This is a genomic window from Tenacibaculum crassostreae (assembly GCF_964512405.1).
Lineage (GTDB): Bacteria > Bacteroidota > Bacteroidia > Flavobacteriales > Flavobacteriaceae > Polaribacter > Polaribacter crassostreae.
The window spans coordinates 172,465-230,135 of record NZ_CAZELE010000002.1 but is presented as its reverse complement, the minus strand read 5'-3'; the positions used below and the strand labels follow the sequence as shown (position 1 = coordinate 230,135).

Annotated in this window: 55 protein-coding genes, 2 tRNA genes and 1 pseudogene (2 of these 58 only partly in view); 36 read left to right on the top strand and 22 right to left on the bottom strand. The window is 31.4% G+C overall.

Going from position 1 to position 57,671, the window contains the following annotated elements; all coding sequences use genetic code 11:
* The 5 genes from ACKTST_RS02105 to ACKTST_RS02085 all read right to left on the bottom strand — a co-directional run.
* Positions 1 to 134: the beginning of a sigma-70 family RNA polymerase sigma factor gene (locus tag ACKTST_RS02105; RefSeq protein WP_408046141.1), read on the bottom strand. 730 nt of this gene lie to the left of the window's left edge; the window shows 134 of its 864 coding nt (coding positions 1–134); its start codon is at positions 132 to 134; its stop codon lies beyond the left edge, outside the window.
* 1 nt (position 135) lies between these two features.
* On the bottom strand, positions 136 to 573 hold the full coding sequence (locus ACKTST_RS02100) for a GNAT family N-acetyltransferase (protein WP_408046140.1): 438 nt from the start codon (positions 571 to 573) through the stop codon (positions 136 to 138).
* Between the two features lie 486 nt (positions 574 to 1,059).
* Positions 1,060 to 3,039, bottom strand: a complete 1,980-nt coding sequence (locus ACKTST_RS02095) for a protein-disulfide reductase DsbD family protein (RefSeq protein WP_408046139.1) — start codon at positions 3,037 to 3,039, stop codon at positions 1,060 to 1,062.
* A 17-nt stretch (positions 3,040 to 3,056) separates the two neighbouring features.
* On the bottom strand, positions 3,057 to 3,503 hold the full coding sequence (locus ACKTST_RS02090; RefSeq protein WP_408046138.1) for a protein-disulfide reductase DsbD domain-containing protein: 447 nt from the start codon (positions 3,501 to 3,503) through the stop codon (positions 3,057 to 3,059).
* A 139-nt stretch (positions 3,504 to 3,642) separates the two neighbouring features.
* Positions 3,643 to 3,710, bottom strand: a tRNA-Met gene (locus ACKTST_RS02085).
* A 64-nt stretch (positions 3,711 to 3,774) separates the two neighbouring features.
* On the opposite strand from ACKTST_RS02085, the gene ACKTST_RS02080 reads away from it, so the two are divergent.
* The 25 genes from ACKTST_RS02080 to ACKTST_RS01960 all read left to right on the top strand — a co-directional run bounded on the left by ACKTST_RS02080 (position 3,775) and on the right by ACKTST_RS01960 (position 26,994).
* Positions 3,775 to 4,968 (top strand): tyrosine-type recombinase/integrase, encoded by a 1,194-nt coding sequence (locus tag ACKTST_RS02080; protein WP_408046137.1) that lies wholly within the window; start codon positions 3,775 to 3,777, stop codon positions 4,966 to 4,968.
* A 129-nt stretch (positions 4,969 to 5,097) separates the two neighbouring features.
* The gene (locus ACKTST_RS02075) at positions 5,098 to 6,513 is read left to right on the top strand and encodes a hypothetical protein (RefSeq protein ID WP_408046136.1); all 1,416 of its coding nucleotides are present in this window, start codon (positions 5,098 to 5,100) and stop codon (positions 6,511 to 6,513) included.
* A 191-nt stretch (positions 6,514 to 6,704) separates the two neighbouring features.
* A complete protein-coding gene (locus ACKTST_RS02070; protein ID WP_408046135.1) occupies positions 6,705 to 7,535 on the top strand; it encodes a hypothetical protein in 831 nt (276 codons plus the stop codon).
* Positions 7,536 to 7,670: 135 nt separating this feature from the next.
* Complete coding sequence (locus ACKTST_RS02065) at positions 7,671 to 8,228, top strand: hypothetical protein (protein WP_408046134.1); 558 nt, start codon at positions 7,671 to 7,673, stop codon at positions 8,226 to 8,228.
* Positions 8,229 to 8,374: 146 nt separating this feature from the next.
* Positions 8,375 to 9,037, top strand: a complete 663-nt coding sequence (locus ACKTST_RS02060; protein WP_408046133.1) for a hypothetical protein — start codon at positions 8,375 to 8,377, stop codon at positions 9,035 to 9,037.
* A gap of 213 nt (positions 9,038 to 9,250) precedes the next feature.
* Positions 9,251 to 10,105 carry a phosphoribosyltransferase gene (locus ACKTST_RS02055; RefSeq protein WP_408046132.1) on the top strand — a complete coding sequence of 285 codons (855 nt, stop codon included), beginning with the start codon at positions 9,251 to 9,253 and terminating at the stop codon, positions 10,103 to 10,105.
* Positions 10,102 to 10,416, top strand: coding sequence for a hypothetical protein (locus tag ACKTST_RS02050; protein WP_408046131.1), 315 nt, complete (start codon positions 10,102 to 10,104; stop codon positions 10,414 to 10,416). The genes ACKTST_RS02055 and ACKTST_RS02050 overlap by 4 nt, the downstream gene beginning before the upstream one ends.
* Before the next feature lie 164 nt (positions 10,417 to 10,580).
* Positions 10,581 to 11,600 carry a reverse transcriptase domain-containing protein gene (locus ACKTST_RS02045; protein ID WP_408046130.1) on the top strand — a complete coding sequence of 340 codons (1,020 nt, stop codon included), beginning with the start codon at positions 10,581 to 10,583 and terminating at the stop codon, positions 11,598 to 11,600.
* Positions 11,601 to 11,816: 216 nt separating this feature from the next.
* Positions 11,817 to 12,485, top strand: coding sequence for a hypothetical protein (locus ACKTST_RS02040; protein WP_408046129.1), 669 nt, complete (start codon positions 11,817 to 11,819; stop codon positions 12,483 to 12,485).
* A gap of 152 nt (positions 12,486 to 12,637) precedes the next feature.
* Positions 12,638 to 13,123, top strand: a complete 486-nt coding sequence (locus ACKTST_RS02035; protein ID WP_386104232.1) for a hypothetical protein — start codon at positions 12,638 to 12,640, stop codon at positions 13,121 to 13,123.
* A gap of 217 nt (positions 13,124 to 13,340) precedes the next feature.
* Positions 13,341 to 14,195 (top strand): AraC family transcriptional regulator, encoded by an 855-nt coding sequence (locus tag ACKTST_RS02030; protein ID WP_408046128.1) that lies wholly within the window; start codon positions 13,341 to 13,343, stop codon positions 14,193 to 14,195.
* Between the two features lie 82 nt (positions 14,196 to 14,277).
* Positions 14,278 to 15,033, top strand: a complete 756-nt coding sequence (locus ACKTST_RS02025) for an SDR family NAD(P)-dependent oxidoreductase (protein WP_408046127.1) — start codon at positions 14,278 to 14,280, stop codon at positions 15,031 to 15,033.
* 41 nt (positions 15,034 to 15,074) lie between these two features.
* Positions 15,075 to 15,854 (top strand): type 1 glutamine amidotransferase domain-containing protein, encoded by a 780-nt coding sequence (locus ACKTST_RS02020; protein WP_408046126.1) that lies wholly within the window; start codon positions 15,075 to 15,077, stop codon positions 15,852 to 15,854.
* Positions 15,855 to 15,991: 137 nt separating this feature from the next.
* On the top strand, positions 15,992 to 16,522 hold the full coding sequence (locus ACKTST_RS02015) for an OsmC family protein (protein WP_408046125.1): 531 nt from the start codon (positions 15,992 to 15,994) through the stop codon (positions 16,520 to 16,522).
* 66 nt (positions 16,523 to 16,588) lie between these two features.
* Entirely contained in the window at positions 16,589 to 16,987 is a 399-nt protein-coding gene (locus ACKTST_RS02010) for an OsmC family protein (RefSeq protein WP_408046124.1), read from the top strand.
* Between the two features lie 13 nt (positions 16,988 to 17,000).
* Entirely contained in the window at positions 17,001 to 18,080 is a 1,080-nt protein-coding gene (locus ACKTST_RS02005; protein ID WP_408046123.1) for a flavin monoamine oxidase family protein, read from the top strand.
* Between the two features lie 499 nt (positions 18,081 to 18,579).
* Positions 18,580 to 20,208 (top strand): AAA family ATPase, encoded by a 1,629-nt coding sequence (locus ACKTST_RS02000; RefSeq protein WP_408046122.1) that lies wholly within the window; start codon positions 18,580 to 18,582, stop codon positions 20,206 to 20,208.
* The gene (locus tag ACKTST_RS01995; RefSeq protein ID WP_408046121.1) at positions 20,205 to 20,810 is read left to right on the top strand and encodes an HNH endonuclease family protein; all 606 of its coding nucleotides are present in this window, start codon (positions 20,205 to 20,207) and stop codon (positions 20,808 to 20,810) included. Before ACKTST_RS02000 ends, ACKTST_RS01995 begins: the two co-directional genes overlap by 4 nt.
* 109 nt (positions 20,811 to 20,919) lie before the next feature.
* Positions 20,920 to 21,363 carry a hypothetical protein gene (locus ACKTST_RS01990; RefSeq protein ID WP_408046120.1) on the top strand — a complete coding sequence of 148 codons (444 nt, stop codon included), beginning with the start codon at positions 20,920 to 20,922 and terminating at the stop codon, positions 21,361 to 21,363.
* Positions 21,360 to 21,836, top strand: coding sequence for a DUF3592 domain-containing protein (locus ACKTST_RS01985; protein WP_408046119.1), 477 nt, complete (start codon positions 21,360 to 21,362; stop codon positions 21,834 to 21,836). The genes ACKTST_RS01990 and ACKTST_RS01985 overlap by 4 nt, the downstream gene beginning before the upstream one ends.
* Positions 21,837 to 22,000: 164 nt before the next feature.
* Positions 22,001 to 22,795 carry a cation transporter gene (locus tag ACKTST_RS01980; protein ID WP_408046118.1) on the top strand — a complete coding sequence of 265 codons (795 nt, stop codon included), beginning with the start codon at positions 22,001 to 22,003 and terminating at the stop codon, positions 22,793 to 22,795.
* A gap of 154 nt (positions 22,796 to 22,949) precedes the next feature.
* The gene (locus tag ACKTST_RS01975; RefSeq protein WP_408046117.1) at positions 22,950 to 23,795 is read left to right on the top strand and encodes an AraC family transcriptional regulator; all 846 of its coding nucleotides are present in this window, start codon (positions 22,950 to 22,952) and stop codon (positions 23,793 to 23,795) included.
* A 70-nt stretch (positions 23,796 to 23,865) separates the two neighbouring features.
* Positions 23,866 to 25,242, top strand: coding sequence for a pyridoxal phosphate-dependent decarboxylase family protein (locus tag ACKTST_RS01970; protein ID WP_408046116.1), 1,377 nt, complete (start codon positions 23,866 to 23,868; stop codon positions 25,240 to 25,242).
* Positions 25,243 to 25,256: 14 nt separating this feature from the next.
* Entirely contained in the window at positions 25,257 to 25,526 is a 270-nt protein-coding gene (locus tag ACKTST_RS01965) for a hypothetical protein (RefSeq protein WP_408046115.1), read from the top strand.
* 631 nt (positions 25,527 to 26,157) lie between these two features.
* Positions 26,158 to 26,994 (top strand): hypothetical protein, encoded by an 837-nt coding sequence (locus ACKTST_RS01960; protein ID WP_408046114.1) that lies wholly within the window; start codon positions 26,158 to 26,160, stop codon positions 26,992 to 26,994.
* A gap of 484 nt (positions 26,995 to 27,478) precedes the next feature.
* Here the strand turns inward: ACKTST_RS01960 and ACKTST_RS01955 are convergent, their stop codons facing one another.
* From ACKTST_RS01955 to ACKTST_RS01945, 3 genes are all read right to left on the bottom strand, one after another.
* Complete coding sequence (locus tag ACKTST_RS01955; RefSeq protein ID WP_408046113.1) at positions 27,479 to 27,682, bottom strand: hypothetical protein; 204 nt, start codon at positions 27,680 to 27,682, stop codon at positions 27,479 to 27,481.
* A gap of 621 nt (positions 27,683 to 28,303) precedes the next feature.
* Positions 28,304 to 29,617 (bottom strand): tyrosine-type recombinase/integrase, encoded by a 1,314-nt coding sequence (locus ACKTST_RS01950; RefSeq protein WP_408046112.1) that lies wholly within the window; start codon positions 29,615 to 29,617, stop codon positions 28,304 to 28,306.
* A 111-nt stretch (positions 29,618 to 29,728) separates the two neighbouring features.
* Positions 29,729 to 29,801, bottom strand: a tRNA-Met gene (locus tag ACKTST_RS01945).
* Positions 29,802 to 29,932: 131 nt separating this feature from the next.
* On the opposite strand from ACKTST_RS01945, the pseudogene era reads away from it, so the two are divergent.
* Positions 29,933 to 30,823 (top strand): annotated as a pseudogene (era, locus tag ACKTST_RS01940) (GTPase Era); the annotation flags it as partial.
* Here the strand turns inward: era and ACKTST_RS01935 are convergent.
* Together ACKTST_RS01935 and ACKTST_RS01930 are read right to left on the bottom strand one after the other, a co-directional pair.
* Positions 30,820 to 31,332 (bottom strand): GTP-binding protein, encoded by a 513-nt coding sequence (locus ACKTST_RS01935; RefSeq protein ID WP_408046111.1) that lies wholly within the window; start codon positions 31,330 to 31,332, stop codon positions 30,820 to 30,822. The pseudogene era and the gene ACKTST_RS01935 overlap by 4 nt on opposite strands.
* Positions 31,333 to 31,334: 2 nt before the next feature.
* The gene (locus ACKTST_RS01930) at positions 31,335 to 32,066 is read right to left on the bottom strand and encodes an SIMPL domain-containing protein (RefSeq protein ID WP_408046110.1); all 732 of its coding nucleotides are present in this window, start codon (positions 32,064 to 32,066) and stop codon (positions 31,335 to 31,337) included.
* Between the two features lie 77 nt (positions 32,067 to 32,143).
* Between ACKTST_RS01930 and der the strand changes: the two genes are divergently transcribed.
* The 4 genes from der (at position 32,144) to ACKTST_RS01910 (ending at position 39,127) form a co-directional block, all read left to right on the top strand.
* Positions 32,144 to 33,451: a ribosome biogenesis GTPase Der gene (der, locus tag ACKTST_RS01925; RefSeq protein ID WP_408046109.1), complete on the top strand. Its 1,308-nt coding sequence runs from the start codon at positions 32,144 to 32,146 to the stop codon at positions 33,449 to 33,451.
* Between the two features lie 80 nt (positions 33,452 to 33,531).
* A complete protein-coding gene (locus ACKTST_RS01920; RefSeq protein WP_408046108.1) occupies positions 33,532 to 36,306 on the top strand; it encodes an outer membrane beta-barrel protein in 2,775 nt (924 codons plus the stop codon).
* Positions 36,307 to 36,425: 119 nt separating this feature from the next.
* Complete coding sequence (locus ACKTST_RS01915; RefSeq protein WP_408046107.1) at positions 36,426 to 38,810, top strand: GAF domain-containing protein; 2,385 nt, start codon at positions 36,426 to 36,428, stop codon at positions 38,808 to 38,810.
* Complete coding sequence (locus ACKTST_RS01910) at positions 38,810 to 39,127, top strand: hypothetical protein (protein ID WP_408046106.1); 318 nt, start codon at positions 38,810 to 38,812, stop codon at positions 39,125 to 39,127. The genes ACKTST_RS01915 and ACKTST_RS01910 overlap by 1 nt, the downstream gene beginning before the upstream one ends.
* Here ACKTST_RS01910 and ACKTST_RS01905 read toward each other — a convergent pair whose 3' ends face one another.
* Positions 39,128 to 40,321, bottom strand: a complete 1,194-nt coding sequence (locus ACKTST_RS01905; protein ID WP_408046105.1) for a Pycsar system effector family protein — start codon at positions 40,319 to 40,321, stop codon at positions 39,128 to 39,130.
* Positions 40,322 to 40,418: 97 nt separating this feature from the next.
* Between ACKTST_RS01905 and ACKTST_RS01900 the strand changes: the two genes are divergently transcribed.
* From ACKTST_RS01900 to ACKTST_RS01885, 4 genes are read left to right on the top strand one after another with little or no spacing between them, the layout of a single operon-like run.
* The gene (locus ACKTST_RS01900) at positions 40,419 to 41,438 is read left to right on the top strand and encodes an XdhC family protein (RefSeq protein ID WP_408046104.1); all 1,020 of its coding nucleotides are present in this window, start codon (positions 40,419 to 40,421) and stop codon (positions 41,436 to 41,438) included.
* Positions 41,438 to 42,016, top strand: coding sequence for a nucleotidyltransferase family protein (locus tag ACKTST_RS01895; RefSeq protein ID WP_408046103.1), 579 nt, complete (start codon positions 41,438 to 41,440; stop codon positions 42,014 to 42,016). Before ACKTST_RS01900 ends, ACKTST_RS01895 begins: the two co-directional genes overlap by 1 nt.
* A 40-nt stretch (positions 42,017 to 42,056) precedes the next feature.
* The gene (locus ACKTST_RS01890; RefSeq protein WP_408046102.1) at positions 42,057 to 45,710 is read left to right on the top strand and encodes a ShlB/FhaC/HecB family hemolysin secretion/activation protein; all 3,654 of its coding nucleotides are present in this window, start codon (positions 42,057 to 42,059) and stop codon (positions 45,708 to 45,710) included.
* A 9-nt stretch (positions 45,711 to 45,719) separates the two neighbouring features.
* Positions 45,720 to 46,091, top strand: a complete 372-nt coding sequence (locus tag ACKTST_RS01885) for a DUF423 domain-containing protein (protein ID WP_408046101.1) — start codon at positions 45,720 to 45,722, stop codon at positions 46,089 to 46,091.
* Positions 46,092 to 46,095: 4 nt separating this feature from the next.
* Here ACKTST_RS01885 and ACKTST_RS01880 read toward each other — a convergent pair whose 3' ends face one another.
* From ACKTST_RS01880 to ACKTST_RS01860, 5 genes are read right to left on the bottom strand one after another with little or no spacing between them, the layout of a single operon-like run.
* Positions 46,096 to 46,923: a TPM domain-containing protein gene (locus tag ACKTST_RS01880; RefSeq protein ID WP_408046100.1), complete on the bottom strand. Its 828-nt coding sequence runs from the start codon at positions 46,921 to 46,923 to the stop codon at positions 46,096 to 46,098.
* 4 nt (positions 46,924 to 46,927) lie between these two features.
* Positions 46,928 to 47,365 carry a TPM domain-containing protein gene (locus ACKTST_RS01875; RefSeq protein ID WP_408046099.1) on the bottom strand — a complete coding sequence of 146 codons (438 nt, stop codon included), beginning with the start codon at positions 47,363 to 47,365 and terminating at the stop codon, positions 46,928 to 46,930.
* Positions 47,365 to 47,964 (bottom strand): LemA family protein, encoded by a 600-nt coding sequence (locus ACKTST_RS01870; protein WP_408046098.1) that lies wholly within the window; start codon positions 47,962 to 47,964, stop codon positions 47,365 to 47,367. Before ACKTST_RS01870 ends, ACKTST_RS01875 begins: the two co-directional genes overlap by 1 nt.
* A 19-nt stretch (positions 47,965 to 47,983) precedes the next feature.
* Positions 47,984 to 48,313 carry a MerR family transcriptional regulator gene (locus ACKTST_RS01865; RefSeq protein ID WP_408046097.1) on the bottom strand — a complete coding sequence of 110 codons (330 nt, stop codon included), beginning with the start codon at positions 48,311 to 48,313 and terminating at the stop codon, positions 47,984 to 47,986.
* A gap of 20 nt (positions 48,314 to 48,333) precedes the next feature.
* Entirely contained in the window at positions 48,334 to 49,302 is a 969-nt protein-coding gene (locus ACKTST_RS01860; protein ID WP_408046096.1) for a M23 family metallopeptidase, read from the bottom strand.
* A 152-nt stretch (positions 49,303 to 49,454) separates the two neighbouring features.
* Here ACKTST_RS01860 and alaS point away from each other — a divergent pair, with 152 nt between their 5' ends.
* Complete coding sequence (gene alaS, locus ACKTST_RS01855) at positions 49,455 to 52,070, top strand: alanine--tRNA ligase (protein WP_408046095.1); 2,616 nt, start codon at positions 49,455 to 49,457, stop codon at positions 52,068 to 52,070.
* Between the two features lie 222 nt (positions 52,071 to 52,292).
* The gene (locus tag ACKTST_RS01850) at positions 52,293 to 53,273 is read left to right on the top strand and encodes a hypothetical protein (RefSeq protein WP_408046094.1); all 981 of its coding nucleotides are present in this window, start codon (positions 52,293 to 52,295) and stop codon (positions 53,271 to 53,273) included.
* Between the two features lie 162 nt (positions 53,274 to 53,435).
* Here the strand turns inward: ACKTST_RS01850 and ACKTST_RS01845 are convergent, their stop codons facing one another.
* The 6 genes in view from ACKTST_RS01845 to ACKTST_RS01820 are tightly spaced (at most 11 nt apart) and all read right to left on the bottom strand, a layout consistent with a single transcriptional unit that may run on beyond the window.
* A complete protein-coding gene (locus tag ACKTST_RS01845; protein ID WP_408046093.1) occupies positions 53,436 to 54,722 on the bottom strand; it encodes a cryptochrome/photolyase family protein in 1,287 nt (428 codons plus the stop codon).
* Positions 54,715 to 55,197 (bottom strand): SRPBCC family protein, encoded by a 483-nt coding sequence (locus tag ACKTST_RS01840; protein WP_408046092.1) that lies wholly within the window; start codon positions 55,195 to 55,197, stop codon positions 54,715 to 54,717. Before ACKTST_RS01840 ends, ACKTST_RS01845 begins: the two co-directional genes overlap by 8 nt.
* Positions 55,198 to 55,204: 7 nt before the next feature.
* A complete protein-coding gene (locus tag ACKTST_RS01835) occupies positions 55,205 to 55,747 on the bottom strand; it encodes a glutathione peroxidase (RefSeq protein ID WP_408046091.1) in 543 nt (180 codons plus the stop codon).
* 2 nt (positions 55,748 to 55,749) lie between these two features.
* Complete coding sequence (locus ACKTST_RS01830; protein WP_408046090.1) at positions 55,750 to 56,271, bottom strand: CIA30 family protein; 522 nt, start codon at positions 56,269 to 56,271, stop codon at positions 55,750 to 55,752.
* 11 nt (positions 56,272 to 56,282) lie between these two features.
* Complete coding sequence (locus ACKTST_RS01825) at positions 56,283 to 56,960, bottom strand: SDR family NAD(P)-dependent oxidoreductase (RefSeq protein WP_408046089.1); 678 nt, start codon at positions 56,958 to 56,960, stop codon at positions 56,283 to 56,285.
* A gap of 2 nt (positions 56,961 to 56,962) precedes the next feature.
* Positions 56,963 to 57,671, bottom strand: partial view of an SDR family oxidoreductase gene (locus tag ACKTST_RS01820; protein ID WP_408046088.1) — the final stretch only. The gene runs 710 nt beyond the window's last position; the window shows 709 of its 1,419 coding nt (coding positions 711–1,419); its start codon lies beyond the right edge, outside the window — the gene reads right to left on this strand; its stop codon occupies positions 56,963 to 56,965.

Below are 57,671 nucleotides of genomic sequence, written 5' to 3'. Positions count from 1 at the left end.
GTTTTAATTCTTTGAGCTAATTCAACTTCTTCATCAGCAGTAATCAAATCTATTCTTGCAATTTCTTGCAAATATTTCTCAATAGATTTTGATTCTCTATTAGTAACTTGTTTTGTAATTTTTAACTGTCTCATATTATCGTTTTAGTCTCATTTCTAAATATGGTGTAGTAAATCCTAATTTTTCATATAAAAACTTTGCCGGATTATCTTTTTCAACATGTAAAGCAATATCTCCTTTACAATTATCAATAGCATGTTTCATTATTCTCTTACCAACTCCTTTTCCTCGATATTCTTTATGAGTAGCTATGTATACTAATATATTTTCAGGAATATACTCATCCATCCCTGTTTTGTTTATCACCACAGCTCCTACAATTTCATTGTTGTCTTCTATTGTAAACACATACCCTCCTAACCCTGTTCTTTCTTTAGCAGCGTAATCAATTGCTTTGCGGATAGCCGTTTTTTCGTCTCCGTAGTTTTCAAGATGTGTATATAAAAAATTGGTTACTTTTTCTATTTCAAGAGGTGTAATACGATTAAAAGCATCGTAAGTGTGTACTGTCATAATTTGATTTTTGCAAATAGATTTTACCAAACACTAAGCACTTCAATTTAAATTTGAAGTAGTTAAATATATTGGCAACCTATTTGGGGTTTTTATTTTATTAGCGCAGATGTACTTTTGCGAAAAGTGTATGAATAGGAAAATAACTATTCATAAGAACCGAAACACCTAATGAATTTACACGACAAACCGTATAAACCATTAAATCATATAGAATTAAATCTTTTCTTTTAAAAAAAGCAATAAATTAGAATCCTGGAGGAATAAACTTGTCCGATTGATTGCGGAACACAAGGAAGTTGAATGTGAAAACTCGTTGATTTTTTTTCTCGTGTGTAGTATATACCATAGCCTACAAAAGTACGAAATTTTAAGCTAACATCAAAATAGACTTAGAAAACAGTGGATTTACTTACTGGTTTTTCTATAGAATAAGAAAGGCAGCTAAATTTAGCCGCCTTATATTTTTATCTATTTTTTATTGATTTACTTTTTAAACTTACTAATTCCTTCTTCTAACCAATTAAAATATTCATCAACATTTGGAGTATAAGCAACTGGATCAATTAAATTCGTTTCATCATGATTCATTAACACATAAAACGGTTGTGAATTAGCTTTGTACTTTATGGTTTGTAATTCGCTCCATTTTTGACCGATATACTTTAATTTCTTACCAGGGTTTAACTTCGATTCTACTACCTCATCATCTTTTAAAGGTCGTTTATCATCCACATACAAAGAAATTAACACCACTTTATTTTTTAATATGTCTAATACTTTTGGCTTTACCCACACGTTTTGTTCCATCTTTCTACAATTAACACAAGCGTGTCCTGTAAAATCTATCATTATAGGTTTACCAACCTTTTTCGCATACGCCAATCCCTTATCATAATCGTGAAAAGCCATAATATCGTGTGGCGGCATTAAGTGTGCGCCTTCTGGTAATCCTCCGTGATCATTTTGCTGAACACTTGCCGTTCCTGCTTTTGTAAATCCAACCCCATAAGGAGATTCGCTATAATGTTGTGGTGGTGGAAAAGCACTTATCAGGTTTAACGGCGCTCCCCATAAACCTGGAATCATATAAATTGTAAATGACAACACTATAAGTCCTAAACTTAATCTTCCTACTGATATATGACTGATTGGGCTATCGTGTGGTAATTGTATTTTTCCGAAGAGATAAAACGCTAAGGCTCCGAAAATAGCAATCCAAATTGCGATAAACACTTCTCTTTCTAACAAATGTAGTTGTAAAACTAAATCGGCATTCGATAAGAATTTAAATGCTAATGCTAATTCTAAAAACCCTAAAACTACTTTTACGGTGTTTAGCCATCCTCCTGATTTTGGCAATGAATTTAACCAACCTGGGAAAGCTGCAAACAAAGCAAATGGTAAGGCTATTGCTGATGAAAACCCCAACATTCCTACTATCGGAGCTATTCCTCCTTTAGAAGCTGCTTCTACTAATAACGTACCAACAATTGGTCCTGTACATGAAAAAGACACAATAGCTAATGCTAATGCCATAAAGAAAATTCCTATTAACCCTCCTCTATCAGCTTGCGAATCTACTTTCGTTGCCCAAGAACTTGGTAAGGTAATTTCAAAAGCACCTAAAAACGATACTGCAAAAATTACCAAGATTAGGAAAAATGCTAGATTGAACCATACATTGGTTGATAGTGCATTTAAAGCATCTGCACCAAACACCGCTGTTACAACCGACCCTAACAATACATAAATCCCAATAATTGATAATCCGTAGATAATTGCATTACGAATTCCTGCTGATTTACTTTTACTTTGTTTCGTAAAGAAACTTACCGTCATAGGAATCATTGGGAATACACATGGAGTTAATAGCGCTGCAAATCCTGATAAAAAAGCAATAAAGAAGATTCCTAACAACCCTCTTTTTTCTTCTTTTTTACTATCCTTAGAAGCTACCTTCTCTGATGTCTTAACTTCTTTTGAACTTAGAGCTGTCGCTTTACTTAACTCAAAAGTTAAATCGATTTCTTTAGGCGGTAAACACTGCTCGTCTGTACAAGCTATAAACTCTACAAAAGCGTTTACCTCGGTAGTTGATGTGTCAACCAATTCTATTTCTTGTTCAAAAATAGCTTTGTTATCAAACGATTTTATATTCATTCCTTCTTCACCAAAAAGTGTGGTAAACTTTATTTTTCCTTCTGGTTCAGATGTATTTCCTATAATTTTTATTTTACCCCCATTATCATCATAAGTAAAAGTAGTTGGTATTGGACCTCCACTAGGAACTTCTTGTGAATATAAATGCCATCCGTTTTGAATGGTTGCAGTGCTAATTAATTTATATTTAGTTTCTGACAGCTTTTCAACTTTCGAACTCCATTTAATCGGATTGTATATTTGACTTATCGCTGTAAAGCTAAATGCAAAGCATATCAGTAAAAATGAGATGTTTTTTTTCATTTTCTTTAAAAAAGAGATTAATTTATATCGAAGGTTAATTCAACTTCTTTAGGAGGCAAACAATTTTCTCCTGTACAAACCATAAACTCAACCATTCCTTTTACTTTGAATTTTTCAGTAGTTTTTAAACGTATTTTTTGTTTAAACACTGCTTTGGTGTCAAAATACTTAATTTTCATTTCAAAAATAGGATCGTCAATTTCATGTCCGTTAGGTTCTGATGTGTTTCCTTTTTTTAAGTAACGAGAATCACCATTAAACGTAAATAATGTTGGAATTGGACCTCCTTGAGGAATATTTTGTGAGTACAAATGCCAATCATGTTCAATGAGAGCAGTAATTACTAACTCAGCTTCATTATCTGAAATTTTATTTACTGAAGTTGACCATTTTATCGGATCATGTACTTGCGCATACGAAACACTACCAATAGCAAGCAATAGGATGAAAAATACTTTTTTCATTTTTTATCAATTAGTTAAATTGTAGTTAAATGCGTAAAAATAGCATGTTTCTTATTTAAATCAAGAATGATTTTAAAAAGTTTAACATTAAAATGTATAAATAAAAAAAGAGCAACCATTTCTGATTACTCTTATCTAGTAGCGGGAACAGGACTCGAACCTGTGACCTTCGGGTTATGAGTTCGAAAAATCACCTTTTTTAACGCTATTTAATACCCAAAACTAAACAAATCGTTTACGATACTGTTTACGGTAGTTAAACTTTAATTTGTTGTTAAATATAGTAAAATTTAATCTTATAAATATTTCTATATTTTTAATTAACTTTAAACAGAACTATCTTACTGCAATTCTGTTTGTTATGAAAAAAATTATCTTATCCAAACTTTACCATAAAGACAAAAATCAAATCAGAATTAATTTTGAATATAATTATGAAATAAAGGAGTATGTAAAAAAACACCCCTTGGTTAAATGGAGTAATACTTATAAAACATTTTACCTTCCATTTTCCAAAGAAAATGCAAATAATTTTTGCGTTTATTTACGCAAGAAAAACTACCTCGTAGACTTCAAAAAATTACAGAACAATAAGATTAATACCCTACCAAAAAAACTAAGCCCTGAAATAACCTCATCAATTGACTTATTTAAAAAATGGCTAGTTCAAATGAGATATAGTAACAATACAATTAAAACTTATATTTCAATGATTGAATTGTTCTTTAAATTTCATTCTGAAAAAAATATCCAACAAATTACTAAAAGAGATATTGAATTTTTTAATGATGAATACATTATTAAAAACAATTATTCTTCTACATTTCAAAACCAATTAATCAACGCAATTAAACTTTTTTATACTTATAACACTAATCAATATTTAGATTTACAAAATTTAAACCGCCCAAAGAAAAGCAAGAAACTTCCAGAAGTTTTAAGTCTAGATGAAATTAAACAAATACTTACCTCTATTAAAAACCTTAAACACAAAACTCTATTAAGCTTAATATATTCTTGCGGTCTAAGAATTGGAGAAGCTTTAAACTTGAAAACAAATTCTATTGATTTAAATAGACAATTATTACACATAAAATCTGCCAAAGGAAGGAAAGACAGATTTATACCTATTTCACCCACAATGATTTTACTTTTAAACAGATATTTATCTCTTTACTTTCCTAAAGTATATTTATTTGAAGGACAAGCTAACGCAAAATATAGCACAACAAGCGCAAGACAAGTTTTAAAACGAGGACTTAGCAAAACAAATATTACAAAAAGAGTTACATTACACACACTACGCCATAGTTATGCTACACATCTACTTGAAAATGGTACAGATATCCGTTTTATACAAGAATTACTTGGTCATAATAGCCCAAAAACAACCATGATTTATACACATGTCAGCACTACAAGCCTTCAAAAAATTAAAAATCCTTTCGACGATTTTAATATTTAACTTTTATATTTGTTATATAACAACATGTAAATATGTCATTTTAATACCTTATAGGGAGGTATAACGACGTATTTTACGCTCATATAAACAAGTTACCTGCAAGCTGAAAATCGAGATTAATCAAAACCTATGATAAAAGTTTATTTTGACTGGAATGTTTTATCCCAAATGAAAAATGGAAAACACGTTGAGTTGAAAGAACTAATATTAAACAATGAAAATTTATTAATACCCTTTTCAACTTCACACATAAACGATATATCTTCTAGCTTTAAAGGCACACAGAAACAGCAAGAATATATTAACTCTGATTTAGAATTTATTTCTGATATAACAAATGAATATTGCCTTTTTAATAATGGAAAAGGAATCGTATTAGACCATTATCCTCCAAAAGAATTATTTGAACAAAATATCTCTGACAAGAACACATTCAAGGATATAAGTATTAATGGATTATTAGAAAACTTTGAAGATGATGAATTAACCAAAAGTCTTGTAAAATCAATATTTGATTTACTCAAGTCTATTCCAATTGAAGAATCTTTTAAACAAGCTTTTGAAACACCTGAAAGTTCTGAGGCTATGGAAAAAATGTTCCCTGGTTTAAAAGAAAACCCAACAATGGAAGGTTTTTTTGAGAGTTTTAGTAAAATGAACTTCAATCTTAACGAATTGGAAGGTTATAAAGATTTAAGAAAAACAGTTCAAAGCGGAACAGGAATTAATAGAGATAAAATATTCGATACACAAAACCCATTTGAATTTATTCAAAAAACTTATGATAAATTAGGCTTTAATCCTGAACAGTTTTATCCTGAATATCAAAATGCTCCAAAATGGTTTGATGATATAACAAATACATATATAAAACTTGATATGCACGGTTACCAAGAAGATACTGTGAATATCAAAAAAGGTAGAAAAGAAACATTTAAAAATACAACTGATGATGCTTTTCACGCAGCTTTTGCTTCAACTTGTAACATTTATGTAATTAACGATAACAGGTCTTACAAAAAAACTAAAAAAGTATTTGAGAAATTAAAAATAAATACAAGAGTTTTTAAGCCCAATGAGTTCTTAGAATTCTACAAAAAATTCCTACATAATGAAAACCCAAGTCTTGATTTAAAGATTATTCAAGATTTATTAAGGTCAAATAGTTTTTATGACTCAAAATCTGAAGATGGTATTTTTAGAACATTTTATTTTCCTTATTTTCTATTTGGTTTTTTTAATAAAATTGGAGTTTTTTATCCTACTAATTCAGAAGAAACAAGTACTTTTTTAAGTCAAGACAAACCTACAAATTGGTTTATAATTGATGAAGAGGTGAAAAGATTAGTCAAAAGAATGTTAACTTATTTTGGAAATGATATAGATAATGAAGGAGAACTGAGAATGAATGAGTTTAATAAAGATAAATGGAATGGTCGGAAATGGAAATTTGAAAACCTAACTCTAAGACTTCAATCAATAAATGGTTATGTCCAGTTATATTTTGATTTTGAAAATGAAAAGCCAGCAGGTAACAAAGTATAAAAATAATAAGGGTTAAGTGCCTAACCGAAAGTTGGTACATATTTACAAAGTCCGCCAAATTTTAAATTTGACGGTTAAAAGAAAATAACGGTAAAATTATTAAATTTGGCTAAGTGTTAAAACCGAAATTAAATGCGTTTTAACCCCTTACTATTCTTATACGAGACCGTTGTGCAACATAACCAAACTGAATGGGAATACAAGCAGACAATCCGAATCTAATTAAATTACTTCTTGAACAAAGTAAAAAACTTCAAGAAGATAGAAAGGTTGTGCTTTCAAAAATAAATCCTTGGTTAGACATTTTAGAAAAGAGTTCTTATTCAAAAATTGAAAAGAAACAGAAGCGTAAAGAAATTATTGACATTGGGAATTTTATACATTATTTTGATTCAAGTTTAGTAATCGAAGATGCATTAAGTGAAAGTCCTGATTTCATCGTAAAACAAAATGAATTAAAAATTGGTATCGAATTAAAGGATTTAATAATTCGTCAAAATGAAAAAGAAAAAGAAGGAATTTTAAAATCACTTTTTGAGCAAATTAAATCAGAATTAAAAAGTGAGGAAAAATCTCTTTGTGGACTCTATCGCATAGAATTAATCGATGAAAATTTATCCTTAAAAAAGAAACATAAAGAAGCTCTCAAAAAAGAAATAATTGCTCTGATTAAAGGTCAGCAAATAGAACAGAAATATGTAAAAGCTATTAAAAAAAAGCCAATGTCTGAAATTAGCATTTACAAAGGAGAAACTACAATTGTTGGAAACTTAAAACGAAAAGTTGTTGAAGAAAAAATTAAAACAAAAGAAGAAAAATTAAAAAGTTACTCAAGTGAAAAACTTGATGAAATTTGGTTGCTATTAGTCATTGGAGGAGTTGAAAAATCATCTGATTACTCATTTTTTGATTCTGATATTACAGAAAAACCTTTTGAATCAAATTTTGATAAGATATTTATTTATGACTTTTTTCATAGAGAAATAACCGAATTAAAAATTACGTTGCACAACAATGTATAACCGCAATTACGGCGGATTCGACTACGTCCGAATCCACTCGGAATTGCTAACGTCTGTGCTTAACCGAAAAATTTGCGTACTTTAACCCGTAACTGACGGTTATACGAGACCGTTACCACACATTCGAGACGAACTATGCTGAAAAAAGTAATTCTTGCTGACAAAAAATATTCTGGTAAATTCCATATTACTCTATATAAAGATAAACTGATTAATTATTACGGAATTTCCAATAGTCGATTTTTTAAAGAATCTAATACTGAGCCTAAAGAATTTAGTATTAACACAACCTTTGAAGTTTATAAACTTGATAAGTTCGACCAAAAGGAACATAAAGTAAAGGCTTCTCATATTTTACGTAATGAACAATTAGAATTTATTTTAGGCGACCGAATAAGAGTGTATGTAAACTTAAACATTTTTGAGGTAATTAGAATTAAGTGGATTAAAAAGCAATATTTAATACAAACAAAAGAAATTAAAACTGATATTCTCAAATATATAATTGGAGGTGTTTTAGGTTTTATTGGAGCTATGGCTATTCAGAAAATAAACCAATATAATGCTGAACCTGAAAATCCACCAATACAAGAAATAAAAAAATCTCTCGAACAAATAAATGACCAAACAACTGAAATAAAATTAGAAACTGATTCCATAAAAACTGATTTAAAAATTAATAATCCGAAATAAAAACTTGTGCTAACAAAGTATATAATTTATTGCTAGTTCTAGCCTACTTACGAAAATCCTCGCGGATTTTCTATTTGGTTTTTATTTGCTAAATTACATGTTAAACCACGCAACAAACTATATACAAAACCGTTACCAATAATTAAATGCATTATCCTGAAAAATATATAGTTGACTTGAATGAAAAGGAAATCATAGGTTTACATCTTGATTCATCATATAGCATTAATGAATTAAAAGACTCCTATGTTAGGTGCACTCTTTCCTTCTTGCTTGAAGCAATTCAACATTGCCGACATAATAATCATACCAAGAATTTAGTACCAATTATGTCTAGCTTGTCTATGTTAGAGCAAATCGGAATTTGTTATGAAAGAACTGACTTAAATACAAATTTTACAAATGGAATTAAGAGAGCTTTGATTTTATTTGGAGAATATGAATCTGATGATGATTTATTGGATATTTTACCTGCTCTAAGAAACGGACTTTTGCATAACGTGAGTCTAGTATCTAAAGCGAAATATCCTAACCAATCGAACTACATATTTAGATATAGTAATGAGAACGATAATTTAAGTGGTGTTTACCAAAACTCTCCAAGAATATGGGATGGTAACTTTGGAACACTAAGTGCAAAAGGAAGAGAACATTATACAACTCTCATTAACACTGATGAACTAAATGATTTACTTTACAAGTGTTTGAATAACGCAGAGGAACTTAATAATAAAGGACTACTCAAAATAAAGTTAGATGGCGGAAAAGAAGAGTTGTTTTACAATTATTTAAGGTCAAAACCGAAATAAACTATTGGTAACAATATATAAAAAACATAGGGCGATTTTGGCTTACCGAAAGGTCTTTGTTTATTTATAAAGTCACCAAATATAAAATTTGGCATTTTCAACAAAAAAAGATAAAAGCAAAATACTATATTTGGCTTAGTACCAAACCGAAACGTATCGCTTATCACCTGCCCTACGTTTCTTATACCAACCGTTGGCAACAAGCTGTACAAAATGACGACATTAGAATCAATATCAAAATTGAATAAAATATTCAAAAGCAAAAAATGGACTGAAATAGACATTGATGAATATGTATTTGATAATTTCTGTAAGCTGTTAGATAATGTAAAGGAAAGCGAGAGAAAATTAATAATTGAATTAGTAGAAAGGTATCAATGGATTTCTTTTTCAGAATATCAAGAAAAAATTCTTTCAACATTAGAAAGTGTAGAAGATGAGAAAATAGAAAAACTTAAAACAATATATTTCTTCCCAGTAATTAAACCAGAGGACGAAGGTGGTTTTAAAAGTGGGCAATTTCTAATTTACCAAATAAAGGCTTTTAAAAAGTATTTAAAAAAATATACAGATATCAAGTTTAAATATGTTTCAAAATTTGAGCATTTAACTGATTCGACATTTGAACTTAAAGAAAATGAAACTGTTTTCTTAATTGATGATTATATAGGTTCTGGAGAAACTTTAAATGCCTGTTTAGAAGTAGTCAGAAGCAATAAAAATATTACAAACGATAAACTAAACATAATAACTATTGCAATTCAAAAAGATACTTCAGAAGTGATTAAAAAAGAAGGTATCTCTATTTATTCAGATTATTTTTCACCTAGAGGATTAAGTGATTTTAATGACTCACCTATACTCGAAGAGAAAATTAAGGTAATGCTTGAAATCGAAAAGTTAATACCTGGTGGTAATCATTTTAGTTTAGGCTATAATAATTGTGAAGCCTTAATAACTCTTGCAAGAACGCCAGATAATACTTTTCCTGTTTTTTGGATGAAACATAGAATTGGAAAAAAATACTTTGATGCACCTTTTTCGAGAGAAGAAACATTTGAAATATGACTAAAAGAAAAGAGACATTATTACTCAATATAATTGAGAATTCAGGAAATATTAAAAAATTATTGAGAGAGAACTTATCTTACAAGGATATTTCAGAACTCGTAAATAAACTAGTGCAAGATGAGCTATTAACTTATGTTGATGAAAAAATAGTTTTAACTGAAAAAGGCAAAATACATTTAACAGACAACAAACATCTATTAAAAGAAACTAATAAAGAAAATTGGATACAACCAGAAAATAAAAGTAGAATAAAAAAACACGAACGAAATTTTATATATTTACCGAATCAAACAGAGCTTGATTTTTAAAAGAAATGGTTGGTGATGTCACCTTTCCAAATAGTGAACATTCTTTCAAGCTAGCGAATTTTGAAAAGGCAAAATCGGAGATATTTCCCTTTCCAAAATTCTTATTCCGAACGGGGGCTTTGAATAGTCCCCTGTTCATAAGGATAAAATTTCCACTATGAAATATGAACGACCAACAATTATATGTAAAAAAGTTTAGCGAAAAAGCAATTGAAAACGGTTTTTCAACTGACTACATAGAAAAGTGCTTATCATACGCAAACCCTTTATTAAAAAATAATCTTCCCGTAATATATAATATTCATCATTTTAGTGGTTTAGTTGGATATAATGTTTCTTATTTAAAACGTGCAGTAAAATTTCAAAAGTATTTTTATCGCAAATTTGAAATTGAGAAACGTAATGGAAAAAAAAGGACTCTTTTTGAGCCTCTTCCTAGTCTCAAAGAAATTCAATTATGGATTTTAGATGAGATTCTTTATAAATGCAAAGTTAGTAGATATGCAAAGGCTTATGTACCTAAACGGAGTATTAAAGAACATACAATTTATCATACTGACGAACCATTCGTACTTACTTTGGACATCAAAGAATTCTTTAAGAGTATAAGATTTGAATTAGTTGAAAGTCTTTTTTGTAATATGGGATATTCAGTAAAATTGTCAAATTTAATTACTAAACTTTGCTTTTTAGATTCTGAATTACCTCAAGGAGCACCGACTAGTCCATATATATCAAATCTAGTTATGAATGATTTTGACAATGAGGTTTCAAAGTATTGTATGTCCAACAAAATTAAATATACAAGATACGCTGATGATTTGGCTTTTTCTGGAAACTTAAATGTCGAGGAAATTGAAGCATTAGTTAAGAATGAGTTATCTAAAATTGGGCTTGAACTAAATGATACAAAAAGAAAATTAATGACGCCAAATCAACCACAATTGGTTTCTGGTATTATTGTTAACAAAAAAGCACAATTACCAAAAAAGGTTCGTAATTCGTTAAGGAATGAAATGTATTACATCAAAAAATTTGGATTAGAAAATCATATAGAGCGCACCAATCAAAAGAAACCAAATTACCTTAAACATTTGTTGGGAAAAATTAATTATGTATTACAGATTAACCCAAGAGATAAAGAGTTTATTGAATACAAAAAGCATTTACACGAATTAAAATAAAGCCAGTTGCCAACAACGTATATAGCTCATAGCTGGTCAGTTTCTTAGTCGAAGTTAAGGCATATTTGGAAAGTCGCCAAATTTTTAAATTTGACGACTTTCAAGAAAAAGATAAATAGTAAAATTAAAAATCTGGCTTGTGCTCAAACCGAAAATTAATCTTTAATTTACACGCTACGAGCCATATACAAGACCGTTGGCTACAATTTGATAAAAATGAAATTCAAATTATTACTTACGATATTATTAATATCATCAATTACTGACGCTCAGCAAGAAACCCTTGTCAAACCACTTGGAATTGGTAAAGTTAAATTACAAATTGAAGATATTATTTACAGTAAAACGATAAAACAATACGAACTAGAATTCTTTGAAAAAGAAGATTGTTTAAATTCTTCAAATAAGGTTGAGTTTAAATGGAATAAAAACGGCTTGGGATATATGGAAGTTCTAAACTCTGACTTTATAAAAATTAAGGACTGGCATGTTGAAGAACCTTATTTTATTGTGAATTTTATTTGTTTAGAAAAAAATTCAAAAGGCTACAAAATTATAGTTAATGAGGAGACTAATGAAAGTCGTTGGATTAAGAAAAGTCCCAAAATGGAATTTCAACCTTGGAGCGATTTTTTAAGGAATCTTTATTGTGTCGAGCAAATAGATATTAACTCAAACCCTCTTTTAAATAAAGTAAATGGAAAACCTATAAATAAAGAAAAACAGTGTTGGAAAGTTCTCAAAATTAGTGAAGAATGGATATTAGTAAATAATCAAACTGATGAACCTTTACCTAATAATGAAAAACCTTTAAAAGAAATAAAAGGCTGGATTAAATGGAGAAACAAAAATGGTTTACTAATTGATTATTATCTTGTATATTAAAAACAGTAGCCAACAAAGTGTATAATTAATTGCGGCTGAATTTCCTCATCGGAAATTCAATCTTATTAGTTATCTTTCCGCTACAGCTGAAAATGACTCGCGTCCTTTCCCGCAAAAAATCATACACAAATACGTTACCTACAATTAAAAAAATGACGAAGAATTTACCATACTGGCTTTGTAATAAGGGAACAACTTGTGACAGTGATGATTTTGAAGATGGAGAATCTTTTGAATTCATTAAAGAAGTGAGTTTGATAAAATTAAAAGATGAAAGATATCAGGTTTCTGAAATAGGAGCTTTTAGAAATATATTGGATGGATATGGATACGCACTAATTGACAATAAAATTGCTGATATTTTAAAAAAATATGTTTCTGACCAAATAGACTTAAAACAAACGATTATTTTCAGAAGGGCAACTAACGAAGAGTGGACAAACTATTCGGAGTTAATAATGAAAAACAAAATTGAGTTTAATGAATATTATCAGACAGAATCAGTTGGACTCAATATCTACGGAATATTAAACGGACTAATTTATGTATCAGCTGATTTAAAAGATTTAATCGAAAAAGAATTAACTGACCTAACTGATATTGAATTTAAAAGAGGATTACCACTTATGGCTGGATAAAACTGTAGGTAACACGGTGTATAAAACATAGCTAATAAGTGCTTAATCCAAAGGTTTGTTTATATTTAGAAAGTCCGCCAAATTTTTAATTTGGCTTTTAAAAAAGAGAAAATTAAAAACAAAATATAAAAATTCGGCTCTGTGTTAATCCGAAAAGTTAGTGTCTTTTTGTACGCTACGTTTCATACACAAGTCCGTTGGGCACAATTAAACAATAATGGAAAGATATGACCTACATAAAGATGATTTCACAAAACTCCATTTTGAGTTAAAAGTACTGGCACCCTATTTTCAACGTAACAAAGAGAAAGCTTCAAAACCACATAGACACAGTTTTCTTCAGATATTATGGTTTAAAAACAGTGGTAATCATTATATCGATTATGAAGTGGTAAAACATCCTGCAAACACATTGTTTTTGATCAATCGAAATCAGGTACACTATTTCTGTCCCGATTCTAACAATGAAGGTTATCTCTTCCACTTTAACGATTCGTTTATATCTAATCATAGCTTAGAATTACTTTCACGATTTACAATTTCAATTTTTAACGAAATAGAAGATCCCCACATTTTTTTAGAAGAAACGGACGCAAAGATTATTGAAAGTACGTCTTGCGATTTGCTTCAAGAACTTGAAGAAGAAAAAGTAAACTACCAACAAATAGTTATTCATCAATTCATAAGCCTTCTCTACCATATTGAGCGCATCAAAAAGAACACTGTTTCGTTTAGTGTAGATGCTAACTCTGACTTTTCTAAGGTTGTTAAATTTAAACAACTTATAATTGAAAACGTAGACCAAAACTTGGGGATTCAAGATTACTCAGATCGTTTAGGTATATCTTCAAAGAATTTAACCAAACTAACAAAACAACATACCTCATTAACTCCTGCAAACCTTATTAAGGAACTAAAAATATTGGAAGCAAAACGAATGCTATCCAGTCAAAACATCTCTATAAAAGAGGTTGCCTATAGTTTAGGATTCGACCAACCTACTTATTTTACCAAATTCTTCAAAAAAGAAGTGAACATCACGCCAAAGCAGTTCCAAGAGCAGCTGCTCTAAATTACCATTCTTAGGCTCTAAATTGCCATTTGAAGCCAGATAACGCACGTAATTTTGTTTCATAATTTAAAACTTAAAGATTATGAAAGCACAAGCAATTATAGTAGGTGGTACTACCGGAATGGGAAAAGCTACCGCTGAATTATTATTAAAAGACGGTATTGAAGTTACCATTATTGGTAGATCGGACAAAAATTTAAAGACTACCGAAGAAGAGTTATCAAAAATAGGTGATGTAAAAACTGTAGGCTTAGACCTCTTTGATTCTACACAATTACAAATTTTCATTAATAACCTTAACAGCACTACTCCTAACTTAAAGTATTTAGTAAATGCGGCAGGGTATTTTAGTCCAAAATTATTCGTTGAGCACACCACTGACGACTATGACCTTTATCACAATTTTAACAAAGCATTCTTCTTTATTACTCAAGAGGTAGCAAAAATCATGAAAGAAAATGGTGGTGGATCAATTGTAAACATTGGTTCTATGTGGGCAAAACAAGCTGTTAAGGCAACTCCTTCATCGGCATATTCTATGGCAAAAGCTGGATTGCATAGTTTAACACAACACTTAGCCATGGAATTAGCAGAGCACAAAATCAGAGTAAATGCGGTATCTCCTGCCGTAGTAGTAACGCCAATATATGGTGCTTTTATAGAGGAAGACAAAATAGAAGAAACATTACAAGGCTTTAATGATTTTCACCCAATTGGCAGAGTGGGAAGACCTGAAGATATCGCCAAAACAATTCACTTTTTACTTACCGACCAAAGCTCATGGGTAACGGGTGCTATCTGGGACATAGATGGTGGCGTTATGGCAGGAAGAAATTAAAAGACAAATGATTAAAACATTAACAATTAAAATTTAGTAAAATGAAAAATTTAGTAAAAACAACAGTCTTATTAACATTCCTATTTTTTGTAGGAATAGTAGCTAATGCTCAAAACACCTCTTACAAAATCAATAAACAAAAAAGAGTGCTATTAATCATGTCATCTTATGATGATATGGGGATTAGCGGAAAACAAACAGGAACTTGGTTTCAGGAGTTAGCTGCACCCTACTACATTCTAACAAAAGCAGGATATGAAGTCGTATTTGCATCACCAGATGGAGGTGAAGCTCCAATTGACTTACTAAGTATGAAAGTGCCGTTTACCACAGACTACACCGGTAATTTTTTAAATGATCCAGTAGCGATGTATGCTGTTAAGAGAACAAGAAAACTTAGAGATATAGACTACAATACCTTTGATGCGATTTTTGTTCCTGGAGGGTATGGATTGATTTGGGACTTGGCTTCTGACCAATACATGATTAAACTAGTTCGTGACTTCTACGAATCTGGCCGCCCAGTTGCAATGGTTTGTCATGCCCAAGCTATCCTTAGAGATGTAAAATTAACGAACGGTAAGTACTTAGTAGAAGGTGTTAATCTTACAGGTTTTAAAGATTCTGAGGATGCTGAAATAGAATTGGACAAACACCTATTATTTTCTTTAGAGCAAGAATTGAAGAGAAGAGGAGCCAAGTATCATAGTGTGGAAAACTGGAAGCCTAATGTAATCGTTGACGGTCCGTTAATGACAGGTCAGAGTCCTGCTTCGGCAGTACCTCTTGCAGAAGCTTTAAGAGATAAATTGAAAAAATAATTTATTATTAAATAAAGGTGAAGGTAAAACTTCACCTTTCCATCTAATTTAAGTTGTAAGCAGCACAAATTTCTTTGATTAAAACGATCATTGGAAGTTTAGAGAAGTGCTAAATCAAACTTTAAAAATTTTAAACAATGTTAAACGGTATAAATTTGAAAGGTCTTCAAGAATATACAGACCTTATAGAAAAAGAAGAAAAAGAAGCATATTCTAGCTATGGTATTACCGCACTATGGCAAGGAGGTGTGAACACAAAAATTACTACTCACAATCAAAAAGTGGGAAGCAATGAAGTACAAAAGGATTTTAGTTTTGAGATTGGTGAACCCAATGAACTTTTGGGCGATAACTCAAGACCAACACCACAAGACTATTTATTAGGAGGATTAGCAGGTTGCATGATGGTTGGTTTTGTAGCTGGTGCTTCAAGCAAAGGAATTAAACTTAATGAGGTTAAACTTCATATTACAGGAACTTTAGACTTAAGAGGTTTTTTAAATGTAAACCCTAAAAGTCCTATTGGCTTTGACACCATTGAGTTTTCCTTTGATGTTGATGGTGATGGAACTCAAGAACAGTACAATGAAATCATTAACAATGTACGTCAGTTTTCACCTAATTATAGAACCATTTCTGACAAGGTCAATATGAAACTCAAAAGCTGAATAAAACATAAAGGAACTAAGTGGTTAAAGCTTAGTTCTCTTTTTCACTATTAAAACTCGTAAAAGATGAAACAACATGTTAGCCTTGTAAGATCTAAAATTCAAAACAAATACTATACAGAATCGAAAGTATCAGGTTTTTTTGTAGAATCAGACGAACCAATAGCTTTGGGAGGAACAAATAAAGCCCCAAGCCCGATTGACCTTATGAACAGTGCATTGGCAAGCTGCACGGCTATGTATTTACTAAACAAAGCAGAGGAAGAAAATATTACTGTTGGGGAAATAAAAATCAAAATTATAGTAAGTAGAAATGAAGATCAGTCATTTAGATTTGAGCGAACACTTAGATTCGAACACAAAGTACCAGAAAATGAGCTTCAAAAATTACTTCTGTTTGCAAAAAAGACACCAGTTACAAAGGCCTTAACAAAAGGCAATCAAGTTATTACAACAGTCAAATAAATACACTTTCAGCATGCATTCGAATGTACTTATCATTGGGGCAGGATTATCCGGCTTACTTCTTGGTTATCGATTAAAGTTGGCAGGCATTCCATTTAAAATTATTGAATCTCGAAACAGAATTGGAGGTCGCATTCATACACTTATGAGTGCTAATGGTACTCCCGTAGAAATGGGGGCTACTTGGTTTGGAGATCAACACATTCACATAAAACAGTTGTTGCATGAACTCAGTATTCCCTATTTCGAGCAATATATGGAGGGTACTTCATTCTTTCAACCGTTCTCTACTTCTCCTGCGAGTGCCATACCTATTCCCAGCCAACCTCCAAGCTATAGAATAGCAGGAGGAACATCTTCTTTGGTACATTCTTTAGCATCAGTAATTGGGAATGATGCTATTGCATTAAATGAACATGTCAAACGCATTGATTTTTCAGAAAAAAACGTGACTGTTTACACCAATGATAAATCATTTGAAGGTTCTAAAATAATCCTAGCAATCCCCCCCAAATTGTGGAGTAATATCATTGACTTTTCGCCATCATTACCTAATGAACTTAAAGATATAGCGACCGCAACGCACACATGGATGGAAGACAGCATAAAGGTTGCTATTACCTTCAATCAACCATTTTGGAGACAGTCGGGGCAATCAGGAACTTTATTTAGCAACACAGGACCAATAACGGAACTGTACGATCATTGTAACTATGAGGAAAACAAATACGCCTTATGTGGCTTTGTAAACCCTAGTTTTAAAAGGTTAACACTTGAGGAACGTAAAAAAAATATTTTAAAACAATTAAATAGTGTTTTTGGAAATAGTATTAATAGTTACACAGATTATAATGAACAGATATGGAGTTTAGAAGATAATACATTTTTTGAAAATCAGACCCCTTTGTTTCCCCATCAGAATAATGGTAACCCAATATTTCAAACAAGCTATTTCAATGGTAAATTATTCATCTCTTCAGCAGAGGTCGCTCCTATTTATCCTGGTTATATGGAAGGTGCTGTTGTATCTTCAATGCTGTTAACTGAAAGAATAATTAATAAAACTGTGCCCAACAATGTGTATAAACAATAGCGGTTTAGGTGCAAACTTGCACCACTTTTTGCATTTAATTAAGTATCTTGCTGATCGACAGATAAGCGTTTTAAATCCGCTACTGCCCATACACTGAGCCGTTGTGTACAATGTGCCAGCCGCAAAAGCCCAACACAAAACGCACTCGAATTTTTATGAAAAATCTGATTGATAAGCAGTACGGTACAAAAGTACATCTGACTGACAAGCAGTACGCAATCTGACCGCTAATTGAACGTCCCCCGGAACGCAAAAAAATAACTGATTGACAAGCATTCTGGAAGTTGTCTGGAAGTAAACTGACTGGCAAACATTACGGACAAAAAACAAAAAAAACACTGTACACAACAAAGTATAAAAATAATTGCTACATTAGTCCTTAACCAAGAGGCGTTGCAATTTTGCTACATCTGATTTTCCTGCGGAAAATCCTCGCACGCAAAACCGCAACTATTCTTATACCGACCGTTATAGCCAATACTAAATGAGCACCTAATAAATGAATTCAATTAGTGAAATACACAAATACAATGGCTTTAAACTTATATCACTTGATTTAAGAGAAAATTCTCTAACTGGGAAAAGCAAACTTCATTATAATTTTATTGATAATGATGATAGCCAAGATATAATTTATACTACTGTTATAATTGGTCCAAACGGAACAGGAAAAAGTAATTTATTTCGAATTATAATAGAGCTTCTGAAAGAATTAAATGATTTGAGCAGAGGTAAAAATCGCACATATAATGTTGATGGTCTTTTTAATTTAAAATTCTCAGTTAATGGAGATATTTTTGAATATGCTAATTTTCATAATGACAAGGATTACTTTAAAGACTTACCAAATCCTGAAAAAGGAATTAAGCCCTTCTTGTTACGAAATGGTGATAACATAGATTTAAAAGAGGCACAACTTCCCTTATCTATTGTTGCTAACTCTATAATGCTTACCGATAAATTTCCCTTTTATAGAAAAGAAAAAAATGAGCAGGGCGAAAAAGTTGAGGCATTTCCAAGGTACAAGTATTTAGGAGTAAGAAATATACCTCAGAGTGCTAGTACACGAGCTTATGTCAGACGAACAGTAGAATTTATTGTAGAACAGTTCGAAAAGAAAGGAAGTAATAAAAACGGGTTTCTAGATGCATTAAAAAGAGCAACTGATTTTCTAGAATTAGAAAATTCAATCGATATTTTTTATTACACATCAAATAATGCTAAATTTTTCAGAGGTAATTTAACTCCAAAGGGTTTAAATGATTATTTCGAAGCTATTCATAAGAATTATCCAACACCTGAAAGTAACCCTCCTTTTAAATTGAATCAGTACTTAAAAATTAAGAATGATGTGACACTTTTGGAATCTATTTGCGATTTCTGCAATCTACTTGTTAATGAAGAAAAGTTGGAAAAACTTCCTTACAAATACAGTTCTATCCGAAAAATCACTTACAATCTAATTGAACCTAAATTGTTCGAACAGCTAAACGAAGATTACACTATGCTGGAACATTTAAGGCAACTTGGTATGATTTCTTCTCCAGAGATTCAATTAAAACGTACTGATGGTTATTCATTACAGGAAAGTAGCTCAGGGGAATATCATTTCTTTTCTTCTATTGTTGGCTTAATGGCTACTGTTAAACCAACTAATAGCTTGGTATTAATTGATGAACCGGAAATTAGCTTACATCCGAATTGGCAAATGAAATATTTATCCTTTTTGAGGGAATTATTTAGCCATCCAGAATATGCAACTTGTCATATACTTGTTGCTACACATTCTCATTTTCTTATTTCTGACTTAAAAGGTGGTAGCTCAAAAATCATTGGATTAAAAAGAAATGATGGTAAAATAGAGATAGTGGATTTGCCAAAAAACATCAACACTTTTGGTTGGTCGGCTGAGGATGTGTTGTACAATATTTTTAATGTGCGTTCCTCTTTAAACTATTACCTTGAAGCTGATTTAACAGAATTATTGGGAATGATAGCAAACAATATTAAAGACAAAAATAAAATAACCCAAATTCTGGAAAAGCTTAATATGTTACCAAAAAGAGCAAACGACCCGTTGCAAGAAATTATAGCTGAGGCAACAGAATATTTAAACTCTATGGAATGATTCGTCAATTAACAACACCATATAATTACACTCAACAAGAAAAAACTTGTATAAATACTGCTGGAAACAATTGGGGAAGTAAATCAAATTGCATAAAAGCCTTAAAAACTAGTTTAAATGCTCATTTTGATACAGAACAAAATGAGAAATGCTGCTATTGTGGCTTACTATATGACAGAACTGGTAGAGGTGAAATTGAACATATAGCTCCAAAAGGAGCCGGCTTATATCCTCAATTTTCATACACTCCTAATAATTTAGCAAAAGTTTGTCAGTTGTGTAATTCATCATCAATGAAACACGATTATGACTCGGTAAGAACGATAAATCAAAATTATGATCAAATAGACTTTAAAATAGTTCATCCATATTTAGATAATCATAACTACCATTATCGTTTTCGTTACGGGCTTCTCAATGTAACCATATCTGTTAACAATGATTCAGATAAAGCAAGGGAGTCAATTAGATTATTTGAACTTGCATCAGAAAAAAGAACAAGAGCTAGAGCAGTACAGCGTAATCAAGAAAGACTTGAAAATTTATACAATATACCAACAGCTATAAAAGAAAGAATTAAATCAGTGATTTCTAGAAATTGAAGGTATGAGAAATGAAAAGAATAAAAGGCTATAACACTATATATGAAATCATAGCACCCTTCGGGATGCTACGCTTCATATACTAATCGTTGGCAACAATTTCAACAAAATGAGAATATTTAAAATTTATATATTAATTCCCTTTATATCTGTATTCATTTTGTTTTCCTTATTAGTTATTTACCATTCTTTAAATGAAATAATTGATAAAAACAACGAATTGTACTGGGTGAAAAAAGAAGCTTATTTCAAAAGTGAATATATTGAATTTAATAAATATAAAATCACATATAGTTATAACATAAAAAATAAAACTTATACTAAAATTGACTCATTAGATTATGGTAGTGAAATTGAAAATTATAAAAAACTATTTATTTGGGTAAATCCTAATAATGTCAATGAATCAAAAATAATACTAAAAAAAGGTGCTTATGAGAATCTAGTTTTTGGTTTAGGTTTTGCTATTTTACCACTAGCCTTTATTGTTGGAATAATAATAAGCTTAAAAAAAGAAAACGAGATTATTAATGGTATAAAAATAATTGAATGATTGGAGCAGTTATATTCTTAGTAATTGGGATTATAGTTTTAGGGTATGGTTTTCATTTAAAATCAAAAACCAAAAAAACTAAAAATTGGGTAACAACTAATGGAAAAATATTAGACATCAAACTTACTCGAGTACTTTTAGACGAAAGTCAGGATTTTAATTGTGAAATAAAATATTCTTTTTTTGCTAAAAACAATAAAATCGAAGGTAATAGAATTTTACCTTTTATAGGTATAAGCAGTAATGAAGAAAATATTAAAATATATGAAAAACTAAAAAATGCAGAAAATGTAGAAGTTCATTATAATCCCAAAAACCTTAAGGAATCATGCTTAGTTAAAGAGAGTAATTACCTAAATACTGGAATTATAATCTTAGGACTGACAGCTTTATTATTTGGTAGTTTAATGTTTACTTTAAGTGTTTTTGACCAACAAGAAAAGAACAGAAATGATATTGAATTCATAGAATAAACTATTGCCAACAATGTATAAAAATAATTGCTACATTAGTGCTTAACCAAAGGTAGTTGCAATTTTGTTACGTCTGATTTTCCTTCGGAAATTCCTCGCACACAAAACCGCAACTAATCTTATACAAACACGTTGTGGTTAATGTCTAAAAACCGTAAAACTGGATGAATAAAACAATATTTGAAATTACTAAAATGGATTGTCCTTCAGAGGAAAATCTAATCCGAATGAAATTGGACGGAATTTCAAATATTGCAAATTTAGACTTCGACATACCTAACCGAAAACTGACCGTTTTTCACAGCGGAGCAATAGATCAAATCGAAAATTCAGTTATCGAACTGAATTTAGGTGGAAAGAAAATCTCGACAGAACAAACCGACCAAACAGAATTTATTGAAAACCTAAATCAGAAAAAACTTCTCTGGTCTGTCCTTGTAATAAATTTAGCATTTTTCCTAATCGAAATGACAACTGGAATAATCTCAAAATCAATGGGATTGGTTGCAGATAGTTTGGATATGCTTGCCGACAGTTTCGTTTACGGAATTAGCCTCTTTGCAGTTGGAGGAGCTTTAACGAGAAAAAAGCAGATTGCTAAACTTGCTGGATATTTTCAAATAACACTTGCCTTTATTGGATTTGTAGAAGTTTTAAGAAGATTTTTCGGAGACGAGAAACTACCCAACTTTTCGACAATGATTATCGTTTCGATTTTCGCACTTATTGCAAACGGAATTTGTCTTTACATTTTACAAAAGTCAAAAAGTAAGGAAGAGGCTCATATGAAAGCAAGTATGATTTTCACTTCAAATGATGTGATTATCAATTTAGGAGTTATTACAGCTGGACTTTTAGTAAATTGGTTAAATTCAAGCAAACCTGATTTGATTATCGGAATAATAGTTTTTGTTTTGGTAGTTCAAGGTGCTTTTAGAATTTTAAAATTGAGTAAATAAATGAAAAACACTAACCACAACAAGGTGTATAATTAATTGCGGCTGAATTTCCTCATCGGAAATTCAATCTTATTAATTATCTTTCCACATCAACGGAAAAGAACTCGCGTCCTTTTCCCGCAAAAAATCATACACAAATACGTTGTAGTTAATTATGAAAGAAGCAAAAAACATAGAAAGCAACATCTTGAAATTTCATGTTAATCATGATATTTCTGGAGTTGAGTTAATGAACGCTAATTTCAAATCTAACAGAGCTTCTTTGCACTATCACCTGGAGTTTATTATTGGTGTAATGGAAAGTGGTGTGCAATCGTATTGTCCAAAGTCACCTAAAGAAAAAATAATTTCTAAGGGGCATATTTCAATGATAAATCCTGAGAGAATCCATAGCAACAAAAACATTGATGACAAAGGCTACAAGTATAGAACTTTTAATGTACAGCCAGAAGTTTTTCAACAGATTGCAAATGATATAGCACAGGATGAAGTTTCACTTCCAAATTTTGATAAGGTTACTGTAAAAGATAAACATCTTGAAACACAATTATTACACCTTCATAATAGTCTTTTCTTAAATCAATTTGATACTATTCAAAATCAAAGTTGCTTTTATGAAACCTTTGCTTATCTTATAAAAACCTACAGTTCAAATAAGTTAAAAACTGGAAAAATAAACGCAAATTCTATTATTGCTAATCGTATAAAAGATTATTTGCATACCTATTTTGATTCCAAAATAACATTAGAAGAGTTATCAGAGGTTTCAGGACTAAGTACTTATTATTTAAATAGAGTATTTTCAAAATCAATTGGTATTCCTCCGCATAAGTATTTAATGAATTTAAGACTTAATAAAGCTCAGGAATTATTAAAACTTAAGAACTCTGTTACAGAAGTAGGCTACATGGTTGGGTTCTTTGACCAAAGTCACTTCACCAGAAATTTTAAATTGTTTTTAGGCATTACACCCAAACAATATCAGTCTTCCATTTCCTAATCGCAAGATTATACAATTTTTTAAAATCGTCTAGCTTTAATTTTGTCTCTCAATTAAAAAGAGAAATAAAATGGATGTAGATAAAATACTCTCAGAAAGAGATGAAACTTTGAATTATGCTGCGCAAAAAGCAATAACGTTTTTGCAAGAAGCGCAAACAAGAGCTATTGAACCAACTGAAGAAGCACTTAAAAACCTTTCTTTATTAGACGGCCCTTTTCCTGAAACTCCAATGCCATCAAAAGAGGTTATTGAAGAACTAGAAGATGTTGGTAGTAAGGGGGCAATGGTAACCATTAGTCCTCGTTTTTTTGGATTCGTAACTGGCGCAAATCTACCAGTTACTGTTGCAGCTCAATGGCTAGCCGCTGCATGGGATCAACTACCAAATATGGCTGTATTATCTCCATTAGCGTGCAAACTAGAGCAAGTGGCCGAAAAATGGTTAGTAGATGTTTTACACTTACCTAAACAAACACGTTGTTCGTTTGTAACTGGTACTACAACCGCTGATATGGTTTGTTTACTTGGCGCAAGAAATCATGTTTTAGAACAATATGGATGGGACATTCAAACTAACGGTTTATTTGGAGCTCCTAAAATTAGAGTTCTTGTTGGAGAAGAAGTTCATACCACCATGCTTAGGGCTCTAAGGGCGGTAGGTATTGGAAATGCTCAAATAGAAAAAATTCCAGTGGATGATAATGGTGCAATTGATGCTAGCAAACTTCCAGAGTTTAGAGATGAACCAACCATTATTTGTTTACAGGCAGGAAATGTAGATTCAGGAGCTTTTGACCCTTTTGATGTCATTATTGAAAAAGCCAAAAAATATAATGCTTGGGTACATATCGATGGTGCCTTTGGTTTATGGGCAGCTTCAAACCCAAAGCTAAAGTATTTAATGAAAGGCTTTGAAAAAGCGGATTCTTGGGCTACGGATGCTCATAAATGGCTAAATGTACCTTATGATTCTGGTATGGCATTTTACAAAGACGAGATGGTTATTAAAAAAGCACTTACGTTAAAAGGTAATTACCTAGTTCAAGGTAATGATGACCCTATGAACAGAACTTTAGAAACTTCAAGAAGAGCAAGAGGAACAGAAGTTTGGGCAGCCTTAAAAAGTTTAGGACGACAAGGTGTCTCAAATATGATAGGTAAATCTTGCGATTTAGCTAAGTATTTTGAGCAAAGATTAAGAGAAGAAGGCTTTGAAATTTTAAATAAAGTAGAGCTTAATCAGGTAATGGTTTCATTTGGCTCTGATGAAAAAACAAAAGTAGTAATAAAAGCCATTCAAAAAGAAGGAACTGCTTGGTTTGGTGGTACCAATTGGCATGGTAAAGAAGCTATGCGAATTAGTACAGTGGGGTGGTCAACCACTAAAGAAGATATTGATATGAGTATGGAAGCATTGCTTAAGGTTGTAAATCAGTTTAATTAAATAAAATTCATACTATGTTAGAAAGTGAAAAAATACTCAGATTTGAAATCATAACTGAAATCAGAAAAAAAGTACCTAATTGTTTTACCTCTAATGGTCAATTTATTGGTTCTTCTGTTACAAAAAACAATGCAAATGAATTGAAAGTGGTAATTACTAAAAACAATATAGATAAAGTTATTATTGAAGATATTACCTTGGGTTATTTATTTAGAAGTAATTTATTAACTCAAAATTTCAAAGACCAAGTTAACTTGGTCTTTGATTTCTTTTTTACAGACTAAAGTAAAATGACAAAATATAAAGAACATAATGATAATGTGCTACTTAAAAAACTTAAAGTAGAGAACCTTGATGATTATAAATATTGGAAGCATCCTAAGCAGGAGAATAACTAACTACAACAACGTATATAAAAAATAGCTGTTTAAGTGCTTAAACAAAAATGAATTTTATAAATTTAAGGTCAGTGCTAAACTGAAAAGTTAGTGAGTAGAAATCCGCTACTTTTCATATACCAAACGTTGTGTACAATGTGCCAGCCGCAAAAGCCCAACACAAAACGCACTCGAATTTTTATGAAAAATCTGATTGATAAGCAGTACGGTACAAAAGTACATCTGACTGACAAGCAGTACGCAATCTGACCGCTAATTGAACGTCCCCCGGAACGCAAAAAAATAACTGATTGACAAGCATTCTGGAAGTTGTCTGGAAGTAAACTGACTGGCAAACATTACGGACAAAAAACAAAAAAAACACTGTACACAACAAAGTATAAAAATAATTGCTACATTAGTCCTTAACCAAGAGGCGTTGCAATTTTGCTACATCTGATTTTCCTGCGGAAAATCCTCGCACGCAAAACCGCAACTATTCTTATACCGACCGTTATGTGCAATTAAAAAGAAACGTTTGAAATATTCATTTAAAATAATCGATTATACTATCACTAAAGATTTTTGGGAAAACAAAAAAGCCGAAATACTCTTTGAAAAATGGGAAATATTAAAAAAAATTGATGATAAACGTTTCATAGTATTTAAGGACAAAACAATAAATTTTGTTGATTTAAAAGGTAATGGAATCTGGAAAGATTCAATTAAATGTAACGGAACACCTAATTGTGCTAAAATCTCAAAGGACAGATTAATTCTCACAACAAATTCTGAAGACTATCATTCTTGGGGGCATTTAGGACCAGTTATACTAATTGATTTGAAAAGCGGAACAATTATTAAAGAACTAAAAGGAAGAAAAGCGGAATCTCTTAATAATGGAAATTTTCTACTTGGACTTGAAGGCTATGATGTTTTTAATACTTGGCTCTATGATAAAAATGGATTACTCTTAGATGAATGGAGAAGTTATGGTAATTATTTAATAATCGATGAAGATGTATTTGTTATTGAAGATGATAGAAACAGTCCTACTTCAGCTTATGTAACAAAATTATGCCCTAATGGAAAAATTGAAAACGGAAGAAAATTAAAAACTTCATCTTCTTCGAACCCTTTACTTTTAAGTGATGGAAATTTTATATTTGAAAACTCTGGAGAATTAAACATAATCAGTCCTAATTTAAAGGAAATTGAAAACTTTAAATTATTGAATTATAATGAAAGAGAATCTTGGCGTTTTTTTTCTAAAATATCAAGAGAAGAAAATATTTTAAACGTTAGTATTCTTGAACGTTCTAAAGAACCACCAATTGATTATAAAACACATAGATGGAAAATTGCGATTGAATAAATAACGGCACATAACACCATATATAATTTATTGCTAGTTCTAGCCTACTTACGAAAATTCTCTCGGATTTTCTATTCGGTTTTTATTTGCTAAATTACGTGCTTAACCACGCAACAAACCATATACAAACACGTTGATGAGTAATTGCCTACGGCACATAGAAACCGTGTTTTTCAAACACTCCCTTTTCTATTTATTACTCATCAACGTCAACTGTAAATCGAGCCTTATTTTATAGATATTGTGTATCTTTAGATTTCGATGTGAACTCCACACGAAACTAATCATAACAGCGTGTATAACTAATAAGGTGCAATTTATGGCTCTCCGTGAGACGCGCCTCACTACGCCATACACAAACACGTTGTATTGAATTCAACTAAAGCTTACTTATATTGCTCCTTTGTAGGCTGCGCTTCAACTCTCAACCAACAAAGACCTGATAAACCTTGCTCATCCTTGCGTTTTTATCCTAAAACGCAATTCATTGCTCTTTTACAAGTGTTTTTTTATTAAAAACATTCTTAAGTAAATATTGAACAGCATCTTCTTTGGTTAAAACAACTTTTCTTGTCTTTTTAATTTGAAGGGTGTTGATGCTAAATTCTTTTTGTAGTAATTCAAATAACAGCCTTTGCTCTTCTTTAGGAAGAGCTTTAGCTACTTGATATACTACCTCTGCATTCAATATTACTTTTGTTTCTTTAACTGAATAAAGTACAATAGTAATCAGTTTTAAAATTTAGATTTAAAGTTATGCTCAGTTACGTAAAGTTATGTAATCTTACGTAAAGATAAATTGCATCTAACCGCACTTTACTAGAAAATCGTTAAGGCCTTTTGCGTAAAATTGCGTTTTCTATCTTTAACTCACTTAAGAAAATCAAAAAATCATAAAATATTAAAAATCAACAACTTTAAACAGGGATAAACTATACAAAAAGCTTTTGCGCTTTTTTTGCGTTTAATAAAAACGCAATTTATTTTTATACTATGTTAAACTATTTTTTTTGCTAAACACGTTTTATAATAAGTATTGAATAGCTTCCTTTTTTATTAAGACTTCCTTCTTTTCTTTATTTAGAGAATTTGATTTATTGTAAAGTTTCTTTTGTAACATATCAAACAACAATCTTTGCTCTTCTATTGGAAGAGCTTCTGCTACTTGATATATCACACTTGCGTTCAATTGCGTTTTAATTCTGCATTAAAACACAATAGTAACACTTTGCAAATTATCGCTTTAGCGATAACTTAAGCTAACAAAGGATAACAGACAATAACCTACGATAAAGTACAATAAAGTAACTTACTTAAATAAAAACGAATAATCCTCTGGCAATTCTGCGTCAATATCTCGCAAATATTTTTCAAGAGCTGTAATAGTAGTATGCCCAGTAATTAATATTAATTTACTTTTAGTTTCAAATGGTGAGTTACTTTTACGCAATTCCCTATACAACTTTGTAATAAATGTATGTCTAAAACTATACAAACCATATTCATTACCTAACTTAAAATAGTCTTTAACCTTTTTAAACCTCTTAGTAAAATGATCTCTTTTATTTTCTTCTGCTATACTCCACTCTCCTCCTATTGCGTTTTGCGTAAATAAAAAAGACTTAGGGTCTTTATCAGATAAATCAGGTAATTGCTCAAGTAGTATCTCTGGAATGATTTTAATCTTTACTGGACTATTCTTTGCTTTTACATATAATTTTTTGTCCTTTATATCTATATCTTCCACTCTCAATCGACAAACCTCTATTGGACGCAAAAAATTATACGATATAAACTGAATAAACAATAAAAGTATTTTATCATTCGTCTCAATATACTCATATAAATCTTTTTGTAATTTAGGTGTATATGTCTTATTGCGTTTAGGAACTGATTTTAAAACGTTAATTTTTTTAATATAATTTTCTTGAATTATTTCATTATCCTCTAAAATCTGAAACAGAGAACTTATATCGGTTCTTGTATTGTTCCTATTTCTTGCGCTTGAATTTTGCAAAACTTCATTAAGGTATTCAATAACCAGCTTTTTATCTATAGCATTTATTGAACCTTTTCCATACCCCTTTGCATTTAACCATTTATCAAATCGTCTAATTCTACTTTTATACTTAGTAAACGAGCTTTGATTCATTAGTTTTTCCTTTAAACGCAATCCTAGTTCGAATGCCTTTACAAGCGATATTTCCTCAGTTTTATCAGTATTTTCTGAAATATTTTGCGCTTTTTGCGTTTTTTCTTGCGCTTTCTCAGAAACCGCAATTGTTCTTTTTATTTTAGTATTTGATTCCTCTTTACTAAACAATTGTGCTTCTAACTCTGAATTATCTTCATACGGACTAAAACCTGCTTGTAATAATTCCAGTAAAGCATTTTGCATAGTACGCAAAAACGCAATGCGTTCTCTTTTAGTTTTAAACTTATTAACGCCTGCTTTTATATACGGTTGTCTTTTTAATTTTTGTGTTCTCGGATCTCTGAAAGAATAATAAACAAACCAATCTTTATTTAAAGCTTCTTCTTTTTGCAATTTTGTTAGCTTAGACCACTCAGAAATTAACACTCCTCCTGTGTAAATTTTAGGGGTTGAAAAATTCAATTTCATATCAAAAACGTTTACGGTAGCGTTTACGGTTTGTAAAAGTAACGAAGTTATAGGCATAAAAAAACGGATTGTTCGTAAACAATCCGTTGATTTTAGTAGCTTTGAGCTTAGTAGCGGGAACAGGACTCGAACCTGTGACCTTCGGGTTATGAGCCCGACGAGCTGCCTACTGCTCTATCCCGCGATTTGCGGTTGCAAATATACATACTTTTCTTTGTTTTATCCAAATAAAACAGCATTTATTTTAAAAATATTTTTTAACCAACTCAATAACAAGCGTATAAAAAACAATGTTTCTTACTCAAAACAACCTATCTTTGCCACATGACACATAAAGCAGGATTTGTAAATATTATCGGGAACCCGAATGTGGGAAAATCAACCTTAATGAATGCATTGGTTGGTGAAAAATTATCTATCATTACCTCTAAAGCGCAAACTACAAGACATCGTATTTTAGGTATTGTAAATGGTGAGGATTATCAAATTGTGTTTTCAGACACTCCTGGAATTATAAAACCCGCCTATGAGTTACAAGAATCTATGATGGATTTTGTAAAATCTGCTTTTGAAGATGCCGACGTACTTATTTACATGGTAGAAGTAGGTGAAACTGAATTAAAAAATGAAGCTTTTTTCAACAAAATCATCAACAGCAAGATTCCTGTGATATTATTATTAAACAAAGTTGATAAATCTACTCAAGAAGAGGTTGAAGCAAAAATAGATTATTGGAAAAAGAAAGTTCCAAATTCATTTGTCTATGTAATTTCTGCTCTTGAAAAATTTAACGTTGATACTGTTTTTTATAAAATTATTGAACTTTTGCCTGAGTCACCTGCTTTTTACCCAAAAGATCAATTAACTGATAAACCTGAGCGCTTTTTTGTGAATGAGAAAATTCGTGAAAAAATTCTTCAACACTATAAAAAAGAAATTCCGTACTCGGTAGAAGTAGAAACTGAAAGCTTTGTTGAAGAAGATAATATTATCAAAATTCGTTCTGTTATTATGGTAGAACGCGAAACGCAAAAAGGAATTATCATCGGACACAAAGGAAGCGCAATTAAACGTGTTGGAACTGAAGCCCGAAAAGATCTTCAACAATTTTTTGATAAAAAGGTGTTCTTAGATTTACATGTAAAAATCAATAAAAACTGGCGTTCTAACGAACGTCAATTAAAAAGATTCGGATACAAAGATTAGCTTTCTTTAATAGTTTTTAGTAGCTTTTTAGTGTATTCTTTTAGTTCGTTCATTTGTTCTTTTCCGGTAGATTTACCTAAACTTCCAATTAAATAAAGGGTAATCCATACAATTGGTAACACCACTAACATTACTATTGGAAAGATACTTGTTTGTTTTAACGACCAGTTGCTGTATGCTACGATTCCAAAAATAACAAACGCTGTTCCTACCAAAAAGTGTAAAAACATAAAGAAAGTCCAAACCTGAGGTTTAGGTCCAAATAATCCCTTAATATGAGAGGTTGTTTCTGAAATTTTCTCAATTTCTAAATGCAGTTGAGGTGACCATATATGTGATTCTTTTTCAGGAACATCAACAACTACATGATTGTCTACAACTTTCATTTTATATTTTGAAACATCATTTAGATGCTTCTTTATTTCTTCAAGCAACGCCTCAGAATTCATCTGATAATCTAGCCGAAATCGAGGTTTTAAAAATATTTGATTATAGATTTTATCATCCATAATTAGTCAACTTCGTAGTTCAATTTCATTGTAATTGATGCTGTTTTTTCTTTTGATGAAGTGTTATAAGTTCCACCCCAAGAAAAATTTTCATTCGAATTTTGTCCTGTAATTTGAAAGATCCCCATTTTTGCTGAAATTAATCTCCCTAAATCCCCTCCAGAATTATCTGCTATTTTTTCAGCTCTAATTCGAGCGTCTTCTGTAGCTTTACTAATCATTTCAACTTTTAGATCTGCAAGCTTTGTGTAGTAATAACGTGGAGGTTGTGAATAAAACTGAATTCCTTTATTTAACAATTCGGTTATTTCTCTCGATATTTTCTCTACCTTTTCTACTTCTTTAGATTCTATTGTTAATGACTGCGTTAGGCGATACCCTAAAAATTCTTCACCTGTATATTTTCCATCCACATACTTAGCTCTGGTCTTATTGTGGCTAGTTACGGCATCAAACACCAACTCTTTTTCATTAATTCCTTTGGAAAATAAGTACTCTTTTATTTCCTTTTTATCTTTCTCTAACCCAATATAAGCTTCTTGTAAATTTGAATTTTCTTTTGAAAAAGAGCCTTCCCAAACAATTAAATCAGAAGTGAAATTTTCTTTACCCAAACCCGTTACCGAAATATTTCCTTGAGGTTTATTTCGGTTAATAATCGAATTCCCTAATAAATAAGCTGCTAAAACAATAGCAATACCAAAAATTATCGCTGATAAAGTGCTGTTTTTCATAATCAAAGTTTATTTTCGTTTAAAACTACAACAAAAATTGTAACCTTTAATTGTATCTTTGCACAAATTTTTTTTAAATGAGTATTATTGCGATTGTTGGGAGACCAAATGTAGGAAAGTCCACTTTATTTAACCGACTGGTAAAACGTCGTGAAGCGATTGTTGATTCTGTTAGTGGTGTAACTAGAGACAGACACTATGGAAAGTCTGAGTGGAACGGAAAAGAATTTTCTGTAATTGACACTGGTGGATATGTAATTGGTTCTGATGATATTTTTGAAGGAGAAATCCGCAAACAAGTTCAATTAGCTATTGATGAAGCAGATATTATTGTTTTTGTCGTTGATGTTGAACAAGGAATTACTCCTATGGATGCTGAAGTTGCAAAAATTTTACGTCAAGTAGAAAAGCCATTATTTATGGCAGTAAATAAGGTTGACAACGCAATGCGCGATGCTGATGCTGTTGAGTTTTACAATCTTGGTTTAGGAGAATACTATACCATTTCATCAATCAACGGGAGTGGAACTGGAGAATTATTAGATGCTATAGCAGAAGAAATCCCTGAACCATTAGAAGATGAATTAAAAGAAGACGAATTACCTCGTTTTGCAGTAGTTGGTCGACCAAATGCAGGAAAATCTTCATTCATTAACGCTTTAATTGGAGAAGACAGAAATATTGTAACCAATATTGCAGGAACTACTCGAGATTCTATTGACACAAAATACAATCGTTTTGGATTTGAATTTAATTTGGTAGATACCGCTGGAATCAGAAAAAAATCGAAAGTAAAAGAAGATTTAGAATTCTATTCGGTAATGCGTGCTGTTCGTGCAGTAGAACACTGTGATGTAGCTGTATTGGTTATTGATGCTACTCGCGGATTTGAAGGTCAGGATGAAAAAATATTTTGGTTAGCAGAAAAAAACCGAAAAGGAATTGTAATTTTAGTTAACAAGTGGGATTTAGTTGAAAAAGAAACAAACACAATGCGTGATTTTGAAGCTAAAATCCGACAAACAGTTGCTCCTTTTACCGATGTGCCAATTATTTTTATATCAGCATTAACAAAGCAGCGTATTTTTAAAGCTATTGAAACAGCTGTTGAAGTTTTTGAAAATAGAAAACGTCGTATTCAAACTAGTAAATTAAACGAAACGATGTTAGAAATTATGGAGCACAATCCGCCACCAGCAACTAAAGGTAAATTTATTAAAATTAAATACTGTATGCAGTTACCAACGCATACACCACAGTTTGCTTTTTTCGCAAACCTTCCACAGTATATTAGAGACCCATATAAACGTTATGTAGAAAACCAATTACGTGAACATTATAACTTTAATGGGGTTCCTATTAGCATCTATTTTAGGCAGAAATAAGTTTAACAATAATTAACAATACACAAAGTAGTTTTTTCATTTTATTTGTAGCTTTTTAAAATCAATTTGCTAGAAAAACAATGAAAAAACTACTTTTTATTTTTACTATCTTATTTACCAGTTCTATTTTTTCTCAATCATATCAATTTAAGATTACTGGTAAAATTCTATCTGAAAAAGAAAAAACAGCTATTGAAGCTGCCACTGTTCATATTGAAAGAGTAAAAGACAGCTCTATAGTTACTTACACAATAACAAACAGCAAGGGGAATTTTTCTTTAGAAGGAAAATCATTTGATAAGAATGTAAAACTGTTTGTTTCGTATGTAGGAACTGACAGCTATTCAAAATTAATTCAGTTAGATAAAACTCCAGTCCTTAATTTAGGAGATATTTTCCTTAAAGAAGAAAGTAATATTTTAAGCGAAGTAGTTGTACAATCTAGAGCTCCTATTACTATAAAAAAAGACACTTTAGAATTTAATGTAAAATCTTTTAAAACAAAAAAAGATGCAAATGTTGAAGATTTATTAAAAAAACTTCCAGGTGTAGAAGTAGATGAAGACGGTAAAATTACCGTAAACGGAAAAGAAGTTAACAAAATATTAGTTAACGGAAAACCTTTCTTTGGTAATGACCCTAGCATTACCACAAAAAACCTAACAAAAGATATTATTGAAAAAGTTCAAATTACTGACACCAAATCAAAATCAGAAGCTTTTACAGGTGAAAAAGGTGATGCAAACAACAAAACCATTAATTTAACTATTAAAAAAGAAAACAATAAAGGATGGTTTGGTAGAGTATCTGGTGGCGTGGGTACCGACAAGCGTTTTGAAGGAGCCACTATGGTAAATCGCTTTGACAACAACCAACGTTTTAGTGTACTGGCAAGCACAAACAATATAAACTCTCCTGGTTTTAGTTTTGGGGAGATTCAAAAAATGTTTGGCGGTGGCGGAAATATTTGGATCGGCAGCAACGGAAGTTTTGGTATTAACGGAAGACGATTTGGTGGAGGAAGCGGTATCGTTAAATCTCAAACTGCTGGCGCAACCTATGCTGATGAATACGGAAAAGGATTTGATGTAAATGCGAATTATTTTTATTCTGGAAGTTCATCAAACAACGAGTCAAAAAATAACAGAGAGTACACACTTCCTGATAGAAAATACTATTCAAACTCAACCACCACTTCAGATGATGAAAATCATAACCATAGTTTTCAAACGGATTTTGATATTGAAATAGACTCTACTTTGTTGGTTAACATTAACCCTAGTTTTATTTTCAACAAAAGAGAAGGAAGTACTAATAGAAATGAAGAAACTTTAAATGAAGATAATAATCTTACTAACAGTTTTAATAGTTCTACTTATTCGAAATCAGAAGCAAAAAACTTCAGAAATAAATTAGACATAACTAAAAAATTAGGAAGTAGCGGTTCTTTTATTAAAGCGTCAATTACGAATAATATTGAAAAAGAAGATACCGAAGAAGCTAATAAATCTATCATCGAGGTTTATGGCAGCTCTCCAAGCACAGAAAATAGAGATCAAAAAAGTACTATTAACAATGATTTAGTTGGATTAACAACTCGCTTAACGTACCGTTTTCCTATTATCTCAAAAAAATTCTTTTTAGACACTAAATATAGTTATCAAAGAGATGAAAGAGAAAACAAAGAAGACACCTACGATTTTGATACTACGACACAACAACACACAGCTTTTAACAGTAGTTTGAGCTCTGATTTTTCATATAATGATATTGTTAAAACTCCAGCATTAGAATTAATTTACAAAACAAAAAAATGGCGTTTTAACTTTGAAACTGGTTTTGTAAATAGAACTTTAGAGAATACTGACAAGTTGCGTCCTGATTTAAGTTTAAAAAAAGAGTTCAATAATTTAGATTTAGATGCTGGTTTTAGATATCAATTTGATTCAAAAGCATCTATTAATTTTGATTATAACCTACGAAACGATGCGCCAGGTATAAAACAAATTCAGCCTTTTTCTGATGTTACCAATCCTTCAAACATCATTACTGGTAATCCTAATCTAAAACCAACTCAAAGACACAGAGCATATGTTAATTTTAACAAATTTAACTGGCAAACACGTACTGGCTTCTGGTTATACATTAGTGCTAGTGCTTACCAAAACCAAGTGATTTCTAACACAATAATTAATAATGATTTAGTGAGAAATACCACTTACCAAAACAACGATGGCGGATACGATTTATGGAGTGGAGGTAGTTATACAAAAAAGTTAAAACTAGACTCTATAACCAGTATTAAATTTAGATTAGGAGGTAATTTAAGTGCTACTAAAAATTTCAATGTTTTAAACAACGTAAAAGAAGGAGCAAAAACAACTTCATTCAAACCAAATGCAGGAATTACTCTAGAATGGGATAAATATGCATCCATTGAAACTCGTTATGACATTGACTTCTCAAATACTAAGTACGATATAAACACAAATCAAAACCAAGATTTCATAAACCACTCATTACGCATTAGAACTAAAACAAATTTCCCAAAACAATTAGAATGGAGAAACGATGTTAGGTACACTTACAACCCTAATGTTATTGGATTTAACAAAACTTCATGGTTTTGGAATGCTACTCTAGCCTACTCTGTATTAAAAGATCAAGGAACAATTAGCTTAAAAGCATATGATTTACTTAACCAAAACACAAATGCTCAACGAAGAGCAACATCAAATTATGTTGAAGATTCTGAAAGCACAGTACTTCAACAATATTTTATGCTAGGTTTTAGCTGGAAGTTTAATAGCTTAGGAAAAAAAGGAAAAATTAGAAATTACGATTTTCACTTTTAACAAACACTAAAAAGCCTCTATTTAAGAGGCTTTTTTTATTCCGTTTTTGAAAGCATCAACTATTAAAACCGACTACCTACTAACAATTTTGTAAATTTGTAAGTAAAGGGAATTGTACTATGCAAATAAGGTATAACAATAGAGAAGATAAAATAGAGTTACCTGTTAAACTAACTATTAGTTTTGAAAAGGTATTTTCTATGTTTAAAAAATATGCTGATACTTCTTATGTAAATCATCCGTTTCATAAGTCTTCAATAGCAATGGTTAAACAACTTGAAAAATTTCCAGAATTAATTAACGGATTTTCTGATTTATCAATTCTTGAGAAACACAATGAAATAATAAGCTTATTGTTAAATCCTTTATTTCCAGAATTACTTCAGGAAAATGAGATTAAAGCTGTAAGTATTCCTTTTACCTTTACAACTTTTAAGCTTACTTCTCGTTTTGAGAAAATTTTACAAAATGCAGGAAATAATTATGACTTAACTGTTAGAAATTTTGAAGACAACAGCATGTATATTCATGCGTGTGCTTTAATTTTAGAACACGTTTACAACTATCCTGTCAATTTAAAACGCCCTTTCTTTTTTGATATTCCTGATACAACAACCAACACTATAAAAAATTATCGAGTTGCTTTTAATGCTGACTTTATGGAAATCAGTCCAACTTCAAAAGCGCCAAAAATTACAGAAGACGACATTAAAACTTTACTAGATAATTTTGATAATATTGACATTTGGAAAGAAAAATTCCCGCCAAACTCATACGAGTTTAAAGGTTTTGGTTTGATGAGTTTATTTGATGTAACTACTGATGAGCTTATCTCTGAAATTAGAACCAATTTATTAAGAAGAGACGATAATATTACTGAAATTTTACAAGAGAACTTCAGAAAGTTTTATAATATCCCAGATTTGTTATTCGGTTTTTCTGTATTTAATATTGATCACAACAACCTATCTTCTTCACGAATAAAAAAAGAAGACAGTGTTGTATTAAAATTTGAAGATGAGATTTCTTGTGGAGGATTGTTTTGCAATCATATTATAGATAAAATTTTTCTTACTCAAGATACAATTGCTATTTCTGACGTAGAAAAATACGGAGTAGTTACCCATCAAAACAGTTTTTACAAAAAATTAAAAGCTAAAAATATTGGAAGTATTATCCTGATTCCGATTAAAGCATCAAGCAACGAAGATATTGCTATTATTGAAATTGCTTCACCTAGAGCTTTTGAATTAAACTCTATAAATCAAAATAAATTACAAGATTTAACTCCTTTATTTAAAACTGCCATAGATCGTTTTACCGAAGAGCATCAAAATATTTTAGAAGCTACAATTCAAGAAAACTATACTTCAATTCACCCAACAGTAAAATGGCGATTTTATGAAGCTGCGGAAAAATACCACAGAGAAAACTTTGAAAAAAAGGAATCTGTAAAAATTGATGATATTGTTTTTCCTAACGTGTATCCATTATTTGGACAATCTGATATTAAAGGTTCTTCAATTGCCAGAAATAATGCTATAAAAGAAGATTTAACCACACAACTATCTTTAGCTATATCTGTGCTAAAAGAAGCTTGTAAATCAGAAATGCTTCCTATTTACAAAGAGCTTCGTTTTAGAGTTGAAGAATATTTACTTGAAGTAAAAAAAGGCTTAAAAGCAGGTGACGAAATAGGCATTTTAGATTTCTTAAAACGTGAAATCTACCCTGCTTTTAATCATATTAAAGAGGTTAACTCAGAGTTAGATACTTTGGTTAAAACTTACATGAATCGTTTAGATTCTCATTTACATGTGGTATACGAAAAGCGTAGAGATTATGAAAACAGCGTCACTCTAATAAACAATCAATTAGCTGCTTTTATAGATAAAAAACAAGAGGATGCTCAAAAAATGTTTCCGCACTATTTTGAACGCTATAAAACTGACGGAGTTGAATACAACATGTATATCGGTCAGTCATTAACTAGAGAAAAAAAATATGACGAATTGTATTTATACAATCTAAGGTTATGGCAACTGCAACTAATGTGTGAAATGGAAAATGTTGCACTACAAGCAACAAAAAACATGAATCACAAACTAAGAGTAGCTTCTCTAATTTTAGTACATAGCAATTCTTTAGCTATTAAGTTTAGAATGGACGAAAAGCAATTTGATGTTGATGGTGCTTACAATATTCGTTATGAAATAATTAAAAAACGTATAGACAAAGCTCATATTAAAGGAACTCAAGAACGTTTAACAGTTCCGGGTAAAATTGCCATTGTGTATTCTCAAGACAAAGATTATGACGAGTATTACAAATACATTAAGTACTTACAATCTAAAAACCTTTTAGGTAAAATAGAAAAATTAGAAATTGAAGATTTACAGGGAGTTTCTGGTTTAAAAGCTTTGCGTGTAGAAGTTGTTTATCAAAAAGAATTCAATACAGAAAAAACAATAACTATTGATGAATTAATTCAAGAATTCAACTAATGGAAAATCTCGAATTATACAAAGAAATTATAAGTCTATGTTCTGATATAGAATTGAAAGGAAAAAATATGCTCTATACTTCCGATAACGGACATATGTTTTCTCAACTGAATAAAGCTAGTGAAATTGGCATGCGTTTTTCTGAAAAAAGAAAAGAAGAACTACTCGAACAACTTAACACTACAGCTTTCACTTCTTATGGATCGATTATGAAAGGCTATGTGAAAATTCCTGAAACACATCTATCAAATATATCCGAATTAGTTTCTCTACTACAAGAGAGTCATAAATATGTTTTAAGTTTAGAACCAAAATAATTAATTGGCTTGCATTTTAAAAGCAACAGCAAAGGCTATAACACTTACCAAAATTCCAATCATAAAAACTGTGTAAGTAATTCGCAAGAGTTTGTATTTTCTATTTAAAACCAACCCTAAGAAATATAAATCCTTTGTTAAAGACCCATATAGGTAATCTCTATCTTGCATCATTTCATCCATTGCCCATTCAAAATCAGATAATTTCATTTGATGGAAGTTTCCAAAAAACAGCAAGTTTACTTTCTTGTTCGCTACATCTTCCTTTGTAAATTTTCCTTCAGTAACATTAGGTCTAGTTGCTAAAACTGATAATACAATTGATATTACTGTAAAAATCACAAAAATTATCGTGGGAATAATTAAATAATGATTTGACGGATTATCTAACTTCGGAATTAAAGTTGATAAAGTCATCGAAATAATAATTGCGTTTACTGAAAGTAAGATGTTCGCTTTAGTATCGGCAATATCACTAAGGGTTATATGATTTCGCATCGCCACACGAAACATTGTTTCTATCCCTCTTTCAGGCAATTCAACCTTATTCTTTTTATAAGCCAATTCTTCCTTTTTTTGTTTGAATTTAGCCGCTTCTTGTAATTGTTTTTGCTTTCTTTTTAATAGTTGAGCAATATTTTTACTCTTTTGCTTTTCCCAAAGTTTGGAAGCCTTCCCTGAATAAAATCTATGTTTAGTTAAAAACTCAAGATTTGATTCATCCCATTCTTCATCTTTAAATTTTTCGTTTTTCAACGTCTCCCATTCTTTTCTTAAAAGCTCTGTAAAATCAGCATAATTTTTACTCCCTACATGAGAACAATCCGCATCCTTTAAAATTTTCTCTAAATTATTTTTGGGTTGCATTCCCATTTTTGTAGAAGTAATTAAAGCCGCCACCTCGTCAATTACATCTTCTGACACCTTTTTATCTCGTAAAAAATTACCGCTGATTTTTATACTTTCATCTTCATGATTTTCAGGATTTATAGTATACCCAACATCATGAAACCACGCAGCTAATACCAAAACCTGTTTTTCATTTTCAGCTAATTCTTCTCCTTCAATTAACTCTAAAACTTTTTCTACCACTCGTTGAGTATGAGCAATGTTATGGTATACAAAGTTTTTATCTAATTTATCATTCAATAAATCAATTACATACTGTTCAGCTTCTTGCAATATACTATCCATAAAAAAGGTTTCTGCTAAAATAATAAATTATTCAGCAGTTTAATTTTTTACAAAAGAGTAAAAAACGTATTTTTAAAAAGAGATATTACAAAAATTAATGACACACGAATTTAAAGAAATTGTTCAACAAGCGATTGTTAATCAACAAAACGGAATACAAAATGTGCTAGTTACCGTTGTTGATTTAGACGGATCTTCCTACAGAAAACCTGGTGTTAGAATGTTGTTATCTTCTAACGGAAAAATGGTTGGAGCTATAAGTGGTGGTTGTGTTGAAAAGGAAATACAACGCAGAGCACAATCAGTTTTTGTTGATGGGAAATCAAAAATCATAACTTACGACGGTCGTTATCGCTTAGGTTGCGAAGGCATTTTATATGTTTTGCTAGAACCATTTTTTGTAACCCAACAGTTTGCTCATGCTTTCTCAAACCATTTAAACAAACACACTCCTTTTTCAATTCGTTCTCATTATAAAAAGCAAGATGAAGCTTTTGGTAATTTCGGTTCTACAATTCATTTTGAAAATGATTTAATGTTTACGTTTTTTGAAAAATTCCATCCTTCAGAAAACAATCAAGGCTTAGTTTTTGAACAAACTTTACAACCTTTATTTCGTTTGCTAATTATCGGTGGAGAACACGATGCTGTAAAATTAAGCCAACAAGCCACTTTGTTAGGTTGGCAAATTGATGTGATTACCTCAATTAAAGACCCTAAGCTGCTTTCAGATTTTCCAGGAGCAACATCAGTTATTGCGCAAACTCCCGAAACTGTTGAATTACCAACTTTAGACAGCAATACTGCAGTCGTGATTATGAATCATAATTTCACGTATGACTTACGCTGGTTAATTAAGCTTCAAGAGGAAAACCCTGTCTATATTGGAATTTTAGGTGCTGCCAAACGTAGAGGAAAACTACTTAATGAATTGTTTGAATTCGCTCCAGAAACCACAGATGATTTTTTAGAAAAAATACACACTCCTGCTGGATTAAATATTGGAGCTGAAACTCCTGAAGAAATTGCCTTATCAATTTTAGCGGAAATTCTATCAGTAATTCGTAATCAAGAAGTTTTTTCCTTAAAAAAGGTTAATGGTAAAATTCATAAGTAATGCAAAAAACAGCAATACTTATATTAGCCGCTGGTAGTTCTTCTCGCATGGGTAGCATCAAACAATTACTACCTTATAAAAACACTACTTTGTTAGGTTGGGCAACACAACAAGCTCAACAATCAATTGTAAAAAACATCTTTTGTGTATTAGGAGCTAATAAAGCAAAAATTGAAGAACAAATACCTAAAATTGAATTTATTTACAACAAAAATCACAAAGAAGGATTAAGTACTAGTATTGTATGCGGAGTTCAACATCTACTGCAAAAAGGCTTTGATAGTATTCTGTTTATGCTGGCGGATCAACCTCATGTCACCTTTCAATATTTAAATAATTTAGTTGAAACTTCGAAAAACCATCCTCACAAAATAATAGCATCATTTTATGAAGATACAATAGGTGTTCCTGCTGTTTTTCCTAAAAATTATTTTAATGATCTATTAAATTTAACAGGTGATAAAGGAGCAAAACAGCTATTTATTAAAAATGAAGCTGATGTTATCAAAATTAAACCTTCAGAAAATATAATCGATATTGACACTCCTGATGAGTATCAAAATTTGATAAATCAATAGTTTAAAATCCCGTATTTTTACATAATCAAATTACAATCAAATGAACTTTTTAAAGTTTTGTATATACCTAATTATAATTAGCATAGTTAGTGCTTGTGCATCCTATAAAGCTGAATACTCAGACGCAACAATTTCAAAAACGATTCAAACAAATAAAGAATTGGTGCATTCTTTTTACTTAATTGGAGATGCTGGTAATGCTGAAATGGATCAAACAATTCCGTCTTTAACTTATTTTGAAAAGGAATTAAGTAACGCTACTGAAAATTCTACCGCTATCTTTTTGGGTGATAATATTTATCCTTACGGAATGCCTAAAAAAGAAAGCAAAGAAAGGGCTTTGGCTGAACATCGATTACAAACTCAGATAAATGCTGTAAAAAACTTTAAAGGGAAACCTATTTTTATACCTGGAAACCATGATTGGTACAATGGTTTAAAAGGATTAAAACGTCAAGAAAAAATAGTTGAAAAAGCCTTAGGCAAAAACACTTTTTTACCTGAAGATGGTTGCGGTTTAAAAAAAGTTGATATTAACGATGACCTTACTTTAATTATTATTGATAGTCGTTGGTTTATTGCCGATTGGGATAAACACCCTACAATTAATGAAGATTGCGATATAAAAACTCGCGAGCGTTTTATTGATGAACTTTCAAGTTTATTTAAAAAGAACCGATATAAAAACGTAGTTATAGCTGTTCATCATCCACTATATAGTAACGGTCCTCATGGAGGGAGTTTTTCTGTAAAAGACCATATGAAACCTTTGCCCGTTTTAGGTACTTTTAAAAACGCTTTGCGTTCTCATGCTGGTATTCAAACTGATATTTTTAATAAAAACTATACTGATTTTATTGATAGAGTTCAGGCTATTTCAGCTGATTTTAGTAAAAATATCGTATTTGTTTCTGGTCATGAACACAACCTACAATACATCGAAAAAGATGGATTTAAACAAGTTATTAGTGGTTCTGGATCAAAACAATCTCCTGCTCTAATAGGATATGGAGCACAATTTACTTACGGGAATCATGGGTATGCAAAACTAAACTATTATAAAGATGGCTCCGCTATTATTGAATACTATGCAGCCAATACTAAAGATAAAAACAAGCTGTTATTTAGCAAAGAAATTGTTGCGCCAGTAAAGAAAAACAACTCTTTTAATTTCTCTGAATACGAAGAACACAAGCAGTTTGTAGAAACGTCAATTTATCCACCTGAAGCAACTGAAGTTAGCGATTTTCATAAATTCATGTGGGGTAACTTACATAGAGATAAATATGGTAAAACAATAAAAGTTCCCGTTTTGGAGCTTGAAAATGTTTTTGACGGATTAAAACCTATACGTCGTGGAGGAGGAAATCAAACCAATTCATTACGATTAGAAAATTCTGAGGGAAAGCAATTCGTATTGCGCTCAATGGTTAAAGACGGTAGTAGAATTATGGGAGGTGTTTTAAAAGGCACTTTTTTAATTGATGTTGTACAAGATATTTTTACCATGTCGCACCCATATGCTGCGTTTGTAGTTCCAGATATGGCAGAAGCTGTACAAATTTACCATACAAATCCAAAGTTGTATTACATGCCTAAACAACCTGCACTTGGGCAATACAACGATATTTTTGGTGGAGGTTTGTATTTATTAGAAGAACGTCCTGCTGGTGACAGAAGTGAGTTAGCTAATTTTGGAAACTCTAACAACATCATCAGTACTTTTGATGTGCTTGAGAAAATTAGAAAAAACGGCAAACACACTGTCGATCAAGAATGGGCAGTTCGTTCTCGTTTGTTTGATATGGTAATTGGTGATTGGGATAGACATGAAGATCAATGGCGTTGGGCTTCTTTTAAAACTGAAAATGGCAAAACCTACTATCGCCCAATTCCTAGAGATAGAGATCAACCTTTTTCTAAATTCGACGGAGTAATGATTCCGTTATTTAAACAATTTGCGCCGCTTGTAAAAAACATGCAAACTTTTGATTATGACATCAAAAATATGAAGTGGTACAATAATTATCCGCGTTTTTTCGATGCTGAATTTCTAAACCAACTCACACTAGAAGATTGGTACAAGCAAGCGGAATATATTCAACAACATTTAACCGATGAAGTAATTGAAAAAGCTATTCAGAAACTACCAAAAGCTATTTATGATATTGATGGAAAAGAAATCATTGCTAAGATTAAATCACGTAGAGATAACTTAAAAAATATTACCAAACGCTATTACACAAAACAGGCAAAAACAGTGTATGTGGTGGGAACTGATAAAGAGGATAAATTTATCATCACTCGCTTAAATGATAACGAAACCAATGTAACGGTTTTTAGAAAGGAAAACGAAATTTATAACCGTACTTTTAAAACGAAAGAAACGAAAGAAATTCAACTTTACGGGCTAAATGGTGATGATGAATTTTTAATTTCTGGTGATGTTGATAAAGGAATTTTATTACGAATTGTTGGCGGACAAAATCACGATATTTATACTGATAATTCTTCGGTTGCTGGATGGAGTAAAAAAACTAAAATCTACGATTTCAAATCAAAAAACAACACCATAAACAAAAGCAAAGAAACTGCCGATTTACGCTCAGATAGTTATTTTAAAAACACCTATAATCACAGAGATATTCACAACAACACAACAGTAGTAAACCCTAGTTTTGGAAGCAATCCTGATGACGGATTTTTCTTCGGTGCTTCTCTCACCTATACCAAACAAGGTTTTAAAAAACAACCTTTTGGTAGTCAACACATAATTTCAGCCAATTACTATGCAGCTACGAGTGGTTACGACATAGAATATAACGGTGAATTTACTGAACTTATCGGATCTTGGAGCTTACATTTATACGCAAAAGCTACCAGTGATAATTACTCTTTTAATTTCTTCGGATGGGGAAATGAAAGCACTTTCAATCAAGATTTAGATTATTACCGTGTTAAAAAAGAAGAGCGAAGTTTTTATCCTTCTTTATTAAAAAGATTACGCGGAGGAAGTATTTTTAAAATTTCAGGAATTTTTGAATCTATAGAAATTGAAGACACTCCTAACCGATTTATCAATAATTTTGATAACCAACCTACCGCAATTTTTAATAGAAATTATTTTTGGGGAGGAGAACTTAATTTTAATCACCTTAGAATTGATAATAGTAGTTTTCCTACCAAAGGAATGAACTTCGATATAACAGTAGGAGCCAAAGCCAATACGAATGATTTTGATCGTCGTTTTGGTTACCTAAAAAGTTCGTTGGCAATGTATCAAAACTTGGTATACAATCGCTCTTTAGTTTTTGCTTCGGAGGTAGGAACGCACATTAATATTGGTAATAGGTTTGAATTATACCAAGCTGCTACTTTAGGAGGTGACCGTAATTTACGTGGATTTAATCGCGAACGCTTTTCTGGAACCGAAAGCTTTTATCACAGTAACGATTTACGCTTACGTTTCGGAAGTATTCGAACAGGAATTATTCCTATGAAAATAGGTGTTTCTGGTGGATTTGATTACGGACGTGTTTGGTCTCCATATTCACAAAACTCTAAAAAATGGCATACTAGTTACGGTGGTTCACTTTGGTTAAGTGGTTTGGATATGTTTACCGCAAACGTTTCATATTTTAAAGGAAACTCACAAGAAGATAGAATTTCTTTAAGCTTTGGATTTAACTTTTAAAACAATAAAATGACACAACAAACTGTATTAATATTTGCTGCAATTTTTGGGCTGCTTTCAGTTCTCTTTGGTGCTTTCGGTGCTCATGCTTTAAAGAAAATTTTATCTGATGAACAGTTAAAATCATTCGAAACTGGAGTCAAATACCAAATTTATCACGCCTTAATTTTATTATTCATTGGAAGTCATTTTAAAAACCCTAATCTGCTAATGAGTTGGAGTTTTATTATTGGAATAATTTTATTTTCCTTTAGTATTTACGGGTTGGTATTGTCTGATGCCAAGGGTAATAAAATGAAGTTCTTGGGGCCAATTACCCCTTTGGGAGGACTACTATTGATTATTGGGTGGGTTTTATTATTGATAGAATTTATTGTGTAACCCCCTACCAACCTCCAGAAGCTCCACCGCCTCCGAAGCCTCCACCACCGAAGCCTCCGCCAAAACCACCACTTCCAAATCCGCCTGATGAACCACCAAAACCTCCTCCGAAGCCTCCGCTTCCAAATCCACCACGTCCAGCGTTACTTAAAATAATTGTTTCAAGAATATCTCTAGAATCGGTTCTTCTATAATTTCTTCTTCCACCTCCGCGGTTTCCTCTATTTCCGCTAGAAATTATGATAAAAAAAACTATAAGAATAATAATGAAGATGATAAATCCAAAGTTGATGTCGCTTGATTCTTTTCTACTCCCTTTGTATTCGCCTGCTAAAACTTCAAAAATTGCCGTTGTACCTTTATCGAGTCCTGCAAAATAGTTTCCTGTTTTAAATTCAGGAATCATTACTCTGTTAATAATTCTTTCGGCTAATAAGTCGGTAAGTATATATTCAACACCATATCCTGTAGAAATATCGATTTTTCTATCTTCAAGAGCGAGTAAAATAAAAACTCCATTATCTTTCTTCTCGCTTCCTCCTACTCCCCATTTATGAGCCCAATTTGTACCCACCAAAGAAATATCATCTCCTTTTAGTGTTTTTACTGTAGCTATAACAACTTGAGTAGATGTTGAGTCGGAATATTTTATCAGTTTTTGCTCTAAATACTGTTTTTCATGTGCTGAAAAAACTTTTCCGTAATCGTAAACACTAGTTTGAAATTTTGGTACTTCAGGAATTGTAAATCCACTTTGAGCAACTCCTTTACTTACCAAGAAAAAGAGAAAAACAAAAAGTATATTTTTAGAAGACTTAAAAAGTTTTTTCATAGAACTATCCTTTTGAAATTTCGTTAGACAATTCGTCTTCATCTTCTATATGCCAAGGAAAATGTTCACGCAATTCTTCTCCTGCTTTTAGAACACCATCAATAATTCCTTTTTTAAAATCTCCATGTTGAAACTGGATTTGCATAGCATTTTTTGTTGTATCCCAAAAATCAGTAGGAACTACAGCATCAATTCCTTTATCACCATAAATTACAAATTTATGGTCTTCAACAGCAATATAAATTAATACCGCATTTTGAGCTGCGGTATTAAACATTTTTAGCATTTGAAATACTTCTAGCGCACGGTTATAATGAGATATTTTGCAAGTTTTCTCAATATGCACACGTATTTCACCAGAAGTATTTCGTTCAGCTTGTCGTATAGCTTGAACAATTTCTAATTCTTCTTCTGAAGTTAAAAAATCTTCAACTAACGACATTATTTTTTCATATAATCGTTAACATCTGGAGCTTTATCAGTTCCTTCTTCAGCCTTAAAACGCTCTTTCTTTTCGAAGTTAAACACACCTGCTAAGATATTTCCAGGAAACTGACGAATATGGTTGTTATACGGAGTAATTTCTTCGTTAAAACGATCGCGCTCAACCTTAATTCTATTCTCTGTACGTTCTAATTCGTTCATCATTTCTTTATAGTTTTCGTTCGCTTTTAATTCTGGGTAACGCTCAAAAACTGCTAATAAACGAGATAATGCAGAAGTTAATCCGCTTTGCGCTTGTTGAAATTGCTGTAATTGTTCTGGTGTAATATTACTCGGGTCAATCTGAATGCTTGTAGCTTTAGAACGTGCTTCAGTTACCTTGGTAAATGTTTCTTGTTCGTACTCAGCATAACGCTCTGCAACTTTCATTAAATTAGGAATAAGATCCGCTCTTCGTTGATATGCACTTTCTACCTTAGACCATTGCTCACCAATTTTTTCTTCTAATTCAATGGCTGTATTATAAAACCCTTTAACCCAACCGTAAATTCCAAAACCTAACACAGCAAGGATAATTATAGGAAGTAGTTTTTTCATAATTTTTGATTTTTTGTGATTATAATTGATTTTTGATTTTTATTAATTCAGCTTTCACTGCTTCTAATCTACTAATTATTTCCTGATTACTAAATACCTTTTCTGGGTTTTTCTTTAGTTTTTGCTTCGCTCCATCTAAAGTAAAACCTCTTTCTTTTACTAAATTGTAGATGATTTTAAAGTTTTTTACATCTTCTTGGGTAAATAATCGATCTCCTTTTGCATTCTTTTTCGGGTTGATGATTTCAAACTCTTTATCCCAAAATCGAATTAAAGAACTGTTTACACCAAAAGCTTTGGCTACTTCTCCAATTTTATAGTATCGTTTGTCAGGTAAGTCTATGTACATTTTTCACAGCTTCTAATACATTAGTCGTACGACTGTCCTTTTTGTTGCGAAGCTTTTTGCATAGCTACAAATTCTTCAGGAGTTAAATCTCCGTAGTAATAATAAATAGGGTTTACTGGTCTACCATTTTTATGCACCTCATAATGCAAGTGTGGCGCAGCCGAACGTCCTGTATTTCCTACATAACCAATTAAATCTCCTCGTTTAACTTTTTGCCCTCTTTTAGCAATGATTTTACTCATGTGTGCGTAAATAGTTTCGTAACCATAATCATGATCTATATAAACTACTTTACCAAAAGTTGAACTTCTATGCGCTTTTTTTATAGTACCATTCCCCGATGCAAAAATTGGTGTACCTGTTGGTGCAGTAAAATCCATACCGTTGTGCATTCTCCATGATTTTAAAATAGGATGTAAACGCATACCGTAACCAGAAGCCATACGTTTTAAGTCTTCGTTTTTTACAGGTTGAATCGCAGGTATAGATGCTAACATCTTTTCTTTTTCCTTAGCTAAATCAACAATTTCATCCAACGATTTAGATTGAACAACCATCTGTTTTGATAATATATCTAGCTCTTTAGTAACTTCTTTTACCATAGAACTATTATCAAAACCATCTAAATGCTTATACCTATTCACTCCACCAAAACCAGCTTTTCTTTGCTCTTCTGGTATCGGACTTGCTTCAAAATACGTTCTGTAAATATTATTATCTCTTTCTTGAAGTTCAGCTAAAATTTCTGAGCTTTCTTTCATTCTTTTTGAAAGTAACTCATAATGCAGCTTTAAGTTTTCCAACTCTCTTTTTTGTGTACGCTCTTTTGGAGACATTAAAAATTGACTGAATCCTATAAACCCAAAAAAAGCAATTAATAAAAAACTTACTAATCCAAAAAAAGCTTTCTTGTATTTTTCGCCTCTTTTAACTTGTATCTTTCTATACGATAAAGTCTCTGGATCGTAATAATATTTTACTTTTGCCATAATGCTAAATGTACTATTTTTGTGCTTTTTAAATTAGCATCCTAATACGGATGTTTGATTTGGAAACTCACAAATTTACAAAATCTTTTAAAACTTCTTTTTACAAGCGGTTTTTTAAACATATTTTAACAAAATAAGATACCTAGAGTTGTATGAAATCTCAAGATATTAGAACTAAATTTTTAGATTTTTTTAAATCAAAACAACACGATATTGTTCCGTCTGCACCCATGGTGTTAAAGAACGATCCAACGCTAATGTTTACCAACTCTGGTATGGCACCTTTTAAAGAATTCTTTTTAGGGAATGCCGATCCAAAAAACTCAAGAATTTCTGATTCTCAAAAATGTTTACGTGTTTCTGGTAAACACAACGACTTAGAAGAAGTAGGTTACGATACTTATCACCACACCATGTTTGAAATGTTAGGAAACTGGAGTTTTGGTGATTATTTCAAAAAAGAAGCAATTGCTTGGGCTTGGGAATTATTAACCGAAGTATACAAGATAGATAAAGACATTTTATACGTAACCATTTTTGAAGGTGATAAAGAAGACGGTACTCAAATGGACCAAGAAGCATACGATATTTGGAAACAATACATTTCTGAAGATCGTATTTTAATGGGAAATAAAAAAGATAACTTTTGGGAAATGGGTGATCAAGGACCTTGCGGACCTTGTTCTGAAATTCACGTTGATATTCGTTCTGCTGAAGAAAAAGCAAAGATTGATGGTAAATCGTTAGTTAACGAAGATCACCCACAAGTTGTTGAGATTTGGAACTTAGTTTTCATGCAATACAACCGTAAAGCAAATGGTTCGTTAGAAGAACTTCCTGCAAAACATATTGATACAGGTATGGGATTTGAACGTTTATGTATGGTTTTACAAGGCGTACAATCTAACTACGACACCGATGTATTTACTCCGTTAATTCGTGAAATTGAAACTATAACTGGGGTTGAATACGGAAACGATGAAAAAGTAGATATTGCTATTCGAGTAATTGCAGATCACGTAAGAGCAGTTGCTTTTGCTATTGCCGATGGTCAATTACCAAGTAACAACGGTGCGGGATATGTTATCCGTAGAATTTTACGTCGTGCTATTCGTTACGGATTCACCTTTTTAAATAAAAAAGAGCCGTTTATTTATAAACTTGCTGAAACATTGTCGCATCAAATGGGGAATGCTTTTCCTGAAATTAGAAAACAAGACACTTTAGTGCACAATGTAATTAAAGAAGAAGAAGCTTCTTTCTTACGCACGTTAGATCAAGGATTGTTACTATTAGACAAAGTGGTTGAAGAAACTTCAGGTAAAACCATTTCTGGATCAAAAGCTTTTGAACTATACGATACTTACGGATTTCCACTAGATTTAACACAGTTAATCGCTCGTGAAAAAGGATTCGATATTAATGAAGAAGAGTTTAATGCAGATATGAAAGCTCAAAAAGAACGTTCTCGTGCAGCTTCTGCAAGTGAAACTGGAGATTGGAATGTTTTAGTTGAAGATGAAGTTGAAGAATTTGTAGGTTACGATACCTTAAGCGTTGATGTAAAATTAACGCGCTACAGAAAAGTAACTACCAAAAAAGATGGAGATCAATACCAATTAGTTTTTAACATGACTCCGTTTTACCCAGAAGGTGGTGGACAAGTTGGTGATAAAGGATATATTGAAGCTCCGAACGGTGATGTTATTTATGTGATTGATACTAAAAAGGAAAACAACGTAATTATTCATTTTACGAAGAATTTACCAAAAAATTTAAACGACACCTTTAAAGCTGTGGTAAATGATGAGTTTAGACGTTTATCGGCTAGTAATCACTCGGCAACTCACTTATTACATCAAGCGTTACGAACTATTTTAGGTGAGCATGTTGAGCAAAAAGGATCGTTAGTAAATCCTAATTATTTACGTTTCGATTTTTCGCACTTTTCAAAAGTAGAGAACGATCAACTACAAGAAATTGAAGAATTTGTAAACGCTCGTATTCGTGAAAATCTTCCGTTAGTTGAAAAAAGAAACATACCAATGCAACAAGCTATTGACGAAGGTGCTTTAGCATTATTTGGCGAGAAATACGGTGATAGCGTTCGTGCTATCCGTTTTGGACAATCGATGGAATTATGTGGTGGAACACACGTACAACAAACCGGAGATATTTGGTATTTTAAAATAAAATCGGAAGGAGCTGTAGCTGCAGGTATTCGTCGTATCGAAGCAATTACCAATATTGCTGTGGGTGATTATTTTGAAGATATTGAGCGTAATTTCAACTCGGTAAAACAACTATTAAAAAATCCGAAGGACATTACTAAATCGGTAAGTAGTTTACAAGATGAAAATACTGCGTTAAAAAAACAAATTGAGCAGTTGTTAAAAGACAAAGCTAAAAACATGAAAGGTGAACTTAAAAACCAATTACAAGAAATAAATGGCGTTCAGTTTTTAGCTACAAAAGTAGATTTAGACCAAAACAGTATTAAAAACTTGATGTTTGAACTTGGTGGTGAAACAAACAACTTATTCTTATTATTTGCTACTTCAGAATCTCCTGAAAAAGCGATGTTAACTTGTTATATTTCTAAAGAATTAGCAAACGAACGTGGTTATGATGCTGGAAAAGTAGTTAGAGAATTAGGAAAATACATTCACGGTGGTGGTGGTGGACAAAATTTCTTTGCTACTGCTGGTGGAAAAAACCCAGGTGGTTTACCAAAGGTTTTAGACAAAGCTAAAGAGTATGTAGTTTAATACACATAAAGGTTTTTTTAACAACCGTCATTACGAGTAAAGAGAAGCTATCTTTTTTAAGATTACTTCGAAATTAAAATTTCTCGTAATGACGGTTGTTTTTTTATCTCAAAAATTTAGTTTGATTCTTAAACTTTAAAGCGATAACTTCGCTATCGGACGATATCAGTTCATTAAAACGACGGATATCTTAACCGTTGTGCGTAATTAAAACAAACGATAATGAAAACACCTTTTAAGGTATTATTTTTACTCTTCCTGACTATTTTTAGTACGAAATCTTTTTCACAGAAAATAGTTGAATATTATGAACCAGTAAAAAATGATAGCATAAGAGTTGGAATAGGAGAAAATGACTTTTTGCCCTTTATTCAAAAAGGTTATACTCTAATGCTTCCTGAAAATAAGGAAATAAAAGGTGTGCTCATTTTCCTTGAAGATTCAAAGTATGACAAAAAGAACAGGAGCTCAAAGCAGGTGTATACTCAAGCATCGGAAAAAGATTTTGCGGTACTATCTGTTTCAACCGAAATTCCTCTTGACTTTTATTTTTCTAAATCATCTATGATTTTTACACATAAGCTAATTAGGAAAGTATTTGATAAATATAATTTACCAAATGACAACATCTTCTTTTTAGGAACAAGTTTAGTTGGACATAGAGCGATGAGATATATTAAATTTATGAAAGAGAGTGACTTCAAATTCCAACTTAAAATTAAAGGTATTGTCGCTTGCAACTTCACAATGGATTTTACAAGAAAATGGTATCAACATAAACGTGATATGAGAATTAACCGAATTCACCTTGGGGAACCAAAATTTATAAATTACCTATTGGAAACTAACTTGGGAGGAACACCAAAAACTAATCCCGAAAATTATCATAACTTCTCATCTTATAGTTACTCTGATGAAAAAAATGAAAATGTTAAGATTTACAAAGACTATGCAGTTCGAGCATATATAGAACCAGCAATAAAATATAAACTGACAAAACAACTAAGAACCCTATACGAGAATAATTCGACAGATATAGTTGGCTTTTTAGCTGAATTGACGCTGGCAGGAAATGAAAATACTGAATTAATTGTAATACAACCTGAAGATAATCCATCAAAAATAAAAAATACGCAATCAACTTGGGATGCAATAAATAAAGATGAACTTATGAATTGGATTCAAAAACAGATAAAAAAATAACTACGCACAACAACGTATAACCGCAATTACGGCGGATTCGACTACGTCCGAATCCACTCGGAATTGCTAACGCCAGTTCTTAACCGAAAAACACTAACTTTAAAACCGTAACTGACGGTTATACGAAACCGATAGCGAACATAAAATTAACTACAAAGGTTTTTATTGCAATGCCTTTTTATAGGTATTAATGGCTCGTTCTCGCGCAAACTTATGTTCTACCATGGGCTGCGGGTAGCCTAATTCATCAAAATCTTCAATCCATTTTCGGATATATTTTAACTCTTTGTCAAATTTTTCTTGTTGAGACGTTGGGTTAAACACTCTAAAATACGGAGCAGCATCGCAACCAGTACCTGCTGCCCATTGCCAATTTCCGTTGTTAGCAGACAAATCGTAATCTAACAATTTTTCAGCAAAATAGGCTTCTCCCCAGCGCCAATCAATCAATAAATGCTTACATAAAAAACCCGCTGTTATCATACGGATACGATTATGCATGTAACCCGTTTTATTTAGTTGTCGCATACCAGCATCCACCATTGGGTAACCTGTTTCTCCATTGCACCATTTTTTAAATTCTTCTTCATTATTCCGCCAAGGTATCGCATCATATTTCTCTCTAAAGTTTTCGGTAACAACTTTCGGAAAATGATATAGTATTTGCATAAAAAACTCGCGCCAAATCAACTCACTTAAAAAGGTTTTATTGGTTTCTAGAGCTTTTTTTACGATTTGTCGCACACTAACCAATCCGAAACGTAAATAAGGTGACAAATACGAGGTTTTATCTTGATACGGATAATCTCTCACCTCATCATATTCTTCTAAATAATTAAAATTATACGAAGCTACCTCAATTGAACTTTGTTCAAACCCAATAGCCTTTAACGTTGGGAAATCAGCAGTAAAATGATAAAACGCTCCTTTCTCTACCTTATATTCCTTTGTATGTTTTTCTTTTGAAAAATGCGCTAACCATTTGTTTTTATACGGAGTAAAAACAGTATAAGGGTCTCCATCATTTTTCAGAATCTCTCCTTCTTCAAAAATTACTTGATCTTTAAGTACATAAAAATCAATATTATTAGACGATAAAAAACTTTCAACTTCTTTATCTCTTTGTATCGCGTAGGGTTCGTAATCTTTATTGGTGTAAATAGCTTTGATTGAAAATTCTTCTGTGATGTTTTTTATAACATTTATCGGATTTCCTTTCTTTATTAACAGCGATGAATTGTGTTTTTTTAAATCAACATCAAGCTCTTTTAAGGTTTTGTAAATAAACGATACACGTGCATCATTTTTAGGCAAGCTATCTAAAATATTTTCATCAAAAATAAAAATAGGCAACACTTTACATCCTGAATTAAGAGCTTTATGCAATCCTTTATTATCAAACAAACGCAGATCTCTTCTGAACCAAAAAACTACTACATCTTTATTCATTAAATAATTCTTCTAAAGTGTTATATCTATATTTAAAAATGGAAGTCAACTGCTTTTTCACAAACAACGCTTGAGCTAAATACCCTAAAAAACCAAAAGGTATTTTATAAGAAATTTTATCTTTCATTAGCGTATTACCATTGGGTAAGGATTCAAAAAAATGTTCGTGATGCCACATTTTATACGGACCGAAACGTTGTTCGTCGATAAAAAAACATTCTTCTTTTACTTTAGTTATTTCGGTAACCCAATTGGTTTTTATAAAGGGAAGTGGTGACACTTTGTAAGTGATTATTTGTCCTTCGTATGCTTTTTTATCAACTTTTGACGTGATTTGAAACCCCATGCTAGGAGGGGTGATTTTTTCTAAATTCTCTGGAGATGAAAAATAATTCCACGCTTCTTTAATAGAGACTACAAGTTCTTGTTCAGTTTCGAGTGTATAAATACCAGAATGCCTTTTAAAATGAATCATTCTTCTTTTAAATCAATTTGGTTATTTTTTTACTCATAGGTTTTGTTACAGAATAAAAAACATCTATCAACCTACCTTCTTCATCTACCAAATATTTTTGAAAATTCCATTTTACAGAAGAATTCATCTTTCCATTTTTCTCTTTTTGTGTTAACCACTGGTAAATTGGATGTTGGTTTTCTCCTTTAACTTCAATCTTTTCGGTCATAGGAAAATTTACTCCATAAGTAAGACTACAAAAAGATTTTATTTCAGAAGTTGTTCCTGGTTCTTGACCACCAAATTGATTACACGGTAAACCAAGAACCACGAGTTTATCTTTGTATGCAGCGTACAACTCTTGTAATCCTTCATACTGATTTGTAAATCCGCATTTTGAAGCAACATTTACAAAAAGCAGTTTTTTTCCTTTGAATTGTTGAAGATCTAACTTCTCTCCATTAATATCTTTTATTTCCATATCATACAATGACTCGTTTGGAGATACTACCTGAGCATTTCCTGAAAAACTGAATAATGTCATAAATAGTATTGTTTTTAATGTTTTCATTTTTATCTTATTGTTATACTTTCTATCTCTAAAGAAAATTTTTCATTCTTTTTATTCCCGATTAAAATTGCCATTTCTTTAATTTTAAAATCAGAGAAATTCTTTTTATTTAATTTACGCCCTCTATAAGATGGATAAAAATCAGCTAATTGTAATATTATTTCCTCTTCTTTTGTATTAGTTTTAAAATTATGCACGTACCAATACCTTTGATTTTCACTAGATTTTAATCTTAGTTGATACTGTTTTCCGTCGCCTTTTAATTTTAGAACTATCCTTTTATTTGATTCATTTAATTTCACATTGGTCATTGTTCTAACCATTGCAAAACCTCCATTATTCTCGGTACTTACCTGCCCTGTAAAAAGAAGATGTTTTTCTTCGTTAAGAATTACCGATGAGCTTGACTCTCCTCCCATTACAGTATCGTTTATAACACGCCATTCCAAAGTACTATCCTTATTAAAAATCACAATTTCATCACTCATAAAAAAACATAATATTAGTACTGTAACCCATTTCATAATTTTTTGCTTTAGACTTTAACACTCACAATTCCGGCATCAATAGGAATAATTTGCCCTGTAATACCTGATGCATTTTCAGATAAAAGATAACAAGCTAAACTTGCCACTTCGGTAGCTTCTAAATACTTGTTTAACGGATGCCTATTTTGCATACTTTCTTGTTGCTTTTCGTTTCGTAACAAACGGGCTGCTAAAGGAGTATTTGTAACTGTTGGTGCAATAGCATTAAATCTAATCTTAGTAGCATATTCTGCTGCCAAAGACTTGGTAAGTCCTTCTATGGCAGATTTACTTGTTGCGACACTAGCATGAAAAGGCATTCCTAAAAAAGATGCAACCGTACTAAACATAACAACACTTCCATTGTTTTTTGCCAAATTAGCTTCGTATGCTTTTAGCACTTTAATGGCTCCTAAAACATTGATATTAAAATCGTTTTGAAAATCTTCTATTTTTAATCGTGTAAAAGACTTTAAATTGATACTACCAGGGCAGTACACCAAACCATCAATATTTTCGAGTATCGGTAAATCATCTGAAGTTATATCTACCGAATAATGTTTGATATTGGTATGATTTTCAGGTGCTGTTCTACTAATATTAATTATGTGATGAGTGTCTTTTAAAGACGTAACAATAGCTTTACCTATACCACTACTACCACCAACTACAACTATTGTTTTCATAATTACACTTTTATTAAATTATTAATCATTCCTTTAAATACAAATGCGTGAAAAGGTAAAACAGCATACCAATACATTCTTCCTAAAATTCCTTTAGGTCTAAAAACTGCTCTTTGATATAATTTATTTTTTTCAATCTTAAATTCTAACCAAGCTTCACCTGGCAACTTCATTTCGGCAAAAAGCAATAGGCGTTTATTCTTTTTATCAGCTAACAAAACACGCCAAAAATCAATTGGATCTCCCGCTTCTAATTCTGTAGGATGCCTTCTTCCTCTTCGTAAACCAACACCGCCAAAAACTTTATCTAAATACCCTCTAATTTTCCATAAAGTATTGAATTTATACCAACCTGTTTTTCCTCCGATACTCCATATTTTGTGAAGCGTTTTTTCTTCATTAAATATTTTTTGCGTTCGTATATCTTTAAAACATCCGTAATTTGGTATTTGTATATGTTTTGCTAATTGATCATTAAAAACACCGCTACTAATTGCATCTTTCCAACTAGAAAGAACTGCATTTTGCTCTATTTTTTGAAATGCTAATGCTACTGCTTCTTTATAGACTATTGGTTCTACATTAAGTAACCTATTAATATTACTTGGTTTTGCGATTACCTCTACCTTCATACTATCAACCAAGGCTTTTGCTAAACTAAAAGATATGGAAGTAACAAAATACAACCAATAAGAAGATAATCGTGGTGTT

Bases quoted from the DNA above. Each gene is read 5' to 3' on its own strand.
- ACKTST_RS01825 (WP_408046089.1), bottom strand. From the start codon at position 56,960: ATGAAAACAATAGTTGTAGTTGGTGGTAGTAGTGGTATAGGTAAAGCT.
- ACKTST_RS01880 (WP_408046100.1), bottom strand. From the start codon at position 46,923: ATGAAAAAACTTTTTAAGTCTTCTAAAAATATACTTTTTGTTTTTCTC.
- ACKTST_RS01840 (WP_408046092.1), bottom strand. From the start codon at position 55,197: ATGATTCATTTTAAAAGGCATTCTGGTATTTATACACTCGAAACTGAA.
- alaS (WP_408046095.1), top strand. From the start codon at position 49,455: ATGAAATCTCAAGATATTAGAACTAAATTTTTAGATTTTTTTAAATCA.
- ACKTST_RS01920 (WP_408046108.1), top strand. From the start codon at position 33,532: ATGAAAAAACTACTTTTTATTTTTACTATCTTATTTACCAGTTCTATT.
- ACKTST_RS01860 (WP_408046096.1), bottom strand. From the start codon at position 49,302: ATGGCAAAAGTAAAATATTATTACGATCCAGAGACTTTATCGTATAGA.
- ACKTST_RS01990 (WP_408046120.1), top strand. From the start codon at position 20,920: ATGAGAATATTTAAAATTTATATATTAATTCCCTTTATATCTGTATTC.
- ACKTST_RS02060 (WP_408046133.1), top strand. From the start codon at position 8,375: ATGCATTATCCTGAAAAATATATAGTTGACTTGAATGAAAAGGAAATC.
- ACKTST_RS01870 (WP_408046098.1), bottom strand. From the start codon at position 47,964: ATGAAAAAACTACTTCCTATAATTATCCTTGCTGTGTTAGGTTTTGGA.
- ACKTST_RS01875 (WP_408046099.1), bottom strand. From the start codon at position 47,365: ATGTCGTTAGTTGAAGATTTTTTAACTTCAGAAGAAGAATTAGAAATT.
- ACKTST_RS02095 (WP_408046139.1), bottom strand. From the start codon at position 3,039: ATGAAAAAAAACATCTCATTTTTACTGATATGCTTTGCATTTAGCTTT.
- ACKTST_RS02075 (WP_408046136.1), top strand. From the start codon at position 5,098: ATGATAAAAGTTTATTTTGACTGGAATGTTTTATCCCAAATGAAAAAT.
- ACKTST_RS01950 (WP_408046112.1), bottom strand. From the start codon at position 29,617: ATGAAATTGAATTTTTCAACCCCTAAAATTTACACAGGAGGAGTGTTA.
- ACKTST_RS02035 (WP_386104232.1), top strand. From the start codon at position 12,638: ATGACGAAGAATTTACCATACTGGCTTTGTAATAAGGGAACAACTTGT.
- ACKTST_RS02010 (WP_408046124.1), top strand. From the start codon at position 16,589: ATGAAACAACATGTTAGCCTTGTAAGATCTAAAATTCAAAACAAATAC.
- ACKTST_RS02045 (WP_408046130.1), top strand. From the start codon at position 10,581: ATGAACGACCAACAATTATATGTAAAAAAGTTTAGCGAAAAAGCAATT.
- ACKTST_RS01895 (WP_408046103.1), top strand. From the start codon at position 41,438: ATGCAAAAAACAGCAATACTTATATTAGCCGCTGGTAGTTCTTCTCGC.
- ACKTST_RS02070 (WP_408046135.1), top strand. From the start codon at position 6,705: ATGGGAATACAAGCAGACAATCCGAATCTAATTAAATTACTTCTTGAA.
- ACKTST_RS01975 (WP_408046117.1), top strand. From the start codon at position 22,950: ATGAAAGAAGCAAAAAACATAGAAAGCAACATCTTGAAATTTCATGTT.
- ACKTST_RS02005 (WP_408046123.1), top strand. From the start codon at position 17,001: ATGCATTCGAATGTACTTATCATTGGGGCAGGATTATCCGGCTTACTT.
- ACKTST_RS01965 (WP_408046115.1), top strand. From the start codon at position 25,257: ATGTTAGAAAGTGAAAAAATACTCAGATTTGAAATCATAACTGAAATC.
- ACKTST_RS02055 (WP_408046132.1), top strand. From the start codon at position 9,251: ATGACGACATTAGAATCAATATCAAAATTGAATAAAATATTCAAAAGC.
- ACKTST_RS01905 (WP_408046105.1), bottom strand. From the start codon at position 40,321: ATGGATAGTATATTGCAAGAAGCTGAACAGTATGTAATTGATTTATTG.
- ACKTST_RS01890 (WP_408046102.1), top strand. From the start codon at position 42,057: ATGAACTTTTTAAAGTTTTGTATATACCTAATTATAATTAGCATAGTT.
- ACKTST_RS02040 (WP_408046129.1), top strand. From the start codon at position 11,817: ATGAAATTCAAATTATTACTTACGATATTATTAATATCATCAATTACT.
- ACKTST_RS01985 (WP_408046119.1), top strand. From the start codon at position 21,360: ATGATTGGAGCAGTTATATTCTTAGTAATTGGGATTATAGTTTTAGGG.
- ACKTST_RS01930 (WP_408046110.1), bottom strand. From the start codon at position 32,066: ATGAAAAACAGCACTTTATCAGCGATAATTTTTGGTATTGCTATTGTT.
- ACKTST_RS02065 (WP_408046134.1), top strand. From the start codon at position 7,671: ATGCTGAAAAAAGTAATTCTTGCTGACAAAAAATATTCTGGTAAATTC.
- ACKTST_RS02020 (WP_408046126.1), top strand. From the start codon at position 15,075: ATGAAAAATTTAGTAAAAACAACAGTCTTATTAACATTCCTATTTTTT.
- ACKTST_RS01865 (WP_408046097.1), bottom strand. From the start codon at position 48,313: ATGTACATAGACTTACCTGACAAACGATACTATAAAATTGGAGAAGTA.
- ACKTST_RS02000 (WP_408046122.1), top strand. From the start codon at position 18,580: ATGAATTCAATTAGTGAAATACACAAATACAATGGCTTTAAACTTATA.
- ACKTST_RS01980 (WP_408046118.1), top strand. From the start codon at position 22,001: ATGAATAAAACAATATTTGAAATTACTAAAATGGATTGTCCTTCAGAG.
- ACKTST_RS01830 (WP_408046090.1), bottom strand. From the start codon at position 56,271: ATGAAATGGGTTACAGTACTAATATTATGTTTTTTTATGAGTGATGAA.
- ACKTST_RS01885 (WP_408046101.1), top strand. From the start codon at position 45,720: ATGACACAACAAACTGTATTAATATTTGCTGCAATTTTTGGGCTGCTT.
- der (WP_408046109.1), top strand. From the start codon at position 32,144: ATGAGTATTATTGCGATTGTTGGGAGACCAAATGTAGGAAAGTCCACT.
- ACKTST_RS02100 (WP_408046140.1), bottom strand. From the start codon at position 573: ATGACAGTACACACTTACGATGCTTTTAATCGTATTACACCTCTTGAA.
- ACKTST_RS02090 (WP_408046138.1), bottom strand. From the start codon at position 3,503: ATGAAAAAAGTATTTTTCATCCTATTGCTTGCTATTGGTAGTGTTTCG.
- ACKTST_RS02015 (WP_408046125.1), top strand. From the start codon at position 15,992: ATGTTAAACGGTATAAATTTGAAAGGTCTTCAAGAATATACAGACCTT.
- ACKTST_RS01835 (WP_408046091.1), bottom strand. From the start codon at position 55,747: ATGAAAACATTAAAAACAATACTATTTATGACATTATTCAGTTTTTCA.
- ACKTST_RS02025 (WP_408046127.1), top strand. From the start codon at position 14,278: ATGAAAGCACAAGCAATTATAGTAGGTGGTACTACCGGAATGGGAAAA.
- ACKTST_RS01935 (WP_408046111.1), bottom strand. From the start codon at position 31,332: ATGGATGATAAAATCTATAATCAAATATTTTTAAAACCTCGATTTCGG.
- ACKTST_RS01900 (WP_408046104.1), top strand. From the start codon at position 40,419: ATGACACACGAATTTAAAGAAATTGTTCAACAAGCGATTGTTAATCAA.
- ACKTST_RS01845 (WP_408046093.1), bottom strand. From the start codon at position 54,722: ATGAATAAAGATGTAGTAGTTTTTTGGTTCAGAAGAGATCTGCGTTTG.
- ACKTST_RS01995 (WP_408046121.1), top strand. From the start codon at position 20,205: ATGATTCGTCAATTAACAACACCATATAATTACACTCAACAAGAAAAA.
- ACKTST_RS02050 (WP_408046131.1), top strand. From the start codon at position 10,102: ATGACTAAAAGAAAAGAGACATTATTACTCAATATAATTGAGAATTCA.
- ACKTST_RS01850 (WP_408046094.1), top strand. From the start codon at position 52,293: ATGAAAACACCTTTTAAGGTATTATTTTTACTCTTCCTGACTATTTTT.
- ACKTST_RS01970 (WP_408046116.1), top strand. From the start codon at position 23,866: ATGGATGTAGATAAAATACTCTCAGAAAGAGATGAAACTTTGAATTAT.
- ACKTST_RS01910 (WP_408046106.1), top strand. From the start codon at position 38,810: ATGGAAAATCTCGAATTATACAAAGAAATTATAAGTCTATGTTCTGAT.
- ACKTST_RS01915 (WP_408046107.1), top strand. From the start codon at position 36,426: ATGCAAATAAGGTATAACAATAGAGAAGATAAAATAGAGTTACCTGTT.
- ACKTST_RS02030 (WP_408046128.1), top strand. From the start codon at position 13,341: ATGGAAAGATATGACCTACATAAAGATGATTTCACAAAACTCCATTTT.